The following is a 54,946-nucleotide window of genomic DNA, read 5'->3' on the forward strand; positions in this document are numbered from 1 at the left end:
AGATGGCACGATCTGCGTGGTATCGCCATGTCCCCCGCTGGACGATGAAAAGATGAAAAGGAGCTCCAGCATAGCTAAATCCGCCTCAGAGGCGATAATGCGCCAGCCTCTTTTTATTTCAAGCCATGGAAGCCTGTCGCGATGTTCGAGATTCAACCGATCGATGCCATTACTTATCGCCAGCAGACCCGGCGCAGCACGCTGATCATCGCGGTGTTGTTCCTGGTGTTGGCGATGGCATTCTCGACCGTGGCGGTGGCGCTGTTCGGCGAGCCGGGCGGGGATAATCTGCGGTTCAATGTTGGCGGGGTATTCGGCGCATTCCTGCTGACGGCGGCGTTGCTGCGCGGGCGTTTCTGGAACCAGACCTGGATGGCCCCGGCGGTATACGGCTGGCGGCTAAAGCGCAGCCTGATGAGCGTCACCAACGTCATGCATCAGGTGACGGCGGCGGTTGAGACGGGCGATCCGACTGCGATGAAGGTGCTGCGTTTCTATCATCTCGGCCTGACGCAAATGCATGAACTGGACGGCAACTCCAGCGATCACGCGCAATTGAATCGGGAAGTCGAAGCGCACAAGACACGGATGCAGGCGCTCGGTCTGGACACCGATCAGACGCGCCTCGATCCGGCCTGGCTGGACGCTTTGAAAGCGCGCTAAAACGGAATGCGTGCGGCGCGACGCAGTTGCCACTGGCGGATCAGGCGCCCGTAGACGAGCAGGTTGATTGCGAGTACCACGCTGCCCAGCGCCAGTTGAATCTGTGGGGTAAGTCCCGCCGGGTAGATGATCGGCCAGACGTAATGCTCGATGAAACCGCCGGCATATTCGGTTTGCCCGGCGGCGTGGCGCATCAGGTTTTCCCAATAGGTCAACGGGCAGGTCAGGTGCAGTACCTCGACCATCACGCCCCAGGTGGCGGCCGGCAGATGTAGCCAGGCCACTCGATGCCACTTGAGCACCAGCAGCCCGCCGAACAGCACGAACAGAATGAACGAAAGGTGAAACAGCACCAGCCCGTCGGCGGCAATTCGATACAACATGTCGTCTCCCTGACGCAGATGTGAATGGCTGCAATGGTACGCCGGTCGGCGGCTCATGGCTGGGCGAATTCTCGCAACTGCGCAAGATTGTTCAAGCCAGCCGATGGCGTTTGCGGGCAAAGTCCGGGGTCTTGTCTCACGGTTGAAGAGTGTTATGTCTGACTCATTAATGCCGCGCAGTGCCTTTCTTCGCGGAGCCGCGGCGATCATGCCGCTATCCCTGGCAACTGCGCCGTGGGGGCTGTTGGCCGGCTCCATGGCGATCGAAGCCAACCTCACGCCGCTGCAAGGGCAGGGCTTGTCCACCATCGTGTTTGCCGGTGCCGCGCAACTGGTGGCGATCGGCATGCTCAAGGGCGGCGCGGGGATTTTCTCGATTCTGCTGACCACCTTGCTGTTGACGTCGCAGCATTTGCTTTATGGCATGAGCATGCGCCACGTGATCTCACCGTTGCCGGGGCGCTGGCGTGTCGGCCTTGGTTTTCTGCTCACTGACGAACTGTTCGCCCTGACCAGTCAGCACGACCGTCAGCAGTTCAACCGCTGGTACGCCCTCGGCGTCGGCCTGACGTTCTACATCGCGTGGAACCTCTTCACCCTGGCCGGCATCGTTCTGGGCAGCAGTATTCCGGGGCTTGAGCACCTGGGTCTGGACTTCTCGATTGCCGCCACATTCATTGCACTGATCACACCCGTGGTGCGCAATGTGCCGACAGTGGTGTGTGTGGCGGTGTCGCTGTTCTGCTCGGTGTTGTTCAGTTACTGGCAGTGGGGTTCGGCGCTGGTGCTGTCGGGACTGGCGGGAATGATGGCGGGGTTTGTCTGCAACAAGCTGTATCGGGAGCGCACATGATGGTCTGGGCAGTGATTTTCGGCATGGGAATTCTGGTGTTCCTCAACCGCTACGTATTTCTCGAACCTCGATTGCCGGTGCGCTTGAGCAGCAACGCACGACAATTTCTGGGTTTCGCCGTACCGGGCATGTTGACCGCGATTTGTGGACCGATCGTGTTCATGCCGGACAAACAGCTGAATCTGCAGTGGGACAACCCTTATCTGCTGAGTTCGTTAGTGGCCATCGGACTGGTGATCTACACGCGCAATACGTTGCTCAGCATGCTATTGAGCATGGCGTTCTTCTTCCTCTTGCGCTGGTGGCTATAAGTTGCGGGTGTTCTACGCTTGAAAGATGACTTTTAGATAGCGAGGTGAACATGGCAACCGAGCAGAAACGTCCCGAAGAAGATGAAGAACCGAGCGAAGAAGAGATCGAGCGGGAGAAACACAAGGAGCAGACCTGGAAACACGACGACAGCCGCGAGTTGTCCGATCGTGACCAGGAACGTCCTCTCAAGCCCTGAACCCTGCAACGAAAAAGCCCCGCGAGTGCGGGGCTTTTTCGTTTCATCAAAGCTCTTCCAGCTGTGTGAAGTCGGGGTGTGCGGCCCGATAGCCCAAGGTCTTGTCGATCCAGGCATTGAGCTCGTTGACCATCACTGGCGGGTGGCAGGGATAGCTTTCGAGGGCGGTGCGCAGGATGCGATCGATCTCGGGGACGTCACGCAGGTTTCGAGTCTTTATGTAGTGGCCGATAAAACAGTCGAGCTGAAAGCGTTCTGTCATGGACAGATAGATACACTCCAGGCCATTGGCCTGTTTGATTGCAAAATCGTCGCGCAACTTAGTTCTCTGCAAGGCTTGTTAAGTTTGGAGGGTATTCCTGGTTTTGCTGACTCTTTGGTCAACTGGTATGCCAAAAGGAAATGCGGCGCGCATGCTATCTGTAGTGTTTGTAAATGTATGTATGACGGTTGAAATGTCAGACAGGCGGTTAGTTCAATCAAACGACTGTTTATGTTGAATGTTTCGCGTTTGAAACACCGGGTGTAACGCGCAGGATTCAATTCGTGGATTCCTGCGCTTGATAACGCACCGCATCGGCATTTATTTACGTCACCGCTTCAATCAATTCCGCACCCTGATTGCGGGAGTTGCCCACCGCTTTGCCGACTTTGTGCCATTGGAACGCTTCGCTGGGTTCGGCTTCGAACAGCAACATCTGCTCGGCGCGTTCGGTGGGCGTGGCGGGATCGAGCCATTCCTGCACCCGTTCGGCGCGCAGCACGATCGGGCGCCGGTCATGCACATCGAGCAGGCCGCCTTCGCTGTTGGCAGTGATGATGACGAAGCCGTCGTCATCCCGTGGTGGCGAGCCGGGCGCGGGAAACTGGCCGATGGCCGCGCAGAAAATCGCCTGATGATCGGCCCGATGGATCAGCCAGGGTTGTCGGCTCTTGTCCGGCCCATCGACCCATTCGAACCAGTTGTCGACCGGCACGATCAGACGATGGCGCCAGATCGCACGAAAGAAGGGGCCGTGGACGACTTTCTCCACGCGGGCATTGATGGGGGCTGCACGATCCTTCGCCCAGTGCGGGCGCCAGCCCCAGCGCAGGTTATCGGCGTACACGCGTTGTTCGTGTTGATGGAGGACCGCCAGTGCAGTGGTGGGCGCCGCGTTGTAGCGCGCCAGCGGTGCGTCGCCGACGTGATTGATCAGCGCATCGGGAATGCTCAGCACCGCAACGAAATCGTGGATGCCGCGGTATTGCGAAAGTCTTCCGCACATCGGCCGAACCTCCGGCGAACACTGCCTGAAGGTTCAGCTTAGTTGCGCGGATCAGTCCTTGCTGCCCTGGCCGCTGAAGGTATCGCGCCAGGCCAGCCATCGACGTTCGAGGGCGGCGAGCAGGCCGTCGCTGATTTTGCCCAGTAGCGCCAACACGATGATCGCCGCCAGCACGATGTCCGGTCGCGAGGTTTCGCGCCCGTCACTCAACAGGTAGCCCAAGCCCTTGGTCGCTGCGATCAGTTCGGCCGCCACCAGAAACATCCACGCCAGACTCATGCCGCTGCGCAGCCCGGTGAACAGGCCGGGCAGGGCGGCGGGCAGCAGAATCCGGCGCACCAGTTGCAGGTGAGTGAAACCATAGATGTGGCCGACTTCCACCAGTTTGCGGTCGATGTTACGGATCGCCGCGACCACGTTGACGTACACCGGGAAGAAAGCGCCAATGGCGATCAGGACGATTTTCGAGGTCTCGTCGATGCCCAGCCATAAAAGCAACAGCGGCACCCAGGCCAGGCTCGGGATCGAACGCAACGCGGCAAAGGTCGGTTCCAGGTACGCCTCGGCCTCCCGGCTCAGGCCGACCCATGCCGCAAATACCAGGGCAAGGCTTGCACCAATGGCAAACCCGATCAGCACGCGAATCAGGCTGGCGCCGATGTGTTTCCACAGTGCGCCTTCGGCCAGATCGGCGAGGGTCAGGGCGACTTCGCTCGGTGCAGGCATCTGATAGGACGGCAGCCAGCCGACGCGCACGATGATCTCCAGGGCGATCACGATCAGCAGCGGCAGGGCCAGCCCCTTCAGACGCCGCTGCCAGAGCGGATTCAACGGCCGGGGTTGCGGGCGCGGCAGCGACACGGCGAGGCGGGCGGGCAGGTCATTGCTCATGGACGGTACTCCGCTCACGACAAATCCGCGTCGGGCGCGGATTTGCGGTGAGCCTGATCGGTTACTGGGCGGCGGCGACTTGCTGGAAACCGGTGTCGATCAATTGATCGATCACCTGATCGACATTCACTCCACGGCGCACCAGCTCTTCGGAGACCAGAATCGGCGCGGCGGCTTTCGAGGCGAGCACGTCCTTCGCCGTCAGTTGCGGACTGCCGAGGTCGGTGCGCGACAGTTGCAGCCTGGCCACGTCCAGCGGCAGGCCGGATTCGCTGGCGAGCAACTTGGCCAGCTCGTCCGGGTTCTTCACCGACCACTCGCGGGCCTGTTCGTAGGCCTTGATCACAGTGTCGATGGTTTGTGGATGTTCCTTGGCGTATTGCTCGGTGACGCTGATCACGCCGTAGCTGTTGAAGTCGCGATTGCGGTACAGCAGGCGTGAGCCTGCCTGCACCTGGCTGGCGGCCATGTGCGGATCGAGTCCGGCCCAGGCGTCGACGTCGCCTTTTTCCAGGGCGGTGCGGCCGTCCGGGTGTTGCAGGTGCACCAGTTCCACATCGTCTTTTTTCAGCCCGGCCTGTTGCAGGCTGCGCAAGGTGAACAGGTACGGGTCGGTGCCTTTGGTGGCGGCGATTTTCTTGCCCTTGAGGTCGGCAACGGTCTGGTATGGCGAGTCCTTGCGCACCACCAGCGCGGTCCATTCGGCGCGGCTGTAGACGTACACCGATTTGATCGGGCTGCCGTTGGCGCGGCTCAGCACGGCGGCAAGACTGGCGGACGAAGCGAAGTCCACGCCGCCGCTGTTGAGGTACTCCAGCGAACGGTTGCTGCCCTGGCTCAACACCCAACTGACCTTGCTCTGAGGCAGGGCCTTTTCCAGATAGCCCAAATGCTTGAGCGCCAGGCTGACCGGCGAGTAATAGGCATAGTCCAGATGCACTTCGGCGGGTGGCGATTGCTCCGCCCGGGCGAAAGGTTGCAGGCTCAGGGCCACAGCGCAGGCCGCGAGCAGGGTTTTTACTCGGGAAAACGGTAAAGGGGATTTCATGGGCACGCTCCGGCAAGGCAACAGGTTCTTATGTCAAAAAAGATATTTTTATCGAATGCTTCCTGCATGAATGGAATATTGCAGGCTCTGTGCCATACGCCTTGAGCGCCGTGTTTACGGGGTTTTCAGAGGGTTTGTGCGCTTTGAACTGTTGCAGGACAAACACTGTGCCGCGCCACTGTTGCCAGACAGACAGCGTTCATCGACAGTGCTGAGCTTATGCGCTAATCGAATTTCAAATTAGATTTGTAAGAGCGTTATGGTCTATAAAAATCCCCTTTGCAGGACTCGCCATGAAGCTCTCCCGTTTCCTACGCGCCGCGTTGACCAGCGCATTGTTTGCCACGCCATTGACCTACGCTGCTGATCCCTTGGTCCTGCACGTCGGTGACCAGAATTACTACAACATCCGCGCCTCGGTAGAAGCGTCCGGCGTCTAGAAGGACGCGCCTTACACCGTCGACTGGAAACACTTCCAGGCCGCCGCACCGCTGGCTGAGGCGTTGCAGACCGGTTCGCTGGACCTGGGCTTTCTCGGCGATTCGGGCTTTCTGTTCCTCGCTGCCAAGCAGGCGCCGGTAAAACTGATCGGTGTGTCACGGCAGAACCCGGACACCATCGCTCTGTTGGTGCCCAAAGATTCGCCGGTGAAAACCATCGAGGACCTGAAGGGCAAGAAAGTCGCCTACTGGCCGGGTGCCTGGAGTCAGCAGTTGACCCTGCGAGCGCTGGAGCAGGGCGGCCTGCCGGAGAACTACGTCGAATTCGTCAAACTGATGCCGATCGACGCCGCTGCGGCTTTGCCTCAGGGCAGCATCGATGCTTTCCCGGTGTGGGAGCCGTACATTTCCCAGCAGATCGTGTTTTCAGGCGCACGACCGATTCTGACCGCAAAAAACCTCATGCCGGGCTTGAGCGCCATCGCCGCTTCCGCGCCGTCCATCGACAGCAAGCGTGAGGCGATTGCCGACTTTCTTGGGCGCCTGAAACAGGCCCGGGCGTGGGTTGACAACCATACCGACGAATACGCGGACCTGTGGGCGAAGAAGGCCAATCTCGATCAGGAAGTCTCGCGGCACTGGTTGCGCCAGGCGCACATGACCGTCGGTCCGGTGGATCAGCAAGCCGCTGCCGATCTGCAAGGCACCGCGGACTTCCTGTTCAAGGTCAAGGCGCTGCCGGCTCCGCTGGCCACGGCAGGCATTATCGATACCTCGTTCCAGCAGGCATTGGCGCACTGAGTGAGCACTGGAACAAAACCCTGTTATCTTTATCCAACCTCGGCCCATTTCGGTGGGTCGCAGGGAGGCAGCAGCGGCGAGGGAGTTTTGCCAATCGACAACGTGACCGCAACGGTCGGGCTCAAGGCAAAACATGAAACTCTGGTTCAAGCTTTTCTGCGCTGTAGCTATCATCAGCGGGCTGGCGGGGTGTATTGCGGCCCCTATCGAAATGACTGAGCAGACCCGATCGCGTCTGGATGCGCAGGCTCCGGTGAAATTTCTGCTGACCTTCGATGACGGTCCCAGTGCCTCGAGTTTCTACAATCCGACCGAAACCGTACTCGACAGTCTGAAAGACAACCCGCTGCAGCCTGATATCAAAGCGGTGTTTTTCGTCCAGACCCGTGCGCCAAGGGCCGGCAACAGCGAGATCGGCCGGCGGATCATGCATCGCGAACACGATGAAGGTCACATTCTGGGTTTTCATACGGCGACCCACTGGCACACCAACCATCGCTCGCTCGATCCGCAGGAACTCGAAACGTCACTCACCAATGGCACGGCGGACATCGCGGCGATCACCGGCGCGCCTCCGGTGCTGCTGCGTCCGCCATTCTGGAATTACGACAAACGTACGTTCGCGGCGTATCAGAAACATGGTCTGCATGTGTTACTGACCGATCTGAGCGCCAATGACGGCAAGATCTGGGGCTTCAATGCCAGCCCACGGCGTCGGGCGAACCTGTTGCGTCAGCTGTCGCAAGTGCGTGAGCGAATCGCCCTCGGTGAATTGCCGACGGTGGACGGGGTGATCCCGGTGGTGGTGACGTTCCATGACCTCAACCGCTATACCGCGCGACATGCCCGCGAGTATCTGCAGATTCTGCTCGACAGCGCCGCAGCCACCGGCGTGCGCCTGGCGGACAAGCCGTTCTATGACGATCATGCGCTGCTGGAAAAAGCCGCGCTGGCGCGTACGGTGCAGAAGAGTTCGGACCCGGTTCGGCTGCCGGGAATCTGGAACTGGATCTGGGGCCGCGACGCCAATTGAGTGTGCCGATTCAAAGATGTGAAGCGCTTGGCATTTTTTCGCTGTCTGCCGCTCGCGCAAGGTCGAAACGCTCATCTATGCTCAATGGGTCGACCGATCCTTCGCCCACGAGGCGTCCACCCATGCTTGCCATTGCCGACATTTGCCGCATCGTCGAATCCGGCTTTTCGCCCCTTTGCTGTGATTGCACGGAAACGGGGCAGGGGCTGTTGCAGATCAAGGTTTACGAACCTGACAGCGGGCGGGTCGATCTGCTGCTCAACGGCGTATCGCCGGAACATCTGGTCACCATTCGTGACATCTCCAACTTCATCGGTGAGTTGCGCACTGAAATGAGTGCCGGGCGCCGGGCGTTCGCCGGCTGACTCAGAGGCGGCGCTGAAAGGCCCGGACGATTTGCAGAGTCGCTTCGCTGACACTCAGGTTCTGCACTGCGTCCAGCGGATGCCAGATGCAATCGACGATTTCGTTCTGCGGCCGGACTTCTTCAATATTCAGCACCGATGCCTCATAGACATGGTGGCGGGTGCTGCCGGCCTCCAGCTCCATCAGATACAGCAAGCCATCGGCGAGCAGGCCGGTTTCTTCCTCAAGTTCGCGTGTCGCGGCGTCAACCCTGGCCTCGCCGGGCTCGACCTTGCCGCCCGGCAAGTTCCAGCGGCATCGGGGTTTGCGTACCAGGAGAATGTGTCGATCCTGTTCGCAGATGATGGTTGCACGTACTTTCATTTGTTACTCGGTTGCCGGATGTCATGATTCTGTCATGAAAATGCAATATTCACGCCGTGCCTTGGTTTAGGCGCCCTTGTGATGTCAGAGTGGTCGAAAAACGCAAAAGTGCCAGACACTTGACGCCGAAGTGGGCGACGTCTGGTCGGCACGCGGTGGCGAACCCGGTGTAAGGTGAAAATGTGCAGTTGGACTATCGATAGTCGACAGGAGGTGCCTATGAGCATGGCGATACTGAACAGAATGCACATGAATGGCTATGACGTACTCAGTGTGAACAACGGCCCGTGGCGGGTCTGCACGCAGGGTGATCGACTGGCGTCTTTCGCCAGCCGGGAGGAGGCGCTGGCGTATGCCGCTGCACTTCCGGGTTACAAGAGCCGCACGCACGACCGCAAGACAGGTTGAAGGCCTGCAATGAAAAAGCCCCGGTTGTCCGGGGCTTTTTGTTGCAGGATCAAGGGTCAGTGGACTTTCGTTCGGCTGATGGCGCGGGCTTTTACTTCCCTGGCATAGAGCTGCAGACGTTCCTCGTCACTTTGCAGCACCTCGCAGGATCTGAGCACCGTCTGCGCATCCGCCTCGTTGCCGGATTTGCGCAATTGCTCGGCAATGCGCTTGAGGTCGACTGCCGACCATCGCAGGTCTGATGCAACACTTTGCAGGTCACGCTGAAGTTCATGTTCGTATTCATTGAGCCGCATGATCACCTCCGGAACATTCTCGGTAGAAAATAGTAGCCGCATTTTCGCAAGAGAGGGCAAGGGCGATCGGTCACCGGGCCGAATGGCTGTGAATCGACTGCCATTGGTCGGAGCGGTTCACGTCGAAAGCGGGAAAAGCCCGGGTTTCGGGGCGCGAGCATTGCGCCACGATGGATGTTCAAACAGTAACAGGGTAAATTCGCGACTTTTCAGATGAAGGATTCTTTATGCGGATGTTGATCGGGGGCCTGATGATGGCCGCGTTGGCCGGTTGTTCTCTGCCGGCGTCACTCGTGCCGGGCGAACCGAACTTCAGCAAGATCAGTGGCAAGGCTCCCAAGGAGTACGCCGCCTGCGTGCTGCCGTTGTGGCAACAGGATATCTCCAAGACATCCCAGGTCGCGATTTCCAATGGTTACAGGATCACGGCGCCAAGCATCGTCACTGCCGACGAGATTCTCGATATCGTGAAGTACAAGGATGGCAGCCGTGTGTCGCTGTACCAGGGGCCGCCATGGGCCAAGTCCGGCTCGCTGCGCAAATCGGTGCGCGATTGCCTTTGACGGCCATGCTGTCGATATGAAAAAAGCAGAAAGCGTGTGAGCGTTTTCTGCTTTTTTTTGCCTGTCAGTCGGTGATGTCGGTAAGCGGAATGCTCGTTTACACGGTGGGTTGCGCAGCAGAAACGTAATCCACCCGAACATCGCTCATTCAACTCAGAGCGTCTGTACCAGCCAATCCCGAAACGCCTTCAGCGACGCCAGCGATTCATTACGCGCCGGGTACACCAGGTAGTAGCTGCGCCGACTGCTGATCGGCTCCCCCAGTTGCACCAACTCACCGTTGTGCAGTTCATCCTCCACCAGAATCCTCGGCACCAGTCCGATGCCGATATTGGCGCGCACGGCCTGGATCAGGTGCGAGGTCATCTCGAAGCTGGGACCGATGCGCATGCTGCGATGGGGCAGGGCGTGATGACTGAACCATTCACTCCACGCCTGGGCATTGCTGCTGACGTTGAGCAGCAGTTGCCCGGCGATATCCTTGTCGGCAGCCAGACGTTCGGCATCGGACAGCTGCGTGCTGGCGATCACCACCAGTTCTTCGGTGTGCAGGCGGTGGGCGGTCAGCCCCGGCCAGTCACCGCCGCCGACGTAAATCGCCGCGTCGATCTCGCTGGTGTCGAAGTCGATGGCTTCGATGCGTGAATGCAGGTGCACGGTCATGCCGGGGTGCGCGGTGTAGAAATCCTTCAAGCGTGGCAGCAGCCATTTTGAGCCGAAGGTTGGCAGGGTCGCCAGGCGCAGGCTGTGAATGCCCGAGCCAAACGCCATGGCTTGCAGCGTTGCGCTGCGAATCTGCCCGAGGGCTTCGGACAATTCACGCTGATACATACGCCCGACGTCGGTAAGGACCACCCGCCGGCCTTCGCGGCTGAACAGGCGCATGCCAAGCATCTTTTCCAGGATCTGCACCTGACGACTGACCGCGCTTTGGGTCAGCGACAGTTCGTGAGCGGCGCGGGTGTAGCTTTCATGGCGTGCGGCGGCTTCAAACGCCAGCAGCAACGACATCGAGGGAGTAAGGGTTCGCGGATTCATTCGTTTTAGTCATGGATTGCGGGTCAATTTTACGGTTGTCCCGACATCGCTCTGCAATGAACATAAGGCCTATGAGATGGCGGGAGCGTGACGCAATCATTCCTTGCGCACAACTGTTCACCGCCACACGGCCCGTTTTTGACCGAGATTGCACGCCCGATGATTGCCCAACTATCGCCTTCCACCGCGTTGAACACCGACTACCAACAGTTTCTCAAAGCCCTTGAAACCAGCGGCTTTCGTGGCGAAATCAGTGCCGACTACGCCAGCCGCGTGGTGCTGGCCACCGACAACTCGATCTATCAGCGCTTGCCGCAAGCGGCGGTATTCCCGCGTGACGCCGACGACGTGGCGCTGCTGGCCCGTCTGATCGCCGAACCGGCGTACCAGAAAGTGGTGATCACCCCTCGCGGTGGCGGCACCGGCACCAACGGCCAGTCGTTGACCGACGGTATCGTCGTCGACCTGTCGCGGCACATGAACCGCATCCTCGAAATCAACGTTGAACAGCGTTGGGTGCGGGTGCAGGCCGGTGTTGTGAAGGATCAACTGAACGCCGCGCTGAAATCCGCCGGGCTGTTTTTCGCTCCGGAACTGTCGACCTCGAACCGCGCCACCGTTGGCGGCATGATCAACACCGACGCCAGCGGCCAGGGCAGTTGCACCTACGGCAAGACCCGCGACCACGTACTGGAACTGCACATGGTCCTGCGCGGGGGCGAGCGCTTGCACGGCCGCCCACTTGAAGAAAGTGAGCTGGCAGCGGAATGCGCCCGTGAAGGCCGGGCCGGCGAGGTGTATCGCTGTGCGCGGCAGATCATTGATGAGCAGGGCGAGCTGATCCGGGAAACCTTTCCCGATCTCAACCGCTGCCTGACCGGCTACGACCTGGCGCACCTGCGCGAGGCCGACAACCGTTTCAACCTCAACAGCGTGCTGTGCGGTGCTGAAGGTTCGCTGGGGTTTGTGGTCGAGGCCAAGCTCAACGTCTTGCCAATCCCCAAGCACACCATGCTGGTGAACATTCGCTATGGCGGCTTCATGGACGCGTTGCGTGATGCCCGCGCGTTGATGGCACTCAAGCCGCTGTCGATTGAAACCGTGGACTCCAAAGTGCTGTTGCTGGCGATGCAGGACATCGTCTGGCACGGCGTCGCCGAATACTTCCCGGAAAGCGCCGAGCGGCCGACATTGGGGATCAACCTGGTGGAGTTCTGCGGCGACGATCCCGAGGAACTGCAAGGCCGGGTCGAGGCTTTCGTCCAGCACCTGGGCACCGACGCCACGGTCGAGCGCCTCGGCCACACGCTGGCCGTCGGGCATGCGGCGGTGAATCGCGTCTATGGCATGCGCAAACGCGCAGTGGGTTTACTCGGCAACGTTGCCGGTGAAGCGCGGCCGCAGCCGTTTGTCGAAGACACCGCCGTGCCACCGCAACACCTGGCCGAATACATCGCCGAACTGCGTGACCTGCTCGACAGCCATCAATTGCAATACGGCATGTTCGGCCATGTCGATGCCGGCGTGCTTCACGTACGGCCAATTCTCGACATGAAAGACCCGCAACAAGCCGCGCTGGTGCGACCGGTGTCGGACGGCGTCGCCGCGCTCACCCAGCGTTACGGTGGCCTGCTGTGGGGCGAGCACGGCAAGGGCCTGCGCTCGGAATACGCGCCGGCCTTCTTCGGTGATTTGTACCCGGCGTTGCAAGCCTTGAAGGCGGCGTTCGATCCGTTCAACCAGTTCAACCCCGGCAAGATCGCCACGCCGGATATTCCCGGCGCTGCATTGCTGAAGATTGACGAAGTGACCCTGCGCGGCGAACTGGACCGGCAGATCGACGAGAAAGTCTGGCAGGACTACGGTGCAGCGATGCACTGCAACGGTAACGGCGCCTGCTACAACTTCGATCCTGACGATGCGATGTGCCCGTCGTGGAAAGCCACTCGCCAGCGTGCGCAGTCGCCAAAAGGCCGCGCCTCGCTGATTCGCGAATGGCTGCGTTTGCAGGGCGAGGCGGGTGTCGATGTGTTGTCCGATGCCAGTCGCCGTCCGCCGTTTTTCAGTACGTTGCTGCAGCGCTGGCGCAACAGCCGTGCGCAGGAACAGGACTTCTCCCATGAGGTGTACGACGCCATGGCCGGCTGCCTGGCGTGCAAATCTTGCGCGGGGCAGTGCCCGGTGAAAGTGAACGTGCCGGACTTCCGCTCCCGTTTTCTCGAGCTGTACCACACCCGTTATCTGCGGCCGGCGCGGGATTATCTGATTGCCTCGCTGGAATACACGATTCCGTACATGGCGCGGATTCCGTTTCTCTACAACGGTTTGATGGGGGCTTCGTTCAGCCGTCGCTTGATCGAGCGTCTTGGTGGAATGGTCGATGTGCCGTTACTCAGTCGTTTCGATTTCCACGCGGCGATGCGCCGCTGGCAGGTTCAGCCGGCGTCGGTCGAGGTGCTGTCGGCGCTGACTCAGGCGCAACGCGAGCGCAGTGTGGTGCTGGTGCAGGACGCGTTCACCCGGTATTTCGAAGCACCATTGCTGGCGGATCTGATCGAGCTGATTTCGCGACTGGGCTATCAGGTGTATCTGGCGCCGTTCAGTGCCAACGGCAAGCCGCTGCACGTGCAGGGTTTCCTCTCGGCGTTCAATCGTGCGGCGTTGCGCAATGCCGGGCAACTGCACGCACTGGCCGAAATGGGCGTGCCGCTGGTGGGGCTCGACCCGGCGATGACTCTGGTTTATCGCCAGGAATACCTGAAAGTGCCGGGGATGGAAAAATGCCCGGAGGTGGCGCTGGTGCAGGAATGGCTGCTCAACGTCATGCCGGAGCCAGTCGATCGGCGCCGCGAGGAAACCTTCCGTCTGCTGGCGCACTGCACCGAGAAAACCAATGCGCCCGCCGCGACCCGGCAATGGGAGCAGGTGTTCGAACGGGTCGGCCTGAAGCTGACGACGCAGGCCACCGGTTGCTGCGGAATGTCCGGCACTTACGGGCACGAAGCGCGCAATCGCCAGACCTCTGCGGTGATTTACGAGCAGTCCTGGGCGAAGCAGATCGAGGCTCCGGTGGAGAAGGGCGAGGCACTGGCCACCGGTTATTCCTGCCGCAGTCAGGTCAAGCGCCAGGCCGATCAACAGTTGCGCCATCCGTTGCAAGTCGTGCTGGAAACCCTGCGTACAGCGTGATCGCTGTTTGAGAATCGCTGGCGATTGGATCGGTTTTTCATGTTATAAGGTAACGCAAATTGTGCGGCCGCTTTCGGGCGGCTGCATCGATCAACCTTTCGATTGCGATACCCCCATGACGATTGCGGTTCCCCGTTCTGCCCCCTCGGCGACTGGCCGGTTGCTGTCCATTGATGCGCTGCGTGGCCTGGTGATTCTGTTCATGTTGCTCGATCACGTGCGCGAAACCTTTCTGCTGCATCGTCAGGTGTCCGATCCGATGGACATTGCCAGCACAGAGCCGGCGCTGTTCTTCAGCCGCACTTTGGCGCATTTGTGCGCGCCGGTGTTCGTGCTGCTGACCGGATTGTCGGCGTGGCTGTTCGGCGAGAAGTACGACGGCAAGGCTGACGTCAGTGCCTTTCTGTTCAAGCGCGGACTGTTTCTGGTAGCGCTCGAATTCACCCTCGTGAATTTCGCCTGGACGTTCCAGCTGCCGCCGACCGTGATCTACCTGCAAGTGATCTGGGCCATCGGCCTGAGCATGATCACGCTGTCGCTGCTGGTCTGGTTGCCTCGCTGGCTGTTGTTGATGCTGAGTCTGGCGATCATCGCCGGGCATAACCTGCTCGACGGACTGCACTTCGCAACGGAGTCGGTGCTGCATGTGCCGTGGGCGATCCTGCATGACCGCGGCTGGATCGAAGTCGGCGAGAGTTTGCGTTTGCGCACGTCGTACCCGTTGCTGCCGTGGATCGGCGTGATCGGTCTGGGTTACGCGCTGGGGCCGTGGTTCGCACGTGCGGCCGATGCAGGCGTGCGGCAGCGACGTTTGCTGATCGTTGGCATCGCCGGGCTGGTGGGTTTCGTGGTGCTGCGACTGGTCAACGGTTACGGCGAGAAACCGTGGTCGATCAATGACAGCAGCCTGCAAACCCTGATGAGTTTTTTCAACATCACCAAATACCCGCCGTCGCTGTTGTTCATCACGCTGACAGTGAGCGTCGGGCTGCTGTTGTTGCTGGTGTTCGAGCGTGCACAGGATCGACGCTGGATTCGCTGGCTGACCGTGTTCGGTTCGGCGCCGATGTTTTTCTACCTGCTGCACCTGTATGCATTGAAGGTGCTGTACCTGATCGGCGTGGCGTTGTTCGGGCTCAATCAGGGCAGCTATTTCGGTTTCTCGTCGGTGACGGCGGTGTGGTTGGCGGCGATGCTGCTGGCGGTCGCGCTGTTTCCGGCGGTGCGCTGGTTCTCGGCATTGAAGTCTCGGCGACGTGACCTCGCCTGGTTGAAGTACCTGTAGCTAGCCCGTTTTGCTGTGGCGAGCGTTGCGGGCAAAATCGATGAAGGCCTTGAGCGGCGCCGGTACATGGCGTCGGCTCGGATAATACAGATGCAGCCCGGGATAGTACGGGCACCAGTCTGCCAGCACCTGCACCAGACGCCCGGCGGCGAGGTGTTCGCTGACCATGTCTTCGAACACATAAGCCAGTCCCAGCCCTTGCAGCGCGGGGCCGACCATCAGGCTGACATCGCCCAGGGTCAGCGGGCCGTTGACGTCGATTTCCTGTTCAATGCCACCACGTTCGAATTCCCAGCGGTACATCGAACCGCTCGGGAACCGATGGCGGATGCAGGGCAGGGCATGCAGCTCTTCAGGTTGCTGCGGCGCAGGATGTCGCTGGAAAAACGCCGGCGAACCGACCACCACTGAACGCAGGTCCGGCCCGATGGGCAGCGACACCATGTCCGCCTCCAGCCGATTGCCGAAGCGCACGCCGGCATCGAATCCGGCAGCGACGATATCCAGCAGCGCATCGCTTTCGACCACCTCCAGACGAATGTCCGGGTAGGCCTGCAGGAACTCGCTGGCGATCGGCAGCAGCACCAGTTCGCATGCCTGGCGTCCGGAGGTGATGCGCAGGTTGCCCGAGGGTTTGTCACGAAAGTGGTTGAGGTCTTCGAGCGCATCTTCGATATCGCGAAACGCCGGTTTCAGCCGGCCGTAAAGCCGTTCGCCGGCCTCGGTCAGGGCCACGCTGCGGGTGGTGCGATTGAACAGGCGTACGCCCAGGCGATTTTCCAGAGCCCGCAACGAGTGGCTCAACGCTGAAGGTGTCAGGCCCAGATCCACCGCCGCACGGCTGAAATTCAGATGTTGGGCGATGCTCAGAAAGATCGACAGATCCGCCGTGGACGGATTTTTCATTAGTGAGCACCTTTCACAAAGTCATGTAATTTTGTTGGGATTATCGCATCAATGGAACGGCTTTAAAGTCGCATCAAGCCTGATTTTCTATTCATTGGATGAACCCATGACAACTGTCTCCCAATACCCTGGCGAGCGCGACAAGCTGCTGATCCTCGCGGCCATTTGCCTGTCGGCACTGGTCCTTCCGTTAAGTTTTACCGGTGGCGCGGTCGCGACGCCGGCCATGGGTCGTGACTTGGGCGGCAACCCGGTGGCGCTGACCTGGATCACCAATGCATTCATGTTGTCGTTCGGCAGTCTGCTGATGGCGGCGGGGGCGTTGGCTGACGTTTATGGGCGTAAACGCCTGTTCACCGGCGGCATGCTGTTGTTTACCGCAGCGTCGATTGCCCAGAGCCTGGCGCCTTCGGTGGTCTGGCTGGATGTGTTGCGGGCGATCCAGGGCGTGGCCGGGGCGGCGGCGCTGGCCAGCGGTTCGGCGGCGCTGGCGCAGGAATTCGAAGGCCATGCGCGCACCCGTGCCTACAGCATGCTCGGCACCACGTTTGGCATCGGTCTGGCGTTTGGGCCGCTGGTGGCCGGGGCGTTGATCGAGGCGTTCAACTGGCGTGCAATCTTTGTCTTCACCGCACTGATCGGCGTGATCGCGATGGTCTTCGGCCTGCCGCGCATGCGTGAAACCCGCGACCCCGACGCCAGCGGTCTCGATTGGCCGGGCACCGTGACGTTCAGCTCGATGCTGGCGCTGTTCACGTTCGGTGTGATCCAGGCTCCCGAAAACGGCTGGGGGAGTCCATTGGTGGTCGGTCTGCTGGGCGCTTCGGCGCTGTTGCTGGCACTGTTTGTCATGATCGAAATGCGTGTCAAACGTCCGATGCTAGATCTGACGCTGTTCCGTTTTCCGCGCTTTATCGGCGTGCAGATGCTGCCGATCGGCACCTGCTTTTGCTACATCGTGCTAGTGGTCATGCTGCCGTTGCGCTTTATCGGCGTCGAAGGCTTGAGTGAAATCGATGCCGGTTTGCTGTTGCTGGCGCTGTCGGCACCGATGCTGGTGGTGCCGATGCTGGCAGCATCGATGACCCGGTTTGTCTCGGCGGGTCTCTTGTCGGGCGTTGGTTTTTTGATTGCCGCCGTGGGTCTGCACTGGCTGAGCCTGTACAACGTCGGTGAGCCGAAATTCGCGCTGGTGATGCCGATGGTGTTGATCGGGATCGGCGCGGGCCTTCCGTGGGGCTTGATGGATGGATTGTCGGTCAGCGTGGTGCCGAAAGAACGGGCCGGCATGGCGGCCGGGATTTTCAACACGGTGCGGGTGGCGGGTGAGGGGATTGCACTGGCCAGTGTCGCGGCGATTCTTGCCTCGCTGCTGCATACCGATCTGCAAGCCGTGGCCAGCGGTGCAGACACCGCGCTGATTGCGGAGACGGCGCACCGGGTGACCACCGGCGACATGGCCCATGCGATCAACACGGTTCCGGGCCTGGCCAATGAACGTCTGGTGCAGGGTTACGCCTCGGCGTTCCAGTATCTGCTGCACATCCTGACGATCATCACGCTGGTGTCGGCGGCTGTGGTGCTGGGACTGTTGAGCAAGGATCGGACGGTGTCGGAACCCCGACAGGCTGCGGCATAAATGAAAAAGCCCGGAAGCGCAAAACGCTTCCGGGCTTTTTTCAATGGATCAGCGGCGATCCAGCCACACGGTCTGCGCATTGCAGAACTCGCGCACGCCGAAGTGCGACAGCTCGCGGCCGAAACCGCTTTTCTTCACGCCGCCGAAGGTCACGCGCGGGTCGCTGGCGGAGTAGCCGTTGATGAACACGCCACCGGTTTCCAGTTCGCTGGTCAGTTGTTGGGCCAGGGCGACGTTGGCGGTGTAGATCGTTGCAGTCAGACCGAACTCGCTGTCGTTGGCCAACGCCACGGCATGGGCGCAGTCGCGAGCGGTGATGATCGAGGCCACCGGGCCGAACAGTTCCTGCTTGAACGAGGTCATGCGGTCGGTGACGTCGGCCAGTACGGTCGGCTCGTAGTAGTTGCCCGAACCCTCTACTTTGCTGCCGCCGAGCAGCAGGGTGGCGCCTTCTTCCAGGGTGTCGCGCACTTGTTGATCGAGCTCGTCGCGCAGGTCGAAACGGGCCATCGGGCCGATGTAGTTGTCGGCGGACAACGGATCGCCCATCTTTAACTGGCGGGTGGCTTCGACGAATTTGCGGGTGAATTCCTCGACCACGCCTTCTTCGATGATCAAGCGTTTGGCGGCGGCGCAGACCTGGCCTGAGTTCTGGTAACGACCGATCACTGCCGCTTGCACGGCTTCGTCGATATCGGCGTCGTTGAGCACGATGAACGGATCGGAGCCGCCCAGCTCCAGCACGCATTTTTTCAGTGCGGCACCGGCCTGTGCGCCGATGGCCATGCCGGCGCGGACGCTGCCGGTCAGGGTCACGGCGGCGATGCGTGGATCGGCGATGGCGGTGGACACGCCTTCCGGGGTGACGTTGATCACTTCGAACACGCCGTCGGCAAAACCGGCGCGGGTGAAGGCGTCGCGCAGCAGATAGGCGCTGCCCATCACGTTCGGCGCATGCTTGAGCACGTAAGTGTTGCCGGCGATCAGCGCCGGGACGGCGCCACGCAGCACTTGCCAGATCGGGAAGTTCCACGGCATGACGGCGAGGATCGGCCCCAGCGGACGGTATTCGATGCGCGCCTTGCCGCCTTCGACCAGGGTCGCTTCGGCGTTGAGCATGGCCGGGCCGTGTTCGGCGTACCACTCGCAGAGCCTGGCGCATTTTTCGATTTCGCCACGGGCCTGGGCGATCGGCTTGCCCATTTCTTGAGTAATCATGGTCGCCATGGCCTCGCTGCTGTCACGCAGAGCGCCGGCCAGCGCGGTCAGGGCATGGGAGCGGTCCTGCAGCGGCTTGCGTTTCCATTTTCCGAAGCCGAACGCGGCACGGGTCAGTGCAGCGTCGAGGGCTTCAGCGGATTCGAAGGCGTAGTGACCGATCTGTTCCCCGGTGGCGGGGTTGATCGAGATGGCGTGGGTCTGGCTGGAAATCGGGCTCATGGCATCGTCCTGCGAAGTCAGTGGATGCGCTCAGAGTAGGGTGGTGTTTGGTTTCTGGAAACTGAATAATAAAGAGCGTTTCTTTCACGATTGGAGAATGACTGTGGATCTGGTGCAACTGGAAATCTTCAAGGCCGTGGCCGAGCACGGCAGCATCAGCGCGGCAGCGGCGCAGATCCATCGCGTGCCGTCGAACCTGACGACCCGCATCAAACAATTGGAGGAAGACCTGGGCGTCGATCTGTTCATCCGCGAGAAGAGCCGCTTGCGGCTGTCGCCGGCCGGCTGGAGTTTTCTCGAGTACGCACGGCGGATTCTCGATCTGGTTCAGGAAGCCCGCGCCACGGTCGCCGGCGAAGAACCTCAGGGTGCATTCCCGCTGGGTTCGCTGGAAAGCACGGCAGCGGTACGCATTCCCGGTTTGCTGGCGACCTATAACCAGCAGCATCCGAAGGTCGATCTGGACCTGTCGACCGGACCCTCCGGGACGATGATCGACGGTGTGCTTTCGGGACGTCTGGCCGCTGCATTTGTCGATGGTCCGGTGTTGCACCCGGCGCTGGAAGGCATTCCGGCATTCGAAGAGGAAATGGTCATCATCTCGCCGCTCCATCATGGGCCGATCCAGCGTGCTGCGGACGTGAATGGCGAGAACATTTACGCGTTCCGTTCGAACTGCTCCTATCGCCATCACTTCGAAAAGTGGTTCAGCACCGACGCTGCGGTGCCCGGCAAGATCTTCGAAATGGAGTCCTATCACGGCATGCTCGCCTGCGTCAGCGCGGGCGCCGGTCTGGCTTTGATGCCGCGCAGCATGCTGCAGAGCATGCCCGGCTGCGCGACGGTGAGTGTCTGGCCGCTGGCGGCGGATTTCCGCTATCTGACGACGTGGCTGGTATGGCGGCGGGGTACGGTGTCGCGCAGTCTGAGCATGTTTGTGCGTTTGCTGGAGGAGCGCGGTGTGGTGCGTGCAGAAGAGAATTGACACTTTGTGTCATGGTTGTATCTTAGGCGTCCTGTACCGCAATATAAAAAACTATACAGCGCAAGCGATTAGCCAGAAGGAATCAGCGATGACCACAGCCCTGAGCGGTAAAGAAGCAGTAGGTGAGCGTTTTGTGCTGGAAACCATGCGCCACGCCCAGCAGTTGACCTGGAAGGCCGTGGACGAGATCGCCAAGGTGATCAAACCCGGTATGCGCGAATCCGAAGCCCATGCGCGGGGCAAGGAAATCCTTGTCGAACTGGGCATGGACCGAATCTGGCACCCGCTGCTGATCCGTTTTGGCGCCAACACGCTGAAGACCTTCAAGGAGCGCTCCGAAGGCGATCCGATCCTGGGTGAAGAGGACATTTTCTTCATCGACATGGGCGTGGTCTGGGAAGGCCACGAAGGCGATGCCGGGGCGACGTTCGTCACCGGGTCCGATCCGCAAATGATTGCCTGCGCAGCCGCCTCCAAAGAACTCTTCGACAAGGTCGAGGCCTTCTGGCGTCAGGGCGTAACCGGTGTCGAACTGTATCGCTACGCCACCGATCAGGCCGAGGCCATGGGCTGGAAGCTGAATCTGGACATCAAAGGGCACCGGGTCAGCGATTTTCCTCACGCGATCTATCGCGGCGGCAATCTGGGTGACTTCGAACAGGCTCCGAATGCCGGTGTGTGGATTCTGGAAATCCAGATCGAACATCCTGAGCTTCCGTACGGCGCCTTCTATGAAGACCTGCTTATTTGATTGAACAAGTGTGCCCGATTCAGCGTCTTCATCGTGCCCTCGGTGGCGGGCACGTCAGTAGCGCCGCGAGGCGTTCAAAAAAAATGACCGGAATCATGGCGTGCCGTTGCGTCCATGCAATCGGTAAGCGGGGCGCTGATTCAAGCGTTCGTAATAAGCGCTCACCGCCGGTAGATACGGATGTTCCAGCGGCGTCTCGAACCAGCGATTGACCGACAGGCCGACAGGGATGTCAGCGAGGGAAAACTGCTCGCCGCTGACATAGGCGCCGGTCTTTTGCAGCTGCCGGTCGAGGATCTCCATGTGCCTTGCCCACTCCCGGCAACCGGCCGTGAGCGCGAGGCTGTCCTGATGCGCGGGTGACTGGCGTACCAGCGACATGAACGCGTACGACCAGGACTTGTTCAGCTCCGAAGCCTGCCAGTCGATCCATTGATCCACCCGTGCGCGGGCGCGCGGCTCGCTCGGGTAAAGTGGTTCGCCGGCATAGCGCGACGCCAAATAGCGAATGATCGAGTTCGACTCCCACAGCGTGAAGTCATCGTCCTGGATCACCGGCACCATCGCGCAGGGATTGAGTGCGAGGAACTCCGGTGTCAACGTCGACTGAAAACCCGAGCCCCAATCTTCGCGTTCGAAGGGAAGGTTCAGTTCAGCACAGGTCCACAGCACTTTGCGCACATTGATCGATGAGGCTTTGCCCAGAATTCGCAGCATGGGATTTCCATTTCCGGTTGTCGTCGGGCGTAAAGAAATAGCACAACGCAAAGCAGAAGGCCCGCACAGGGCGGGCCTTGTTGGTGCATCGTGTCAATCTCAGAGACTGCCCGCCAGTTTTCCCGAGGTCAGCCGCCGGCGATAAGCACTGTCACGACTGGCCAGCCAGAAATACAGCGGCGACGTCACCAGCAATCCCACCAGCCAGGAAAGGTCCGCGCCGTTGATGTGCGCCGACACCGGGCCCACGTACAGCGGCGTGTTCATGAACGGAATCTGCACCGCGATACCGATCGCATAGGCCAGCAAGGCCTGCGGGTTGTAACGGCCGTAGATGCCGCCATCGACCTGGAAGATCGAGGCGATGTCGTACTGGCCTTTGTGGATGGCGTAGAAGTCGATCAGGTTGATTGCGGTCCACGGCACCAACACCACCAGCAGCACCAGCACCATGTCGACGAAGTGGCCGATGAAGTCTGCCGAGGCGCCGACCGCAGCGAAGCAGCAGGCTAGCAGGACGATGATCGAAATCACCGCGCGGCTCTTGGCGGTCGGAATCCAGCGGTAGGCGAAGGTCTGCACCAGGGTGATCAGCGACAGCACCGCGCCGTACAGGTTGAGGGCGTTGTGGCTGATCACGCTGAGCAGGAACAGCACCAGCATCAATGGGCCGATGGCGCCGGTGGCGAGTTTCACCGCGTCCATGGTGTCCATGCCCACCGGGGTTGCCAGCACGGCAACGGCGCCGAACACGAACGACAGGCTCGAGCCCAGCGCCGAGCCCAAATAGGTCGTCCAGAAAGTCGCCGCCACCGGCACATTCGCCGGCAGGTAACGCGAGTAGTCCGACACGTAAGGCGCAAACGCGATCTGCCACAGCGCTGCCAGCGACACCGTCGCAAGCCAGCCCGAGATGTTGAAGCTGCCGCGAGTGAGGAAATCATCGGTCTGGATATGGGTGAGGATGTAGCCGAAACCGACCACGATGCCGATCCCCAACACCCAGGTGCCGATGCGGTTGAGCACATGGATGAAGCGGTAACCGATGATCCCGATGATCCCCGAGCCCAGGGCGCCAATCACAATGCCAACCGGCACCGGAACGCTGTCGACCACGCCATGCAGCGACTTGCCGGCGAGCACGATGTTGGAGGCGAAGAAGCCGATGTACATGACGCCGGCAATCAACACCACCAGCAGTGCGCCGAGGGAGCCGAATTGTGCACGACTCTGAATCATCTGCGGGATGCCCATCTGCGGGCCTTGCGCCGAGTGCAGCGCCATCAGCACACCGCCGACCAGATGGCCGACCAGAATGGCGACGATGCCCCACACCAGATTCAGGTGAAACAACTGCACGCCCAGGGCGCCGGTGACGATGGGCAACGGCGCGATATTGCCGCCGAACCAGAGGGTGAACAGATCCCGAACCTTTCCGTGGCGATCTTCGGGCGGCACGTAGCCGATCGTGTGTTTTTCAATGAGCGGTGCAGACGTTGATGCAGAGGTGGTCATGACGAACTCCAAGGCAAGGACGAGTACGTGGACGTACTTCAATGAGCGCCGGCACGGACGGCGCATTTCTTGTTGGGGTTGATCATGGGCAAGGAACGGGGAGAGATAAATGAGTAGTTTTGTTGCTTCAAGCGTTAAAAAAACGAGCTTCGTTTTTCTGTCGTAACCGCTCTGTTTCGGGGCTTTCGTGCATGCAAGCGCGAACGCAGCCGACCTCCCCAGGAGCAGCTGTCTGTCGGTTGCGGCACATCGAAAATCTGTGCCAGTCGCTGGATTACTGTGGGAGCGGGCTTGCCCGCGAAGAGGCCATCAGCCTCAACATAAGCAGAGACTGATCTGACCCCATCATCGGAGCGTCGCCCGGACCAAGTCCGCCCCCACAGCATGGGGCAGGTGTCAAAGGCGAATTGACGCCAGCATCCGTTGCAGCATCTCATCGCAGGCCTTGAGCTGATCGCGGCTGACGAACTCGTCCGGCTTGTGGCCCTGATCCATGCTGCCGGGGCCGCACACCACCGTGGGAATACCCACCGCATCGAACAATCCGCCTTCAGTCCCAAACGCAACAGTGCCGAAATCGTCCGAGCCACAGAACGTGGCGATCAATTCCGCAGCCTGGCTTCGGGCGTCAGTCGCCAGCCCCGGATAGGCCGACAATTCGCTGAAGCGAATATCGCTCTGCTTACTGACCGCCCGCATGCGCGGCAGCATTTGCTGTTCGGCGTAGGCCTGGAGTTGTTGTGCGACGAGTGCCGGATCCTGCGAGGGCAGGGCGCGGATTTCAAAGTCGAAACGGCAGTAGGCGGGGACAATATTCAGCGCCTTTCCACCGCTGATCACGCCGGTTTGCACCGTGGAATACGGCGGGTCGAAGCGCGGGTCGAGGTGTTCATCCTTGAGCTGTCGACCGATGCGGCCCAGTTCGCCGATCAACTCGGCGGCGTATTCGATGGCATTCACTCCGAGTGGCGCGTAGGCCGAGTGACAGGCGTGACCCTGAACATCGCAACGCATCGCCAGTTTGCCCTTGTGTCCAAGCACCGGTTTGAGTTCGGTCGGCTCGCCGATGATGCACAACAGCGGTTTGACCGGACGTTGCTCCAGCACCTTGAGCAGCGAGCGCACACCGAGGCAGCCGACCTCTTCGTCATAGGACAAAGCAATGTGCACCGGCATACGCAGCGGTGCTTCGAGCAGCGACGGCACCAGCGCCAGCACGCAGGCGATGTAGCCCTTCATGTCCGCCGTGCCGCGACCGTATAGCTTGCCGTCGCGCTCGCTGAGTTCGAACGGCGCCAGCGTCCACGGCTGGCCATCGACGGGCACCACATCGGTGTGCCCCGACAGCACGATGCCCGGTTGGTCGGCCGGGCCGATCGTGGCGAACAGATTGGCCTTGCTGCGCTCATCGTTGTAGATCAGCTCGCACGGCACATCGAAACCTTCGAGGTAGCTGCGCACGAAGTCGATCAATTGCAGGTTGGACTCGCGGCTGGTGGTGTCGAATCCCACCAGCGTCTTGAGCAACGCGACGCTGTCGCTCATCGGTCGTCTCCGGCAACCCCGTAGCCCGGCGCCTTGGCCGGGTCGAGGGCGCGGTCGATGTAGTCCTGCAGCTGCGGGCGATAGGCGTCCCAGAGTTTTTGCAGTTGGCCGATCGGGTCTTCATCGGCCCAGTCCACCCGCAGGTTGACGATGGGCCAGGTCAGTTCGCCGACCACGACCACGGCTGCCGAATGCACCGGGCCCGCTTCACCGCCCAGGGCCTGGGCGGCGTGCAAGGCCTTGATCAGGCGGTCGGCCAATTGGCCTTCGCCATCCTCGAACGCGCTGACCATGGCTTCGATCACCGAGCGCCCGGCGAGCATGTTGCCCGCCGCCACGCATTGCTCGCCGGATACAGCGTTGTGCACGCCCAGGGTTTGCGCGCCGCTGAAATGCGCGGTCTGGCCGAGGTGATTGATCGCCGTGATCTGCCGGTACTGACTGTAGCCGTTGCGGGTCAGCACCTTGTCCAGCGCCGCCTCGGGCGCCAGGCCTTGCTCCATCAAAGCGAGCACTTCCGGGCCGAGGGAGGGCAGGGTGATGTTCTGGCTCGACACCGCGCCGACACCGGGCAGCAGCCACGGGCAGCGGGCGCCGACGGCGATGCTGGAGGAACTGATGGCGATCCCGAACTGACCGGTTTCGGGGCAGCGGGCGGCGATGGAAAATGTCATGTGTGGCCTCCTTTCGCTAAGGTCGAATTACTCGGGAATCACCGCAACCACATCAATCTCCATCAGCCACTGCGGCTGACCCAGGGCCGACACCACCAGCCCGGTGGAGATCGGGAATACGCCCTTCAGCCATTTGCCGACTTCCTGATACACCGGCTCGCGGTAGCGCGGGTCGATCAGGTACGTGGTGGTCTTGACGATGTGGCTCAGGTCACTGCCGGCCTCTTCGAGCAATTGCTTGACGTTGCGCATGGCCTGTTCGGTCTGCGCGCGCGGGTCACCGAGGCCGACCAGTTCACCGTCGAAATTGGTCCCGACCTGACCACGGACATACACGGTGTTGCCGGCGCGCACGGCCTGGCACAGGTCGTTGTCCAGGGTCTGGTTCGGGTAGGTGTCCTTGGTGTTGAACATGCGGATACGGGTGTGGGTTGGCTGACTCATGTGAGGCTCCTGACGAAATCGAACCCGGCGCGATGGGCACCGGTATTGAAGAGGGAAATCAAGCGTCGACGGTGTCGACAGCGTGGTTGTGCAGCGCGGCTTCGCGTTGTTCGGCATCGCGATAGGCCAGGTATTTGCGCTGGGTGGCGATGTGATCGGCCACGTGCCTGGCGTCGTGCCACACGCCCCAGATGAACGAGGATCCACGTCGCGACTGCCAGGGCAGACCGAGGAAATACACACCCGCTTCGCTGGACACGCCGCGCTGGTGCTGCGGCTTGCCGTTGTCGTCGAACGCGGCAACTTTCAGCCACGAATAGTCCACGGCAAAACCGGTGGCCCAGATGATCGAGGTGATGCCGGCGGCGGCCAGATCGAGATCGGCCAGCGGGTTTTTTACGCATTCAGGGTCCGGATACGTCTCGCGGGCTTCCGGTTCCAGCGGCAGATCCAGACCGTTGCGTTCGATGTAGGCGTCGGCAGCATCCAGCAGCGCGAGGTAGTTCTCGTCGCCTCGCTTGAGGTTGTCGCGCAGGTCCTGTTTGAAGGTCACCACGCCATCGCTGAACGATTCGGTGACGCCGACCAGGGTCATGCCGCGATGGGCCAGACCACGAAAATCGATGGTGCGGCCACCGTGGGCGCCGCTCACGGCGATGGTCACGTGCTCGCGGCCGGGTTTCATCGCGGCCTGATCCCACTCGCCGAGCACGCCCAGCCACCAGCAGAAATCACGGTTGCGGTAGGCGCGAGGAGGGCGGTCATGGGCGCCGACCGAGAGGTAAACCTGCTTGCCCGAGCGCTGCAATTCATCGGCGATCTGCACGCCCGACGAACCGGCGCCGACCACCAGCACTGCACCGGCCGGCAGTTGTTGTGGGTTGCGATAGTCGGCCGAGTGAATCTGCAGCAGACGCTCATCTTTTGGCGCAATGGCCGGGATCACCGGACGCTGGAACGGGCCAGTGGCAGCAACGACCCGGGCCGCTTCAATCACGCCCTCGGAGGTCTCGACGGTAAAGCCCGGACGCCCGACATTGCGCACCACGCTTTTCACATCGACGCCGGTGCGGATCGGCGCATTGAATTTCTTCGCATAGGCCTCGAAGTAATCGGCGACGCGTTCCTTGTGGGCGAAACCGTCCGGATCGACATCATCGAATTCCATCCCCGGAAACCGGTCGTGCCACGCCGGACCGTTGGCCACCAGCGAGTCCCAGCGCCCGGTGCGCCAGCGCTCGGCAATGCGGCTGCGCTCCAGCACCAGGTGCGGCACCCCGAGTTTGCTCAGGTGTTCACTCATGGCCACACCCGCTTGACCGGCGCCGACAACAAGCGTGTCTGTTTTTATTATTTCAGTGGTCATCTCTGATCCCTTCTCACGAGGCCGTTGGATTCAGGTCGCTGTCGACCTGTTCTCTGTGCTTGGGATCAGACTAGGGAGGGGGTGGTTATCGGTAAAATATTATTAAGCTGGCATGTGAAGATAAAAACGTGATGCAGAGGCCTGAACATCCCGAAAACACGGGGCCTCGCTATGGCGCCGGAAGACTGGACAACGAAAAAAGGGGCCGTCGACAGGTGTGTCGGCGGCCCCTTTTCAGATGGCGCTCGATTTACATCGAACTCAACGATTGAGGAACGCCAGCAGGTCTTCGTTCAATGCCTGCGCATGGGTCACGGCGAAGCCGTGCGGTGCGCCGGCATACACCTTGAGCTCGGCACCCTTGATTTGCTCGGCGGCGCGTTTGCCGGTGGTTTCGAACGGGACGATGGCGTCGCCGTCACCATGGATGACCAGGGTGGGTACATCGATTTTCGCCATGTCCGGACGGAAGTCGGTTTCCGAGAATGCGGTGACGCAGTCCACGGTGCCTTTGAGCGAGGCCAGCAGGGCGATGTTCAGGGTTTGTGTCAGCACACCGTCCGAGACTTTCTGACCCTTGTCGAGGCCATAGAACGGCGTGTTGAAATCAGCGATGAACTGCGCGCGATCTTTTAAAAGACCCGCCTTGATCCCGTCGAATACCGACTTGTCGACGCCCTCGGCAAAGTCCGGTTTCTTGCCGAACAGCGGCGTCACTGCGCCCAGCAACACCAGGCCGGCGACTCGCTCGCTGCCGTGGCGTGCGATGTAGCGGCTGACATCGCCGCCGCCCATGGAGAAACCGACCAGAGTCACATCACGCAGATCCAGGTGCTCGATCAATTGCGCGATATCGTCGGCGAAGGTGTCGTAGTCGTAGCCGGTCCACGGCTGCTCGGAGCGGCCGAAACCGCGACGGTCGAAGGCAATGGTGCGGTAGCCGCGGCTGCTCAGGTATTCCATCTGGTATTCCCACATGTCGGCGTCCAGTGGCCAACCGTGGCTGAACAACACGGGCCGGCCGCTGCCCCAGTCCTTGAAATAGATTTCGGTGCCGTCTTGAGTCGTGAACGTGCTCATGGAAACTCCTTGGGTGTAGGCCTGCGTGGATGCCGTGATGGCAACGATCACTATCGCGGCAAAGCGCTGCAGCCACTTGTACGCAGGTGCTAAGTTCGTGGCGCACGGTGTTATCGCTTTTGCAACGTGAGTTGTAAGATGCAACCACAGCCCATCTGTCGTTTGCCGGAGATACCCGAAATGAAGCGCAAAAGCCTTGCAGGCAATGCCTGTCCGGTTGCCCGTACGCTGGACCTGATCGGCGACTGGTGGTCGTTGCTGATCATCCGCGATGCACTGGAAGGCATTTGTCGTTTCAGCGATTTCGAGAAGAGCCTGGAAATCGCCAAGAACATGTTGAGCGTGCGGCTCAAAGGACTGGTGGAACGCGACATCCTGCGCCTGGTGCCGGCGTCCGATGGCAGCGCCTACAAGGAATACGTGCTGACGGAAAAGGGCCGGGCGTTGCAAACCGTGATTGTTGCGCTGTCGCAGTGGGGCGGGGAACACCTGTTCGCGCCAGGCGAGTCGGGCTCGGTGATGGTCGATGCGCAGAAGGGGCAACCGATCCGCAAGCTTGAGTTGATGTCAGCCGATGGTCGAGTGCTTGCGCCGCAGGACGTGGCGACGAAATTGGGCGTTGAGCACTGATTTCAGCCGCTGGCCTGATTGACGGTGCGTATCAGCATCGCCAGGGTGCTGAATCGATGGATTGACGTCAAAATAGTGGCCATCTAATATCGCGCCGCTACTTTGATAACACTTTTGTACTGTTGCGCTGATTAGGGAAGATTCATACGTGAACAAACGTGCACTCGCCACTTTGACCTTGGCGTTCGCGCTTGCAGGCTGCCATTCCAACGTTCGGGACTCGTCTCCCAATCTGTTGAAAGACGGTGTCCAGTTGCATCAGAATACGGTGGCGGTCGATGCGCAGCACGCCAAGGTTGTGATGAAAGCGTCGGGCTCGACGATTCCGGTGGAGTTTTCAATCCGTCGTGCAGACGATCCCGACCGCCGCATGGAGGAGGTGGGAACCGTTGTGGATTCGGGGCGAGGCCAGGTGTTCGGCTGGATTGCCAAGCTCAACGAAGTGGGCAACAGCGCAGTGGCCAAACGCTTCCCGCAACTGGAAACCCAGGCCGATGCGGATAAGACGCTTGAAGTATCGGGCTATGCAAATGGCCCTCGCACCGGCGTTCTCCATACCTGCGGGCCAGTGAGCAATTCGTTTACGCCAGAGCGCGGCAAAACCTATCTGGTGGAGTTTCAATTCCTTGGCGACAACTGCGTGCAACATGTCTTCGACATTACCCGTCCCGAAAAGCGTATTCCTGTGAAGAGCTGACCTGCTGAATCGGAACCTGGATACGAAACGCAAACGCCCCGAACATCTCGGGGCGTTTTCGTATGCCAGGCGCAGGTCTATCTGAACGCCGGCACCACATGCTTGATAAACAGCTCCAGCGACTTCTTCTTCTGCGCATGCGGCAAGCTGTTGTCACACCAGAAGCTGAACTCATCCACCCTCAGTTCCTGGTAGTACTTGATCCGCGGAATGATCTCTTCCGGCGTGCCGATCATCGCGGTCTTGTGCAGGCTCTCCAGCTCAAATTCCGGACGCCCGGCAAATTTCTCTTCCGGGCTCGGGGCGAGGAAGCCATTGACCGGCACTTCCTTGTTGCCGAACCACGCATCGAACGTGCGGTAGAAACGTGAGATGGCTTTGGCGCCTACCTTCCAGCCTTCCGGGTCATCCACTGAATGCACGTGGGTGTGGCGCAGCACCATCAGCTGCGGACGCGGCACGTCAGGATTGTTGTCCAGCGCCGTCTGGAATTTGTTTTTCAGGTCGAGGACTTCTTCGTCGCCCTTCATCAACGGCGTGACCATCACATTGCAGCCGTTGGCCACGGCGAAGTTGTGCGAGTCTGGGTCGCGGGCGGCGATCCACATCGGTGGGTTGGGCTTCTGGATCGGTTTCGGCACGCTGGTGGAGGTGGGGAATTTCCAGATCTCGCCATTGTGGGCGTAGTCGCCTTGCCACAGGGCGCGGACCACCGGGACCATTTCCCGCAGGGCCTGGCCGCCGGATGAGGCAGGCATGCCGCCAGCCATGCGGTCGAATTCCACCTGATAGGCGCCACGGGCCAGGCCGACTTCCATCCGGCCGTTGCTGATCACGTCGAGCAAGGCGCATTCGCCGGCCACCCGCAGCGGGTGCCAGAACGGCGCGATGATGGTGCCGGCGCCCAGGTGAATGGTGGTGGTCTTGGCTGCGAGGTAGGCCAGCAGCGGCATAGGGCTCGGCGAGATGGTGTATTCCATGGCGTGGTGTTCGCCGATCCACACAGTGCTGAAACCGCCGGCCTCGGCCATCAACGTCAGTTCGGTCAGGTCTTCGAACAGTTGACGGTGGCTGACGCTTTCGTCCCAGCGTTCCATGTGTACGAACAGGGAAAATTTCATGACGCTACCTCGAATCTCTTGTGGTCGGCCGGTCGCATGCAGGCCTGTTTAAGTGCAATCGTGGGGATCAGGCGAAGGCGGGCAGGGCGCCCATCTTGCCGTGGCAATACACCATCGGGCCGGCGTCCTGTTGAGGGACGATGAGGTTTTTCACCGCGCCGACCATGATCGCGTGGTCGCCACCTTCGTATTCGCGCCACAGCTCACATTCGATGATAGCTGTCGCGTTGGCCAGGATCGGATTGCCCAGTTCGCTCAGCGTCCACTCGATGCCCTGCGCCTTGTCCTTGCCTTTGCGGGCGAACGCATAGGCTTCGCTCTGCTGGCCGCCGGACAGTACGTGAATGGCAAAGCGTCGGTTCTTGATCAGGACGGGATAGGAATCGGAGCTGTAATTGGGGCAGAACAGCACCAGGGCCGGATCCATCGACAGCGAACTGAAGGCGCTGGCGGTGAGGCCGACGATCTGGCCGTCGTCATCAAGCGTAGTGATGACGGTGACGCCGGACGGGAACGAGCCCATGACTTGTTTGTAGACGGCAGCATCGATCATTGGTCAATCCTCGAGTGCGATGAAGCGTGTTTTTATTCGTTTGTGGGTCTGATGGTATACCGTAATACATCGATTGCAAGCGCTTTTTTGGTGAAACGATAAACGTGGTTCACCCGTCGGAAACTCAACATTTACGGGCCTTTCGTCTAGCCGTAAAGCCTGGCTATCAGGGAGGATGCCGGATCAGATGCCGTCGTAAACAGCGGATCAGTCTTGTGAAAATGTTGGAATACCATAATATGGTGTTCATCTGAGGGGCGGCCAAGAAGCGCCCCCGGTTTGGCTTCATACAACGATAAGAACAGACCCAATCGAGTTCATTTTTATGTCCCAGATGTCCCGGCAAGATCCGTTGATCGAGAATCACACGGTCGACTACGTCCCACTCGCGGAACGCCACGGGAAGGCCCGCGACCTTTTCACCCTTTGGTTCAGCACCAACATTGCGCCACTGCCCATCGTCACCGGCGCCATGGTGGTCCAGGTGTTTCATCTCGACCTGTTCTGGGGGCTGCTGGCGATTGCGCTGGGGCACATGATCGGCGGTGTGGTGATTGCTTTGGCGTCGGCACAGGGACCGCGCATGGGCATTCCGCAGATGGTCCAGAGTCGTGGCCAGTTCGGGCGCTACGGTGCGCTGCTGATCGTGTTCTTCGCGGCGATCATCTATATCGGTTTTTTCATTTCCAACATCGTGCTGGCCGGCAAATCCATCGTCGGCATTGCGCCGTCGGTGCCGGCGCCGCTGAGCATTCTGATCGGCGCCCTCAGCGCCACGGCCATCGGCGTGATCGGCTACAACTTCATCCACACGCTGAACCGCATCGGTACCTGGGTGATGGGTAGCGCGTTGCTGGCCGGGTTCATCTACATCTTTGCCCATGACTTGCCGGCCGACTTCTTCACTCGTGGCAGCTTCAATCTGTCGGGTTGGCTGGCGACGGTGTCGCTGGGGATCATCTGGCAGATCAGCTTCTCGCCGTACGTGTCCGACTATTCGCGCTACCTGCCGGCGGACATCGGTATCAGCAAGCCGTTTATCGCGACTTATCTGGGCGCAACGCTGGGCACGATTCTGTCGTTCACCTTCGGTGCGGTGGCGGTGCTGGCGACCCCCGAAGGCACCGAAGCGATGGCGGCGGTCAAGCAGTCCACCGGTTGGCTGGGGCCGATTCTGATGGTGTTGTTCCTGCTCAACATCATCAGCCACAACGCGCTGAATCTGTATGGCGCGGTGTTGTCGATCATCACCTCGATCCAGACCTTCGCCAGCCGTTGGACGCCGAGCATCAAGGTGCGGGTGGTGCTGTCGAGTGTGGTGCTGGCGGGTTGCTGCGTGGTGGCGCTGGGCGCGTCGGCGGACTTCATTTCCGAGTTCATCGGATTGATTCTGGCGTTGCTGCTGGTACTGGTGCCGTGGGCGTCGATCAACCTGATCGACTTCTACCTGATCAAACGCGGCCGCTACGACATCGCCTCGATCTTCCGTGCCGATGGCGGGATCTACGGGCGTTTCAATCTGCACGCGATCATTGCCTATTTCATCGGCATCATCGTGCAGCTGCCGTTCGCCAATACCTCGTTGTACGTCGGCCCTTACGCCAACCTGGTGGAAGGCGCGGACCTGTCATGGCTGGTCGGCCTGCTCGTGACCTGCCCGTTGTATTACTGCCTGGCGACTCGCGGGCACACTCAGAAGAGCACGGCGACGCGGCTGGGCTATACCGACTGATCGCTCGCAGGCTGTTCAACAACGCCCGGCACTTTGCCGGGCGTTGTCGTTTGAGCATTCGGGCGGTCACGCAAATTGGCCAGATCGATCCCCTTTTGGCCAACCGGCTACTGTGCTGCGGCTACGCTGTCGGCAAGAATCGAAGCCACAACTAAATGCTGCACCTTCCTTGCCCTTGGCTGACCTGACAGCCGCTGCCGTGTACAGAACATAAAAACCATCGACTCACGCCGCATTCGGGGAAACACAACATGGTCACGATGAAACGCATTCTGGGCGCTACTGTTTGCGGTTTGACGCTACTGGCCGGCGCCGCACACGCCGAGCAGCGCGAACTGCGGGTATACAACTGGGCGGACTACATCCTGCCGTCGGTGCCCAAGGACTTCGCCGCCAAAAGCAACATCAAAGTGACCTGGGACACCTTCGACACCAACGAATCCCTCGAAGCCAAACTGCTGACCGGCAACTCCGGCTACGACCTGGTGGTGCCGTCGAACCAGTTCCTCGATACCCAGATCAAGGCCGGTGTGTTCCAGAAACTCGACAAGTCCAGGCTACCGAACTGGAGTCACCAGGACCCGGCGCTGCTCAAGTTGCTTGACGCCAATGACCCCGGCAATCAGTACGGCGTGCCCTACATGGTCGGCACGGTGCTGATCGGTTTCAACCCGGCAAAGGTCAAGGCTGCGCTCGGCGAGAATGCGCCGGTGGACAGCTGGGATCTGGTGTTCAAACCCGAAAACATGGAAAAACTGAAATCCTGCGGCGTGGCGATGCTCGATTCACCATCGGAAATCCTGCCGCTGGCCTTGCATTATCTCGGTCTGGACCCGAACAGCCAGAACCCGGCCGACTATGAGAAAGCCAAGGACCTGATGCTCAAGGTTCGTCCCTATGTCACCTACTTCAACTCGGCCAAGTACATGACCGACATCGCCAACGGCGACATCTGTGTGGCCATCGGTTATTCCGGCAGCTTCTACCAGTTCGGCAACCGCGCCAAAGAGGCGAAAAACGGCGTGGTGGTCGACTGGCGCCTGCCGAAGGAAGGCGCGCCGATCTGGTTCGATACCTTCGCCATTCCGAAGAGCGCCAAAAACGTCGAGGAGGCCCATGAGTTCCTCAACACGCTGCTGGATCCGAAGGTGATTGCGTCGATCAGCGACTTCCTCGGCTACCCGAATGCCAACAAGGATTCGCTGCCGCTGATCAACAAGGAAATCACCGGCAACCCGAACCTGACACCGACCAGCGAAGCGTTAAAGACACTGTACGTGGTGCAACCGTTGCCGCAGAAACTGGAGCGGGTGCGGACCCGGGTGTGGACCAGCATCAAGTCGGATAAATAAGTTCAAGGTCGCGGGAGCGAACCACGTTTGCTCCCGCGGCCGTTATTTCGCCTGACTTTCTTCAGGCGACTTGTCCTTCGTCAGGATCATACTCAGCAACACCGATGTCAGAATTACCCCGCCGACAATCGCCAGTGACCATTCCACCGGCGTGTGAAACCACGGCATCACCGTCATTTTGCCGCCGATGAACACCAGTACCAGCGCCAGTCCGTACTTGAGCAGATGAAAGCGGTCGGCCATGTCCGCCAGCAAAAAGTACAGCGCCCGCAGACCCATGATCGCGAAGATGTTCGAGGTGAAAATGATGAACGGATCGGTGGTCACCGCGAAAATCGCCGGGATGCTGTCGACCGCAAACATCAAGTCGCTGGCCTCGATCAGCACCAATACCAGAAACATCGGCGTAGCCCAGCGCACACCGTTTTGCCGCACAAAAAAGCGCTCGCCATGGAAGCTATGGGTGATGCGTAAATGTCCACGGGCCCAACGCACAATCGGATTTTTTTCCAGATCCGGCTTCTGATCGGCGAACATCAACATCTTGATCCCGGTAATGATCAGGAACACACCGAACACATACAGCAGCCACGTGAACTGCGACACCAGCCAAACACCGGCGAAGATCATCGCCGCGCGCATCACGATCGCTCCCAATACGCCGTACAGCAGCACCCGGCGCTGCAACTCCGGCGGCACGGCGAAGTAGCTGAAGATCATCACGAAAATGAACATGTTGTCGATCGACAGCGACTGCTCGATCAGGTAACCGGTGAGGAATTCCAGGGTCTTGACCTTGGCGATTTCGGGCCCGAGTTCGCCGTTGAGGTACCACCAGAGCAACCCGGCGAAGGCCATCGCCAGCATGCACCAGGCGATCACCCAGACTGAGGCTTCACGTACCGAAACCCGATGCGCCTTGCGCCCACCGAAGACGAACAGGTCAACGGCCAGCATGGCGAGGACAAAAACGATGAAGGCGGCCCACATCCAGGGTTCGCCGATGTTGATGGGGTGCATGCCGTTCTCCCTGTCTTTATGTTTTTCGGGGTAGACGGGGCCATGCTAGTGGGAGCCTTCCGGCAAAGAAAAATCGTTTATTTCGTGGGTATTGTTCGTGAATAACGAAGTGTCGGTCGACACGGGCAGAGCGCGGGTAATACTTCATTCAGCACTTCTTTGCTAACCTCGCTGTCGAGTCAGTCCACCACTCCGGGAGCTACGATCATCGACACGCCAGATCCTCAAGCCGTCTGCAGCCCGATCACCAGCGCTGCCATATTCATCGTGGCGACCCTCAACGCCGAAGCTGAGGCCGCCGAAAAAGTCCGCGGCTGGTGCGCCGATATCGCAGGGCTGACGCGCTCGGTCGGCAAGCGCGTCCCTTCTGGAAACTTGTCCTGCGTTTGTGGGTTTTCTTCCAGCGCGTGGGATCGCCTGTTCGGCAGTCCACGCCCCGCGTCCCTGCACGACTTCCGCGAATTCGGCGTAGAAGGGCGGCGCGCCGTTTCCACGCCGGGCGATTTGCTGCTGCACATTCGCGCCGATCAGATGGACCTGTGTTTCGAACTGGCGACGCAGCTGATGTCGGCGCTGGACGGCGCCGTTACTGTGACTGATGAAGTGCAGGGTTTCCGCTATTTCGACATGCGCAGCATCATCGGTTTTGTCGATGGCACGGAAAATCCGGTCGGCCGCAAAGCCGAGCATTTCACCCTCGTGGGCGATGAAGATCAGCCGTTCAGTGGCGGCAGTTACGTGCTGGTGCAGAAGTATCTGCACAACATGAAGGCGTGGAACGAATTGTCAGTCGAGGCCCAGGAGCGGGTAATCGGGCGCACCAAACTGTCCGATATCGAGCTGGATGACTCGGTCAAGCCGAGCAATTCCCACAGCGCCTTGACGACCATCACCAAGGACGGCGAGGAAGTAAAAATCCTGCGCGACAACATGCCATTCGGTCGGCCTGGCGTGGGGGAGTTCGGCACTTACTTCATTGGCTACGCGCGTTCGCCGGAACCGCTGGAGCAGATGCTGGAAAACATGTTCGTCGGCAAACCGCCGGGCAACTATGACCGGCTGCTGGACTTCAGCACGGCGGTCACCGGCAGTCTGTTCTTTGTGCCTTCGGCGGATTTACTGGAAGCGTTGGCAGAAAGATAAAGAAAAAGGCGGGATCGAAAGATCCCGCCTTTTTCTTATTTGCCGGTTGCCAGCGCTGGCGTACGCGGCGGCACCAGACGTCTCGAACCGGTCGCCTCGAACGCCGCCGCCAGTCGCAACAGTGTCGAGTCGTCATAGGCACGTCCGGCAAACGTCAGCCCGACCGGCATGCCGATGTCGGCCATCACGCCCATCGGCACGGTGACGGTCGGGACGCCGAGGTGGCGGATCGCGAGGTTGCCGTTGGCGACCCAGATGCCGTTGCTCCAGGCGATGTCGGCCGAGGCCGGGTTGACGTCGGCGTCGGCCGGGCCCACGTCGGCGTTGGTCGGGAACAGCACGGCGTCGAGGCCGAGGCGATCCATCCAGTCTTCGAGGTCGAGCTTGCGGGTCTTCTCCAGGCCGCGCAGGCCGTCCGGCAGCGTCGGGATCTGATCCCACGGCGTGATGCCGCGCTCGGCCATGCGCACGTATTCGTCCATGCCGGCGGCGAGGTCGCCTTCACGGTTGGGCAGGGTGCCCGGGTCATGCGGAAAGATTTTCGGCCCGTCGACGTCCGCCAGACGGTTGAGTTTCGGGTCGCCGTTGGCGCGCAGGAAATCATCGAAGGCCCAGGCCGACAGATCCCACAGTTCGTGGTGCATGAACTCTTTGGAGACGATGCCGCGATTGAACACGGTCGGCGCGCCCGGGCGATCGCCTTCGCAGTTGGAGACCAGCGGGAAATCCACTTCGATGACTTCGGCACCGGCCGCTTCGAGGGCCTGGCGGGCCTGTTTCCACAGATCGATCACCGAGGCGCGGGTGTTGATGCGTTGCCCGGTCGGGCCGCCGATACCCGGATTTTCACTGGTGCCGGCCTCGGGGTCGGCGTTGATGTACATGCGCGGCACGCCCAGGCGTTTGCCGGCCAGTGCATCACTCTTCACCGCCAGATCGAGGTAAGAAGCGGGGCGCACCGAGGCCACGCTCGGGATCGGCACCCAGGGTTGCAGGCGCCACAGGTCGCCACGGGTGTCGGTGTCTTCGGCGACCACCACGTCGAGCACTTCCAGCAGGTCGGCCATGGTGCGGGCGTAGGGCACCACCACGTCCATGGTCGGTGTCAGCGGCCAGTTGCCACGTACCGAGATCACCCCGCGCGAAGGCGTGTAGGCGCACAGGCCGTTGTTCGAGGCAGGGCCGCGACCGCTCGACCAGGTTTCTTCCGCCAGACCGAATGCCGAGAAGCTTGCAGCGGTGGCGGTGCCGGCACCGTTGGACGAGCCGGAAGCAAACGGCGCAGTCAGATAAGCGGCGTTGTACGGGCTTTCGGCCCGACCGTAGACGCCGCGTTGCATCCCGCCATTGGCCATCGGCGGCATGTTGGTCTTGCCCAGGCAGATCGCGCCGCCCGCACGCAGACGCTCGATGGTGAACGCGTCGCGTTGGGCCACCAGATCGGCGAACGCCGGACTGCCGGACGCAGCGGTCAGGCCTTTGACCAGATAGCTGTCCTTGGCGGTATAGGGGATGCCGTCCAGCGGACCGAGGGTTTCGCCCTTGGCGCGACGGGCATCGGAGGCCTGGGCTTCCTTCAGGGCATCGGGGTTGCGCACGATCACCGCGTTCAGGGCGGTGGCGGTGTCCGGGCCGTCATAGGCATCGATACGCGCCAGATAGGCCTGAACCAGTTCAACTGCCGTGGTCTGGCCGGATTCGAGCGCTGCGCGCAGTTGGGCAATGGAGACTTCAGTGACTTCGATCATGCTGTTACCGCCGACAGGTTCGCTAAAGGGGGGGTTGATCATTGTTATCGTCGAAACGTGTCAATCATTCTTGATGGACGAAACTCTACCCTGAAGTTTGTCCATTGGCATGTCCTAATTCGATAAATATCGACAAAGATCAGCGAAAAAATTCTCCGGGCGTCTCTCCAAACTGCTGGCGAAAGGCTGCGATGAACGCCGATGTCGAATCATAACCGCAGGCCAGAGCCACTTCGGTGACGCGTTCACCACGCTCCAGCGGCGTCAGCGCACCCAGCAAACGCAAGCGCTGGCGCCAGGCGCGGAAGGTCAGGCCGGTATCGCGCAGGAACAGCCGGCTCAGGGTTTTCTCGGTCACGCCAAACTTTTCGCTCCAGTGACTGAGTGTGGTCTGCTGTTCCGGATGCTGCTCCAGACTCTGATAGATCTGGCGCAAACGGATGTCCTGAGGCAGTGGCAGCATCAGGTCGATCTGCGGGGCTTCGGCCAATTGGTCGAGGATGACCTGCGCCAGCCGACCGTGAGGGCCGCGCTGGTCATACTCGACAGGAATCTGACTGAAGGCCCGGATCAACTCACGCAAAAGATCACTGACACCGAGCACATGACAGCGCTCCAGCGCCCAGCCCGCGACGCTGCAATCGATGTACAGGCTGCGCATTTCCGTGTGCGGCGAACTGAATACCCGATGGGGCACGCCCGCCGGAATCCATACGGCCCGCTCCGGCGGCGCAACGAAGCGGCCGGCGGCGGTCTGCACTTCGAGTACGCCCTGGATCGCGTAGGACAATTGCACCCACGGATGACTGTGGCGGCGGGTCAGGGCGCGATTGGGCAGCGATTCGGTGCGCCCGTACAACGGACGCGGCAGGCTGGGCAGTCCGGGAATGCTGCGTCTGACACTTTTGTCATGTCCTTTTGGCGGCATCTTGAGGCTCTTCGGCGTTAGTCGGTAATTTCCAGCCACGTTAGAGTCGCTTCCACGTACTGGCAACCCCCGGATGAGCAAACCATGACGCGCCCAAGATTCCTGCCCGACAACTTCACCCTGACCCTGATCGGCGTGGTGCTGCTGGCCAGCTTCCTGCCCGCCAGCGGCCAGGTCGCGGCCGGCTTCGGCTGGCTGACCAACATTGCGATTGCGCTGCTGTTTTTTCTGCACGGCGCCAAGCTGTCGCGCGAATCGATCATCGCCGGCGCCGGTCACTGGCGCCTGCATCTGCTGGTGTTCAGCCTGACCTTTGTCCTGTTCCCGTTATTGGGGCTGGCGCTCAAACCGCTGTTGTCGCCGATGATCGGTGACAACCTGTACATGGGCATGCTTTACCTTTGCGCGCTGCCGGCGACGGTGCAGTCGGCGATTGCCTTCACTTCGCTGGCCCGGGGCAACATTCCGGCGGCGATTTGCAGCGCGGCGGCGTCCAGCCTGTTCGGGATCTTTCTGACGCCATTGCTGGTGACGCTGTTGCTGAACGTGCACGGCGACGGCGGTTCGACCGTCGACGCGATCCTGAAGATCAGCGTGCAACTGCTGCTGCCGTTCATTGCCGGGCAGATCGCCCGCCGCTGGATCGGCGCCTGGGTCGGCCGTAACAAGAACTGGCTGAAATTCGTCGATCAGGGTTCGATTCTGCTGGTGGTCTATGGCGCGTTCAGCGAGGCCGTCAACGAAGGCATCTGGCATCAGATTCCGGTCATCGACCTGTTGGGGCTGGTGGTGGCCTGCTGCATCCTGCTGGCGCTGGTGCTGCTGGCGTCGACGCTGCTGGGCAAGGCGTTCGGTTTCAGTCAGGAAGACCGAATCACTATTTTGTTCTGCGGCTCGAAGAAAAGCCTGGCCACCGGTGTGCCGATGGCGCAGGTGTTGTTCGCCGGCAGCACCATCGGGGTGCTGATTCTGCCCCTGATGTTGTTTCACCAGATTCAGCTGATGGTCTGCGCGGTGCTGGCGCAGCGGTATGCGAAACGGCAGGAATCGGTGCCCGAATTGATGGCGCAGGTGGATCCTTGATCACGCCTTCCAACGCTAACCCGCACCGGAATACTTGACTGCCGCCGCAGCCCGCGACGGCACGTTGAGCGCCCGCAACAACGACGACACATGAATCCGCACCGTGAACGGCGAAATATCCAGTTCACGGGCGATTTCCTTGTTGGTCTTGCCCTTGGCGATCAGCCGCAAAACCTCTTGCTGACGCGGGGTGAGGGCGGTGCCTGTGTCCAGCGGCAGCAGGCCGGACGGGGCAAACTTCACCAGAACCTCACCTTCACGAATCGCCCGGATCGCCTGACCGATCTCATCGGGGGCGATGTTCTTGCCGATGAAACCATCGATGCCGGCGGCCATGACTTCGCCGATCAACGCTTCGTCGTCGACCATCGACACCACGATCAGCGTGGTTCGCGGCAAGCGGCGGCGTAGTTCCGCGAGCTGGGTGACACAGGTCAGGCCGGGGAAGCGCAGGTCGAGGATCAAGGTGTCGGGCTCATCGCCGGCCGGCAGCAGGGCGAGCACGCTGTCGAGGTCGCCGGCTTCTTCGATCAGCGCTTGCGGCAACAGGCGCCGGACTGTGCGCATCATCGCTTCGCGAAACAGTGGATGATCGTCGGCTATGATGATTCGGCATGTCATTGCACAACCCTCCCTGGGTCAGCATTTCTCACGGCATGCACCTTAGCACCGGGCGAAGGCATTGCCTGTTGGTTCGTGTTGTTTATGACGACTGCCGCACAAGGACGTTCCTCCATGAAGTTCGAGAAAAACACCGAGCTTGATCAGGCCAATCTACGCATCATCATCGCCAGTATCGCGCTCATTTACATGGGCGTGCTCGGCTTCTTGCCAGGGCAGCGCTTCGAGACTTACCTGCCGGTGGTCACCTACATTGCCCTGTTTTTGCTGGCCTCCGTCGGGCTGCGCCAGGCCATCGTACGTTGGCCGGGGCATTATCCTGCGCGGCGGATATTCGGCATGATCCACGATTACACCGGCACCTGCTTCGGTCTGGTGGTCGGCGGTGAGGCGGCGTTGCCCATCTATGCGGTCATGGTCTGGGTCAACCTCGGTAACGGCATGCGATATGGCTCTCGCTATCTGGCGATTGCCACGGTACTGGCATTGCTCGCGCTACTGGCGGTCTATCGGTTGACGCCGTACTGGCAGGCGCAACCGTTCATGGTGTTGATGCTGATGATCACCAGCACGGTCATTCCGGTGTATGCGCACCTGCTGCTGGAGCGTACGCGCAAGGCCTCCGAAGAGGCAGTCGCGGCCAATTTGGAGAAGTCGCGCTTCCTGGCCCAAGCCAGCCATGACCTGCGCCAGCCGATTCATTCCATTGGTCTTTTCACGGCGTGCCTGCGCGAATCCCGATTGGGTGAAGACGAGCGGCAATTGGTGGACAGCATCGACCGTTCGCTGCTCAACGTGTCGCAGCTTTTCCGCTCGATCCTCGATCTGTACACCCTCGATAACGGCCGGGTTCAACCCAGGATGCAAACGCTGGAACTGGGGCAGTGGCTGACGGAGCTGATTCGCCAGAACGTCGAAGCGGCGCGTTGGGCGGGTGTGGAATTACGTCTGCACCGTTGCGAGCATTGGGTGTACACGGATCCGGCCCTGCTGGCGACCATGGTGCAGAACGTGCTGTCCAACTGCTTCAAATATGGCGCGCAGCGACCGGTGCTGGTGGGCGTGCGCAGAAAAGGGACGGGGTTGGCCATCGTGGTTTATGACCGTGGCACAGGCATCGCCGAGGAGCATCTGCCCAAGGTTTTCGAGGAGTTTTATCGGGTTCGTCAATTGCGCGACAAGGACGTTGAAGGCGTGGGGCTGGGCCTTTCGATCGTCAAGCGGCTGGGGCAGATGATCGGCGTCGATGTGCGGATTCGCTCTCGACTGGGGCACGGCACGGCCGTAACGCTGCAGGGGCTGTCACGGGTGGCACCGCAGCTGCCCGTCAATCGCGACGAGGTTCGTCAGGTTGGATTGCTGACGGGGTTGAAGGTGTGTCTGGTGGAGGATGATCGCAACGTCCTGCTGGCGACGTCGGCGTTACTGGAGCGCTGGGGCTGCGTCGTGCAGGCCGAGCTGACGGGGCAGGGGCTGGTCACCGACTGCGACATCATCGTTGCCGACTATGACCTCGGTACCCACAGTACCGGCATCGAGTGCATCGATGAGGTTCGCCGTCAGCGGGGGTATGCGGTGCCGGCCATGATCATCACCGGGCATGACATCGAAAAAATCCAGGCGGCCCTGCATGACCGCCAGATTGCCATTCTGTCCAAACCGGTGCGCCCGGCCGAGCTGCGCGCGACCTTGCGTGCGCTGCGCGACCGGCAGACCGAAGCGGTCAGCGCTTACACAGATAGTCCTGCGTGATGGTGGTTTGCAGGCAGTTGTACTGGCCCATGGTGCGACAGATGTTTTTCTCCGAGCCCGACACTTCGGCGCTCTTGTAGCCCCAGACCTTGCAGCGACCTTCGGCCGTCGCCAACCCTTGGGCGGCGGAGGTCTGCCCGCTTTCGAACTGGCCAAGTTCGTAGGAGACCTGGACGACGCCGTCGGTCTTGCTGCCGCCGGTGGCTTCCCATTGTTTCGGTGTGGCGCAGCCGGTGAGAACGACGGCGGCGAGGCTGAGGGTGGCGATGAGTGTTTTCATGATTGAACGCAATCCTTTACCGGATGAGAAGAGGCGTTGGAACGGTTTTCCTGCGCCGGATTACTGGTACGGAATCGGCGACGCGCCTTTGGGCAGGCAGGACAGCGGCGGCGTCATGATGCCCATGCTGGCCACCGCGATGATCGCGCCGCTGGGTAATTCGCAGTTGTACTCGCCGGCGGCGGTGTAGGCGGTGTAGTAGGTCAGTGTGCTGTCGTTGCGGATGTTGCCGATCTTGGTGACCGGTTGGCCAATGACGGTCTGGGCACGTTCGCGCATGCTGTCTTCGGTGGGTTTGGCGGTCTGGCAACCGCTGGCGCCGAGGAGCAGGGCACCGAGAACCGTAATCTTGGCGAGGCTGAGCTGCAGTTTCATGGTGTTTCTTCCTTGGTGTTGTTGTTTTTCCAGGCGCAACGATCCCGCGCACTGCGCAGCGGCAATGTCAGGGAGCGTCGGGGGTTGCGAGGGAATATAACGCCAGGGAACGAGGTGGTCGATTAGCACAAATGTGCTAGAGCGGCGCAACCAGCGGCGGGCTGGTTGCGCCGATAGCGGTCATTGAGGGGTGTTGAACTGGTCTGAATAACTGCCGGTCATGAGAGCGGAAGCGACCTGGTCAGAGCCTACGCCAACGCGAGTGGACGCGAATCGACTGGCTCCCACTTTATCGCCGCCATCGGAGGCGAGGGCGCCCGCGCGGACGTGGTCGGAGCCGTCAGAAGCTACAGCGCCGGTACCGACGTGGTCGGAGCCATCAGAAGCCACCGCGCCGGCACCAACATGGTCCGAACCGTCAGAGGCCACAGCGCCGGCACCGACATGATCGGAACCGTCAGAAGCTACAGCGCCAGCGCCAACATGGTCGGAGCCGTCGGAGGCCACAGCCCCAGCGCCAACGTGATCCGAACCATCTGAAGCTACTGCACCCGCGCCCACATGATCCGAACCATCCGAAGCCACAGCCCCAGCGCCAACATGGTCGGAGCCGTCAGACGCTACAGCGCCGGCGCCAACGTGATCGGAACCATCAGAGGCGACTGCGCCAGCGCCCACATGATCAGAGCCGTCAGAAGCCACCGCGCCAGCGCCAACATGGTCTGAACCATCAGAAGCTACTGCCCCTGCGCCGACATGATTCGAACCATCCGAAGCAACCGCCCCGGCTTTGACGTGATCCGCCCCGTCAGACGCCAGCGCCTGAGCCTGCGCAGCCCAGACACTGGGCATCACCACGACCGATGCAGCGACCGCCAGGACGACGCCTGACCAAAGCTTGTGTTTCATGATTTTCTCCACGACCCATCAGCCACAAAGCATCCGAGCATTGCCCGTCATTTGTTCATCGACGGAAGGCTCGTTGGCCTGGGGTTAACCAGATTGGCGATTGGCACGGGCGCACCTCAAGGCGCACGGGTGTCGACGGTTTACAGGAAATCTGAACAGCGAACTGAAAAGTATAGTTCGCCCTTGGCGGGTGGCAGTTGGAAGGGCCCTGAAGGCGATAGTCGGTTAGCTTCCTTGCAGGCGTGCGCTAGAAAACAATCAATCTAAAAACCGCGTAGCGCACCGCAGCGGGTTTGCTAGGCTCAAGGTTGTAGGCGAAGACGCAGACTGATGCGCAAGCGGATAGCGAGGAAGCGTTGGGCGCGTTCCGAAGGGTACACGGTTAGAAAGAACCCCGCGCTGGGTTCCAGCCCTTATGCCGTGTGAAGCAGCAGAGCACATTGCCTGTACTGTGGGAGTCCTGAGAAACCTCGTAAGCCAGAGACCAGCACTGGCCGCCTACTCGAATACCAAAGCCCGCTTCGTGCGGGCTTTGACGTTTCTGCGGATTAGATGCTGGCCAAGGCTTGCGCCAGGTCCGCACGCAGATCCTCGATATCCTCGACGCCCACCGACAGACGCACCAGGCTGTCACCGATGCCGAGCCTGGCACGGGTTTCGGCCGGAATGGTCGCGTGAGTCATGATCGCCGGGTGCTCGATCAGGCTTTCCACACCGCCAAGGCTTTCGGCCAAAGCGAAGATCTGCACGTTCTCCAGGAAGCGCCGGGCGCCCGCCAGATCACTGTTCAGATCCAGGGAAATCATCCCGCCGAAACCACGCATCTGTCGTTTGGCCAGTTCATGCTGCGGGTGCGATTCCAGGCCTGGGTAGTAGACGCGTTTGACCTGCGGCTGTTGTTCCAGCCAGCGCGCCAATTCCAGTGCGTTGCTGCAATGACGCTCCATACGCAGCGCCAGGGTCTTCACGCCGCGCAGGGTGAGGAAGGCGTCGAACGGGCCGGAGATGGCGCCGACAGCGTTCTGCAGGAAGCCCAGGCGCTCGGCCAGCGCAGGATTGTCGCCGACTACCGCAATCCCGCCGATCACGTCGGAGTGACCGTTCAGGTATTTGGTGGTCGAGTGCAGCACGATGTCGAAACCCAGTTCCAGCGGACGCTGGATCCACGGGCTGGCGAAGGTGTTGTCGGCCACGCAGATGATCCCGCGCGCCTTGCAGATGCGCGCGATGGCGGCTAGGTCGGACAGGCTCAGCAGCGGGTTGGTCGGCGTTTCCACCATGACCATGCGCGTGTCGTCCTGCAACGATGCTTCGAACGCCGACAGGTCGGCCAGATCGACGTAGCTGAACCGATGCCCGGCACTGCGCTGGCGCACCTTGTCGAACAGGCGGAAAGTGCCGCCATAAAGGTCATTGCCGGAGACGATGTGTGACCCGGCGTCGATCAGTTCGAGCACGGTGGAAATCGTCGCCAGCCCGGACGCGAAGGCGAATGCCTGGGTGCCGCCCTCCAGGTCCGCCACGCAACGCTCCAGGGCAAAACGCGTCGGGTTGTGCGAGCGGCCGTAGTCGAAACCCTTGTGCACGCCAGGGCTGTCTTGCAGGTACGTGGAGTTGGCGTAGATCGGCGGCATCAGCGCGCCGGTGGTCGGGTCCGGCGTCTGCCCTGCGTGGATCACGCGGGTGGCGAAACCCTGCGGGCGGGCGTTCTTGTCGTGCTGACTCATGCAAGGGATCTCCGTAGTTGGTTGAGCATGTCGACGCGGGTGATCAGGCCGTGGAAGCCTGAAGCGTCGGCAATGATCGCCACCAGGCCACTGCTCAGCACGGCTTCCAGTTCAGCCAGCGTGGCGCCGGGGGCGAGGGTTTGCAGCTTGTCGGTCATCGCGCTGGCGACGGGCTTGCTGAAGAGCGAGGCGTCTTCGTGTACGCGCACCAGAATGTCCGATTCGTCGATCACACCGACCAGTTGTTTGCCATCCACCAGCACCGGCAACTGCGAGACATCGGCCAGGCGCATGCGCTGGAACGCGGTCATCAGCGTATCGTCGGGGCCTACACTGACGACTTTGCCGTCTTCGAAGCGGCGGGCAATCAAGTCGCGCAGGTCGCCGTAGCGTTTGCGCTGCAACAGGCCCTGATCGGTCATCCATTGGTCGTTGTAGACCTTCGACAGGTAACGGGTGCCGGTGTCGCAGACGAAGCTGACCACTCGCTTCGGCACGGTCTGCTCACGGCAGTAACGCAGCGCGGCGGCGAGCAGGGTGCCGGTGGACGAGCCACCGAGAATGCCCTCTGCTTTCAGCAACTGACGGGCGTGATCGAAGCTTTCTTCGTCGCTGATCGAGTAGGCGCTGCGCACGCTCGACAGATCGGTAATCGACGGAATGAAGTCTTCGCCGATGCCTTCCACCGCCCACGATCCGGCGGTGCCCAAGTGCTTGCTGCGGCTGTATTCAGCCATCACCGAACCGACCGGGTCAGCCAGGACCATTTCAAGATCCGGCTGCACGCGCTTGAAGAAGCGCGTCAGGCCGGTCAGCGTGCCGGCCGAGCCGACGCCGACCACGATGGCGTCCAGGTCATGCTCGGTCTGCGCCCAGATTTCCGGCGCGGTGCTGCATTCGTGGGCCAGCGGGTTGGCAGGGTTATTGAACTGGTCGGCGAAGAACGCGCCGGGTATGTCTTTCGCCAGACGGGCGGCGACGTCCTGGTAATACTCGGGGTGACCCTTGCCGACATCGGAGCGAGTGATGTGCACTTCGGCGCCCATGGCCTTGAGGTGCAGGACTTTTTCGGTGGACATCTTGTCCGGTACCACCAGCACCACCCGGTAGCCCTTGGCGCGGCCGACCAGCGCCAGGCCCAGGCCGGTGTTGCCAGCGGTGGCCTCAACGATCGTGCCGCCGGGTTGCAGGCGACCGTCGCGTTCGGCGGCATCGATCATCGCCAGGCCGATGCGGTCCTTGATCGAGCCGCCGGGGTTCTGTGATTCGAGTTTGAGAAACAGGGTGCAGGGACCGGTATCGAAGCGGGTGACTTGTACCAGCGGCGTATTGCCGATCAGCCCAAGTACGGCAGGGCGTGAATCCTTTGACATTTCTTCACCTCTTTGTGGTGTTGATCGCGTTCCATTCGCGGGGAAAAAGCTCGCGTGCAACATAGGCGCAGACATCAACTGTCGCAACCATTAGTCAGCGTGCAATTCAGCCATTTCGATCTAACCATAGAACGAAATCAGAGAGAGGAAGGGAGCGATTTACCGAGGTTTACACAGAGGCGTCATTGAGTATTCAAAGGGCGTCTTCAGCGTGATCAACGGCTTGATCTGACGATGAATATCCGGCAGCGAAAACCGATCAGTGGTTGCTCATCAGGCCGTGCAGAACACCCAGTCTCAAACCGGGTTCCGATGGTTCCATTTGCGCGATACCGAATACCTTGAAGGCTGCGAGCATGACGACCAGCCCACCGGGCAGAATGCTCTGGCGGTGAGACTGCAGGCCGGCGAGTTTCAGTTGCCGCACGTTGCCGACCTCCAGCAGACGAAGCGACAGCCGCAGCAAGCCGCCGTAGGTAATACCACCCTGACCGTAGTCGTTCAGGTGATTGGCCTTGAGCACCTTGGCGAGCATTCGTGCAGTGCCTGAGGAACCGATGGTCTGCTGCCAGCCCTGGGCGCGATAGCGGCGGGCGACCTTTTCGAATTGCAGGATCGCCGCCCGTTCGGCCTCTTGCAGGGCGCCGGGGGAAATCTCGCCGTTGCGAAAGTAGCGCGTGCTCAAGGTGCCACTGCCGATGGCGATGCTTTCGGTCAGCAACGGTTGCGAACCCTGACCGAGGATCAGTTCGGTGGAGCCGCCGCCAATGTCGACCACCAGACGCATGTCATCGGCGACCGGCAGGGTGTGGGCCACACCAGCGTAGACCAGACGCGCTTCTTCGTGACCGGAAATCACATCGATGCGAAACCCCAGATGCCGCTCCGCGCTCGCCAGAAACAGCTGCGCATTGTCCGCCTCGCGCACCGCGCTGGTGGCCACCGCACGCACGCGACCGGGCTCGAAACCGCGCAGCTTCTTGCCGAACCGCGCCAGGGCCTGCCAGCCGCGATCCAGCGCCATTTCATCCAGTGCCCGGCCATCGAAGCCTTCGGCCAGGCGCACCGGCTCACGCAAGGTTTTGACTTCCTGAATCATGAAGCCCTTTCTGCTGCGCACCGATTGACCGATCATCATGCGAAACGCATTCGAGCCCAGGTCGATGGCAGCAAACAGCGAGGTGTCTTCTTTCATGGGAGTCCTTGCAGATCTTCCGTCGGGAGGCTCGGGACGGTTTGCGAGGATTCTGCCGTGGGTTCGATGACAACCTGATGACGGGGGGAGGGCGGTTGAATGAGTTTGTCGCTGTCATGACACTGTCATTATCAGGCACCTATTCTTGGCCCCAATACATCGCGTGCTTTTCATGATTTTGGCTGCCAACTTTGGCAGCTTTTTTTTGCCTGCGATTTGACTTCTCATCGAAATTTGCAATTCGGGGAGATGCCCGATTAATATACGATCCATATATATTTCATATCGGATTTTGCCATGGGCATCGTAAAGATTTCAGAGGATATGCACGAGAATCTGCGCATTTCCAGCAACGCACTGAGCCGCTCGATCAACGCGCAGGCCGAGCACTGGATGCGCATCGGCATGCTCGCCGAGCTGTATCCCGACCTTGATCACCATGCCATTTGCCGGTTGCTGATTCGTGCCGAACAGGCCGGTGGCCTGGATCTGCAGCAAGTCTGCGCACTGGCGGACGCCGCGCAGAACGCCTCGGTCAAAGAGGCGGCCAAGGCATGAGAAATCCGATCAAGATCAACTCCCGGGCCGAAATTGCCCAATCCCGCGTGGCCGGCCAACTGGCTGCCGAGGTACTGGCGATGCTGGTGCCGCACGTCAAGGCTGGCGTGACGACCGATCAACTTGATCGCCTGTGCAACGACTACATCGTCAATGTGCAGAAGGCGATCCCGGCGAACGTCGGTTATCACGGCTTCCCGAAAACCGTCTGCGCATCGGTCAACGACGCGGTTTGCCACGGCATTCCATCCGGTACGCCGTTGAAGGATGGCGACATCCTCAACCTCGACATTGCGGTGATCAAGGACGGTTGGTTCGGCGACACCAGTCGCATGTACGTGGTCGGCCAGGCTTCACCCCAAGCGCAACATCTGATCAAGACCACCTACGAAGCGATGTGCGCCGGCATCCGTGTCGTGCGCCCGGGTGCTACGTTGGGCGACATCGGCCATGCAATTCAAAGCCTGGCGGAGAAGGAAGGTTTCAGCGTGGTGCGCGAGTACTGCGGGCACGGGATCGGCAAGGTCTACCACGACGAACCGCAGGTGCTGCACTACGGTTATCCGAATCAGGGCCTGAAGCTGAAGGCGGGGATGATTTTCACCATCGAACCCATGCTCAACGCGGGCAAGCGCCATGTGAAGAACATGCCGGATGGCTGGACCGTGCTGACCAAGGATGGCTCGCTGTCGGCGCAGTGGGAGCACATGATTGCGGTGACGGAGGACGGGTTTGAGGTGTTGACGGCCTGGCCTGACGAAATTGAGGGTTTTGCGGCTATCAAGTGAGACCGCGTCGTCTGCTGGCCCTCACCCTAGCCCTCTCCCGGAGGGAGAGGGGACTGATTGGGGGATATTGAAGAAATACACCGACTTGAGTGAACTGCGTTGAAGCCATAATCGACTCGGTTTTTCAGGTCGATGTACAGCGCAAGACAACTCGGTCGGCTCCCTCCCTCCGGGAGAGGGCTGGGGTGAGGGCGGGCAGGCGACTCGGTGTTAATGAGCCCCCGCCGCTTTGTTCAAATCACTCTCAGCCCACTCGGTATAGACGCAAGCATCCGCCGTCGCCCAACGCACTTGCACGGGATCCCCGGCCTTCAACGGCATCCCCGCCGCCGACAATGCTTTCACGGTCATGGACGTGCCACCCGACGTGACCACACTGCAAGTCTGGCTCTCCCCCAGAAACAGCACCTCGACCACCTTCGCCGAAACCTCGTTCCAGCCCGCTGCCAACGGCTCGTCATTCGCCTGCTGCACACTCAATGCCAACGCCTTTTCCGGGCGCACCATCAGCAGCACGTCCTGACCGGTCTGCAATCCTGCCGTCAGGCGGATCGACAATGACTGCCCCTCAAAACTCGCCGCCGCGTTGCCCTGTGCCTTGAGCTTGAGGAAGTTCGAGTTGCCAAGGAACGACGCCACAAACGCATTCGGCGGATTCTGGTACAGGTCATAACCGCTGCCGAGCCCGACAATCTTGCCGTGGCTGAAAATCGCGATGCGCTGGGACAGGCGCATGGCTTCTTCCTGATCGTGGGTCACGTAGACGATGGTGATGCCGAGGCGACGGTGCAGCTGGCGCAATTCATCCTGCAAGTCTTCACGCAGTTTCTTGTCCAGTGCGCCGAGCGGTTCGTCCATCAGCAGAATGCGTGGCTCGTAAACCAGAGCGCGAGCGATGGCGACCCGTTGTTGCTGGCCGCCGGACAATTGCGAAGGGCGGCGATGGGCGAATTGCTCCAGTTGCACCAGTTTCAGCATCGCATCGACGCGCTTGTCACGTTCGGCGGCCGCGAGTTTGCGAATCGCCAGCGGGAAGGCGATGTTGTCGCGCACCGACAGATGCGGGAACAGCGAGTAACGCTGGAACACCATGCCGATGTCGCGCTTGTGCGGCGGTACGTTGACCAGCGACTGGCCGTTGACCAGGATCTCGCCACTGCTCGGGGTTTCGAACCCGGCGAGCATCGACAGCGTGGTGCTTTTGCCCGAGCCGCTGGAGCCGAGGAAGGTCAGGAATTCACCGTCCTTGATGTCCAGCGAGATGTTGTCCACGGCCGCGAAGTCGCCGTAGTGCTTGTTCAGGTTGCGCAGGCTGACCAGGGGTTTGTCGTTCTGCTGGGATGCGTCTTTGATCACGGCACTCATGTCGTACTCCTGGGCGCTCAAGCGCTGATTTCGTTGCGCCGGCGCAGGGCGGCGGCGATCACCATGACCAATACCGACAGGCCGATCAGCAGCGTCGAGGCGACGGCGATCACGGGCGTCAGGTCCTGGCGCAGGGTGGTCCACATTTTCACGGGAAGGGTTTGCAGGGTCGGGCTGGCCATCATCACGCTGAGCACCACTTCGTCCCATGAAACCAGGAAGGCGAAGAGGGCGCCGGCCACCATGCCCGGACGGATCGCCGGGAAGGTCACCTTGAACACCGCTTGCAGGCGTGACGCACCGCAGATCACCGCCGCGTCTTCAATCGACTGATCGAACAGCTTCAGTGAGTTGATGATCGAGATGATGGTGAACGGCAGCGCGACGATCACATGGCTGACGACGAAGGCGAACATCGTCCCGGTGTAGCCGAGCTTGAGGAACAGCGCGTACACCGCCACCGCGATGATCACCAGTGGCACGATCATCGGCAGGGTGAACAGGCCGTAGAGCATTTCCCGGCCGGGGAAGCGTCCGCGCACCAGCGCAAAGGCAGTCGGCAAACCGAGGGCCACGGCGCAGATCGTGGTCAGCACCGCGACCTTGAGGCTGGCCGCTGCTGCGTTCATCCAGTCGGCGTTGGAGAAAAACTGGCCGTACCATTTCAGCGTCCAGCCCGGCGGCGGGAATACCAGCCACTGGGACGAACCGAACGACAGCAGGACGATGAACACGATCGGCAACAGCAGGAACAGGCCGATCAGCCCGGTGGTGAAATACAGGCCGAAGCGCATCCGGCGGCTCATGGCATTGGGCGTCAGGAGCATGTCGGGTTACCTCGCATTACTGGCGCCAACCGGGGATTCCGGCTGGAGCTTCAGGTAGAAGTAGAACAGCACCAGGGTGATGACGATCAGCAACGCGGCGCCGGCGCTGGCCAGGCCCCAGTTGAGGAACGACTGCACCTGCTGAATGATGAATTCCGGCAGCATCATGTTCTGCGCCCCGCCCAGCAGCGCCGGGGTGACGTAGTAACCGAGCGACATCACGAACACCATCAACCCGCCGGACGCCAGACCCGGCCGGCACAGCGGCAGGAACACCCGGAAGAAATTGGTCCAGGGACTCGCGCCACAGATCGAACCGGCCTGCAGGATCATCGGGTCGATGGCCTGCATGGTCGCCTGCAACGGCAGTACGATGAACGGGATCATGATGTAGCTCATGCCGATCACCACGCCGGTCAGGTTGTGCACCATTTCCAGCGGCTGATCGATGATGCCCATGGCCATCAAGGCTTTATTGATCACGCCCGAAGCCTGCAACAGCACCAGCCAGGAATAGGTGCGGGCGAGGAGGCTGGTCCACATCGACAGCAGCACGATGTTGAGGATCCAGCGGCCCCAGCCCCGCGGCACCAGGGTGATTGCCCAGGCCAGGGGAAAGCCCAGCAGCAGGCTGAACACCGTCACCAGTCCCGCCACCGAAAAGGTGTTGAACAGCACCCGTGCATACGCCGAGTTGGCGAACAGTTGTTCATAGTTGCCAAGGCCCGGCACCGGTTCCAGCACGCCGCGCAGCAACAAGCCAATCAGCGGCGCGAGAAAGAACAGGCCAAGGAACAACAGCGCCGGCGCGAGATTGCCGGCGCCGCGCCAGCGTTGCTTGAAGGACGGGGCTGGCGCCATGGCACTCGCCTTTTTTCCGGCGGCCGACCCGGCAGCACTGGCGGCGCTCCCGGTGGCGGTGGAGGGACGGGACGCGGTGGCCGCCATTTTCATTTGACCAGCCATTCGTTCCACCGTGTCGCGATGGCCTGGCCGTTTTTGGCCCAGTACGCGAAATCAAGAGTGATCTGATCCTTAGCGTAGGCAGTCGGCAGGTTCGGGGCCAGCGTCGAGTCCAGACGCGCCACGCTGTCGACGTTGACCGGGGCGTAGGCGGTCAGGTTGGAGAAGTCGGCCTGGCCTTTGGCACTGCTGGCGCTGGCCAGGAACTTCATCGCCGCGTCCCTGTTTTTCGCGCCCTTTGGCACGACCAGAATGTCGGCCATCACCAGGTTCTGTTTCCAGCTCACGCCGACCGGCGCGCCGTCTTCCTGCAGGGCATGAATCCGGCCGTTCCAGAACTGGCCCATGCTCGCCTCACCGGAGGCCAGCAGTTGCTGCGACTGCGCACCGCCGCCCCACCAGACGATGTCTTTCTTGATGGTGTCGAGTTTCTTGAAGGCGCGATCCAGGTCCAGCGGGTAGAGCTTGTCGGCTGGCACGCCGTCGGCGAGCAGGGCCAGTTCAAGCACGCCGGGGCTCGGCCATTTGTACAGGGCGCGTTTGCCGGGGAAGGTCTTGGTGTCGAACAGCGCGCTCCAGTCCTGCGGCTTGTTGGCGCCGAGCTTGCCCTCGTTGTAGCCGAGGACGAAGGAGAAGAAGAACGAGCCGACGCCGTAGTCGCTGACAAAACGCGGGTCGATCTTGTCGCGCTGGATCTGTTTGAAGTCGAGGGGTTCGAGCAGGCCTTCGGCGGCGGCGCGCAGGGCGAAGTCGGCTTCGACGTCGACCACGTCCCACTGCACGTTGCCGCTCTCGACCATGGCCTTGAGTTTGCCGTAGTCGGTCGGGCCGTCCTGCACGACGGTGATGCCGCTGGCCTTGCTGAACGGATCGGCCCAGGCCTGTTTCTGCGCATCCTGGGTGCTACCGCCCCAGCTGACAAAGTTCACACTCTCGGCGGCCATCGCGGCCTGACCGGTCACGCTCAGCAGTCCCGCAAGAAAGATCGCGGTTGCAGCTTTGTTCAACACCATTTTTACGCCCTCATTGTTGTGTTTTTGAGCGGGCTTGCGTTGTTGCCCGCCTGTCGGGAGCAGTAGCTGGACGGTTTTTCAGGTCGTCCGGTCTATGGAATATCATATTATGGTATTCCAAACTTTGTGCAAGCACTTTGCCGTACCGGCTATCTGGCAAACGGGGTTATTCGGTGAAGGAAATGCTCTCGACCACTTCCAGATCGTAGCCGGTCAAACCGGCATACTTCAGCGGCGGGCCCAGGTGGCGCAACTTGCCCACCCCAAGGTTCTGCAGAATCTGCGCCCCAGTCCCCACCTCCGAATAGATCCGAGATTGCGAGCGACTGAACTGACGCGGCGGCTGAGTCAGCTGCGGAATGCGCTCCAGCAGCGCCTGGGAAGATTCATGATTGGCCAGCACCACCACCACGCCATGCCCTTCGGCCGCGACCCGCTGCAGCGCTGCCCACAACGTCCAGTTCGTCGGCCCGCTGTACTCGGCACCGACCAGATCCCGCAGGGGATCGATCACATGCACGCGCACCAGCGTCGGTTCCTCACGGCGCAGTTCGCCCATGACCATCGCCATGTGCACGCCGCCCTCGATACGGTCTTCGAAAGTGATCAGACGGAACGTGCCATGCACCGTCGGCAGTTCCCGCTCGCCGATGCGTTCGATGGTGTGTTCGGTGCTCAGGCGATAGTGAATCAGGTCGGCGATGGTGCCGATCTTGATCCCGTGCTTGCGCGCGA

General features: G+C 60.9%; 55 protein-coding genes and 1 pseudogene (1 of these 56 only partly in view). 23 read left to right on the forward strand and 33 right to left on the reverse strand.

Annotated elements, in window-relative coordinates:
- Nucleotides 1-141: 141 nt before the first annotated feature.
- Nucleotides 142-663, forward strand: coding sequence for a DUF3087 domain-containing protein (locus J5M72_RS16895; protein WP_207866524.1), 522 nt, complete (start codon nucleotides 142-144; stop codon nucleotides 661-663).
- On the opposite strand, the gene J5M72_RS16900 is transcribed toward J5M72_RS16895, so the two are convergent.
- Nucleotides 660-1,046, reverse strand: a complete 387-nt coding sequence (locus tag J5M72_RS16900) for a DUF2784 domain-containing protein (protein WP_169430745.1) — start codon at nucleotides 1,044-1,046, stop codon at nucleotides 660-662. The two genes, J5M72_RS16895 and J5M72_RS16900, sit on opposite strands and share 4 nt — an antisense overlap.
- A gap of 154 nt (nucleotides 1,047-1,200) precedes the next feature.
- Between J5M72_RS16900 and J5M72_RS16905 the strand changes: the two genes are divergently transcribed.
- The 3 genes from J5M72_RS16905 to J5M72_RS16915 are packed head-to-tail and all read left to right on the forward strand — an operon-like array spanning nucleotide 1,201 to nucleotide 2,407.
- Nucleotides 1,201-1,899 carry an AzlC family ABC transporter permease gene (locus J5M72_RS16905; protein WP_169430744.1) on the forward strand — a complete coding sequence of 233 codons (699 nt, stop codon included), beginning with the start codon at nucleotides 1,201-1,203 and terminating at the stop codon, nucleotides 1,897-1,899.
- Nucleotides 1,899-2,210 (forward strand): AzlD domain-containing protein, encoded by a 312-nt coding sequence (locus J5M72_RS16910; RefSeq protein WP_164872179.1) that lies wholly within the window; start codon nucleotides 1,899-1,901, stop codon nucleotides 2,208-2,210. Before J5M72_RS16905 ends, J5M72_RS16910 begins: the two co-directional genes overlap by 1 nt.
- A 50-nt stretch (nucleotides 2,211-2,260) precedes the next feature.
- Nucleotides 2,261-2,407 carry a hypothetical protein gene (locus tag J5M72_RS16915; RefSeq protein ID WP_169430743.1) on the forward strand — a complete coding sequence of 49 codons (147 nt, stop codon included), beginning with the start codon at nucleotides 2,261-2,263 and terminating at the stop codon, nucleotides 2,405-2,407.
- A gap of 46 nt (nucleotides 2,408-2,453) precedes the next feature.
- Here the strand turns inward: J5M72_RS16915 and J5M72_RS16920 are convergent, their stop codons facing one another.
- The 4 genes from J5M72_RS16920 to J5M72_RS16935 form a co-directional block, all read right to left on the reverse strand.
- Complete coding sequence (locus J5M72_RS16920; protein WP_169430742.1) at nucleotides 2,454-2,726, reverse strand: hypothetical protein; 273 nt, start codon at nucleotides 2,724-2,726, stop codon at nucleotides 2,454-2,456.
- 268 nt (nucleotides 2,727-2,994) lie between these two features.
- On the reverse strand, nucleotides 2,995-3,675 hold the full coding sequence (locus J5M72_RS16925) for an SOS response-associated peptidase family protein (RefSeq protein WP_207866526.1): 681 nt from the start codon (nucleotides 3,673-3,675) through the stop codon (nucleotides 2,995-2,997).
- A gap of 51 nt (nucleotides 3,676-3,726) precedes the next feature.
- Nucleotides 3,727-4,566 carry an ABC transporter permease gene (locus tag J5M72_RS16930; protein ID WP_207866529.1) on the reverse strand — a complete coding sequence of 280 codons (840 nt, stop codon included), beginning with the start codon at nucleotides 4,564-4,566 and terminating at the stop codon, nucleotides 3,727-3,729.
- Nucleotides 4,567-4,627: 61 nt separating this feature from the next.
- Nucleotides 4,628-5,614: an aliphatic sulfonate ABC transporter substrate-binding protein gene (locus J5M72_RS16935; protein WP_207866531.1), complete on the reverse strand. Its 987-nt coding sequence runs from the start codon at nucleotides 5,612-5,614 to the stop codon at nucleotides 4,628-4,630.
- Nucleotides 5,615-5,907: 293 nt separating this feature from the next.
- Between J5M72_RS16935 and J5M72_RS16940 the strand changes: the two are divergent.
- The 3 genes and pseudogenes from J5M72_RS16940 to J5M72_RS16950 all read left to right on the forward strand — a co-directional run bounded on the left by J5M72_RS16940 (nucleotide 5,908) and on the right by J5M72_RS16950 (nucleotide 8,253).
- A pseudogene (locus tag J5M72_RS16940) lies at nucleotides 5,908-6,855 on the forward strand (ABC transporter substrate-binding protein).
- 133 nt (nucleotides 6,856-6,988) lie between these two features.
- The gene (locus J5M72_RS16945) at nucleotides 6,989-7,888 is read left to right on the forward strand and encodes a polysaccharide deacetylase family protein (protein ID WP_169430737.1); all 900 of its coding nucleotides are present in this window, start codon (nucleotides 6,989-6,991) and stop codon (nucleotides 7,886-7,888) included.
- A 122-nt stretch (nucleotides 7,889-8,010) separates the two neighbouring features.
- Nucleotides 8,011-8,253 (forward strand): DUF1652 domain-containing protein, encoded by a 243-nt coding sequence (locus tag J5M72_RS16950; RefSeq protein WP_169430736.1) that lies wholly within the window; start codon nucleotides 8,011-8,013, stop codon nucleotides 8,251-8,253.
- A 1-nt stretch (nucleotide 8,254) separates the two neighbouring features.
- On the opposite strand, the gene J5M72_RS16955 is transcribed toward J5M72_RS16950, so the two are convergent.
- Entirely contained in the window at nucleotides 8,255-8,617 is a 363-nt protein-coding gene (locus J5M72_RS16955; protein ID WP_207866533.1) for an NUDIX hydrolase, read from the reverse strand.
- 219 nt (nucleotides 8,618-8,836) lie between these two features.
- Here J5M72_RS16955 and J5M72_RS16960 point away from each other — a divergent pair, with 219 nt between their 5' ends.
- Entirely contained in the window at nucleotides 8,837-9,025 is a 189-nt protein-coding gene (locus J5M72_RS16960; RefSeq protein ID WP_207866535.1) for a DUF2188 domain-containing protein, read from the forward strand.
- Between the two features lie 56 nt (nucleotides 9,026-9,081).
- Here J5M72_RS16960 and J5M72_RS16965 read toward each other — a convergent pair whose 3' ends face one another.
- Nucleotides 9,082-9,321, reverse strand: a complete 240-nt coding sequence (locus J5M72_RS16965) for a hypothetical protein (protein WP_065259780.1) — start codon at nucleotides 9,319-9,321, stop codon at nucleotides 9,082-9,084.
- 227 nt (nucleotides 9,322-9,548) lie between these two features.
- On the opposite strand from J5M72_RS16965, the gene J5M72_RS16970 reads away from it, so the two are divergent.
- A complete protein-coding gene (locus J5M72_RS16970) occupies nucleotides 9,549-9,884 on the forward strand; it encodes a hypothetical protein (protein ID WP_169430734.1) in 336 nt (111 codons plus the stop codon).
- Nucleotides 9,885-10,037: 153 nt separating this feature from the next.
- Here J5M72_RS16970 and J5M72_RS16975 read toward each other — a convergent pair whose 3' ends face one another.
- Nucleotides 10,038-10,922 (reverse strand): LysR substrate-binding domain-containing protein, encoded by an 885-nt coding sequence (locus J5M72_RS16975; RefSeq protein ID WP_169430733.1) that lies wholly within the window; start codon nucleotides 10,920-10,922, stop codon nucleotides 10,038-10,040.
- A gap of 159 nt (nucleotides 10,923-11,081) precedes the next feature.
- Between J5M72_RS16975 and J5M72_RS16980 the strand changes: the two genes are divergently transcribed.
- Complete coding sequence (locus tag J5M72_RS16980; protein WP_207866537.1) at nucleotides 11,082-14,111, forward strand: FAD-binding and (Fe-S)-binding domain-containing protein; 3,030 nt, start codon at nucleotides 11,082-11,084, stop codon at nucleotides 14,109-14,111.
- Nucleotides 14,112-14,226: 115 nt separating this feature from the next.
- Nucleotides 14,227-15,396, forward strand: a complete 1,170-nt coding sequence (locus tag J5M72_RS16985; protein ID WP_207866539.1) for a DUF1624 domain-containing protein — start codon at nucleotides 14,227-14,229, stop codon at nucleotides 15,394-15,396.
- On the opposite strand, the gene J5M72_RS16990 is transcribed toward J5M72_RS16985, so the two are convergent.
- Nucleotides 15,397-16,302: a LysR family transcriptional regulator gene (locus J5M72_RS16990; protein ID WP_207866541.1), complete on the reverse strand. Its 906-nt coding sequence runs from the start codon at nucleotides 16,300-16,302 to the stop codon at nucleotides 15,397-15,399.
- A gap of 106 nt (nucleotides 16,303-16,408) precedes the next feature.
- Between J5M72_RS16990 and J5M72_RS16995 the strand changes: the two genes are divergently transcribed.
- Entirely contained in the window at nucleotides 16,409-17,941 is a 1,533-nt protein-coding gene (locus tag J5M72_RS16995) for an MFS transporter (RefSeq protein ID WP_207866543.1), read from the forward strand.
- A gap of 48 nt (nucleotides 17,942-17,989) precedes the next feature.
- Here the strand turns inward: J5M72_RS16995 and J5M72_RS17000 are convergent, their stop codons facing one another.
- Nucleotides 17,990-19,381: an aldehyde dehydrogenase family protein gene (locus tag J5M72_RS17000; RefSeq protein WP_207866545.1), complete on the reverse strand. Its 1,392-nt coding sequence runs from the start codon at nucleotides 19,379-19,381 to the stop codon at nucleotides 17,990-17,992.
- Between the two features lie 103 nt (nucleotides 19,382-19,484).
- Between J5M72_RS17000 and J5M72_RS17005 the strand changes: the two genes are divergently transcribed.
- Together J5M72_RS17005 and J5M72_RS17010 are read left to right on the forward strand one after the other, a co-directional pair.
- Nucleotides 19,485-20,366: a LysR family transcriptional regulator gene (locus J5M72_RS17005; protein WP_039767672.1), complete on the forward strand. Its 882-nt coding sequence runs from the start codon at nucleotides 19,485-19,487 to the stop codon at nucleotides 20,364-20,366.
- An 88-nt stretch (nucleotides 20,367-20,454) separates the two neighbouring features.
- The gene (locus J5M72_RS17010) at nucleotides 20,455-21,117 is read left to right on the forward strand and encodes a M24 family metallopeptidase (protein ID WP_207866547.1); all 663 of its coding nucleotides are present in this window, start codon (nucleotides 20,455-20,457) and stop codon (nucleotides 21,115-21,117) included.
- Between the two features lie 93 nt (nucleotides 21,118-21,210).
- On the opposite strand, the gene J5M72_RS17015 is transcribed toward J5M72_RS17010, so the two are convergent.
- From J5M72_RS17015 to J5M72_RS17045, 7 genes are all read right to left on the reverse strand, one after another.
- A complete protein-coding gene (locus J5M72_RS17015; protein ID WP_207866549.1) occupies nucleotides 21,211-21,834 on the reverse strand; it encodes a glutathione S-transferase in 624 nt (207 codons plus the stop codon).
- Nucleotides 21,835-21,933: 99 nt separating this feature from the next.
- Entirely contained in the window at nucleotides 21,934-23,349 is a 1,416-nt protein-coding gene (locus J5M72_RS17020; protein ID WP_207866551.1) for a cytosine permease, read from the reverse strand.
- Between the two features lie 396 nt (nucleotides 23,350-23,745).
- On the reverse strand, nucleotides 23,746-24,894 hold the full coding sequence (gene argE, locus J5M72_RS17025; RefSeq protein ID WP_207866553.1) for an acetylornithine deacetylase: 1,149 nt from the start codon (nucleotides 24,892-24,894) through the stop codon (nucleotides 23,746-23,748).
- Nucleotides 24,891-25,568 (reverse strand): DUF1028 domain-containing protein, encoded by a 678-nt coding sequence (locus tag J5M72_RS17030; protein WP_169430723.1) that lies wholly within the window; start codon nucleotides 25,566-25,568, stop codon nucleotides 24,891-24,893. The genes argE and J5M72_RS17030 overlap by 4 nt, the downstream gene beginning before the upstream one ends.
- 27 nt (nucleotides 25,569-25,595) lie before the next feature.
- The gene (locus J5M72_RS17035) at nucleotides 25,596-26,012 is read right to left on the reverse strand and encodes a RidA family protein (protein ID WP_007950460.1); all 417 of its coding nucleotides are present in this window, start codon (nucleotides 26,010-26,012) and stop codon (nucleotides 25,596-25,598) included.
- Between the two features lie 58 nt (nucleotides 26,013-26,070).
- Nucleotides 26,071-27,378, reverse strand: a complete 1,308-nt coding sequence (locus J5M72_RS17040) for an NAD(P)/FAD-dependent oxidoreductase (protein ID WP_207866554.1) — start codon at nucleotides 27,376-27,378, stop codon at nucleotides 26,071-26,073.
- Nucleotides 27,379-27,639: 261 nt separating this feature from the next.
- Nucleotides 27,640-28,458 carry an alpha/beta hydrolase gene (locus tag J5M72_RS17045; RefSeq protein WP_207866556.1) on the reverse strand — a complete coding sequence of 273 codons (819 nt, stop codon included), beginning with the start codon at nucleotides 28,456-28,458 and terminating at the stop codon, nucleotides 27,640-27,642.
- Between the two features lie 180 nt (nucleotides 28,459-28,638).
- Between J5M72_RS17045 and J5M72_RS17050 the strand changes: the two genes are divergently transcribed.
- Nucleotides 28,639-29,088, forward strand: a complete 450-nt coding sequence (locus J5M72_RS17050; RefSeq protein WP_169430720.1) for a helix-turn-helix domain-containing protein — start codon at nucleotides 28,639-28,641, stop codon at nucleotides 29,086-29,088.
- Nucleotides 29,089-29,236: 148 nt separating this feature from the next.
- Nucleotides 29,237-29,785: a hypothetical protein gene (locus J5M72_RS17055; RefSeq protein WP_207866559.1), complete on the forward strand. Its 549-nt coding sequence runs from the start codon at nucleotides 29,237-29,239 to the stop codon at nucleotides 29,783-29,785.
- A gap of 77 nt (nucleotides 29,786-29,862) precedes the next feature.
- Here J5M72_RS17055 and J5M72_RS17060 read toward each other — a convergent pair whose 3' ends face one another.
- Nucleotides 29,863-30,906 (reverse strand): LLM class flavin-dependent oxidoreductase, encoded by a 1,044-nt coding sequence (locus tag J5M72_RS17060; RefSeq protein WP_207866563.1) that lies wholly within the window; start codon nucleotides 30,904-30,906, stop codon nucleotides 29,863-29,865.
- Between the two features lie 67 nt (nucleotides 30,907-30,973).
- Nucleotides 30,974-31,459 (reverse strand): flavin reductase family protein, encoded by a 486-nt coding sequence (locus tag J5M72_RS17065; protein WP_207866565.1) that lies wholly within the window; start codon nucleotides 31,457-31,459, stop codon nucleotides 30,974-30,976.
- Between the two features lie 325 nt (nucleotides 31,460-31,784).
- Between J5M72_RS17065 and J5M72_RS17070 the strand changes: the two genes are divergently transcribed.
- Nucleotides 31,785-33,191 carry a cytosine permease gene (locus tag J5M72_RS17070; RefSeq protein ID WP_169430716.1) on the forward strand — a complete coding sequence of 469 codons (1,407 nt, stop codon included), beginning with the start codon at nucleotides 31,785-31,787 and terminating at the stop codon, nucleotides 33,189-33,191.
- 251 nt (nucleotides 33,192-33,442) lie between these two features.
- Nucleotides 33,443-34,543 (forward strand): polyamine ABC transporter substrate-binding protein, encoded by a 1,101-nt coding sequence (locus tag J5M72_RS17075; protein ID WP_169430715.1) that lies wholly within the window; start codon nucleotides 33,443-33,445, stop codon nucleotides 34,541-34,543.
- Nucleotides 34,544-34,585: 42 nt separating this feature from the next.
- On the opposite strand, the gene J5M72_RS17080 is transcribed toward J5M72_RS17075, so the two are convergent.
- Entirely contained in the window at nucleotides 34,586-35,563 is a 978-nt protein-coding gene (locus tag J5M72_RS17080; protein WP_207866566.1) for a TerC family protein, read from the reverse strand.
- A 207-nt stretch (nucleotides 35,564-35,770) separates the two neighbouring features.
- On the opposite strand from J5M72_RS17080, the gene J5M72_RS17085 reads away from it, so the two are divergent.
- On the forward strand, nucleotides 35,771-36,706 hold the full coding sequence (locus J5M72_RS17085) for a Dyp-type peroxidase (protein WP_207866625.1): 936 nt from the start codon (nucleotides 35,771-35,773) through the stop codon (nucleotides 36,704-36,706).
- Between the two features lie 35 nt (nucleotides 36,707-36,741).
- On the opposite strand, the gene J5M72_RS17090 is transcribed toward J5M72_RS17085, so the two are convergent.
- Both J5M72_RS17090 and J5M72_RS17095 read right to left on the reverse strand, forming a co-directional pair.
- Complete coding sequence (locus tag J5M72_RS17090) at nucleotides 36,742-38,454, reverse strand: amidase (RefSeq protein ID WP_207866568.1); 1,713 nt, start codon at nucleotides 38,452-38,454, stop codon at nucleotides 36,742-36,744.
- A gap of 139 nt (nucleotides 38,455-38,593) precedes the next feature.
- Nucleotides 38,594-39,382: a helix-turn-helix transcriptional regulator gene (locus tag J5M72_RS17095; protein ID WP_169430712.1), complete on the reverse strand. Its 789-nt coding sequence runs from the start codon at nucleotides 39,380-39,382 to the stop codon at nucleotides 38,594-38,596.
- A gap of 84 nt (nucleotides 39,383-39,466) precedes the next feature.
- Here J5M72_RS17095 and J5M72_RS17100 point away from each other — a divergent pair, with 84 nt between their 5' ends.
- Nucleotides 39,467-40,465 carry a bile acid:sodium symporter family protein gene (locus tag J5M72_RS17100; RefSeq protein ID WP_169430711.1) on the forward strand — a complete coding sequence of 333 codons (999 nt, stop codon included), beginning with the start codon at nucleotides 39,467-39,469 and terminating at the stop codon, nucleotides 40,463-40,465.
- 15 nt (nucleotides 40,466-40,480) lie between these two features.
- Here J5M72_RS17100 and J5M72_RS17105 read toward each other — a convergent pair whose 3' ends face one another.
- Entirely contained in the window at nucleotides 40,481-41,086 is a 606-nt protein-coding gene (locus tag J5M72_RS17105) for a response regulator transcription factor (RefSeq protein ID WP_169430710.1), read from the reverse strand.
- Nucleotides 41,087-41,200: 114 nt separating this feature from the next.
- Between J5M72_RS17105 and J5M72_RS17110 the strand changes: the two genes are divergently transcribed.
- Nucleotides 41,201-42,838, forward strand: a complete 1,638-nt coding sequence (locus tag J5M72_RS17110) for a hybrid sensor histidine kinase/response regulator (protein WP_207866570.1) — start codon at nucleotides 41,201-41,203, stop codon at nucleotides 42,836-42,838.
- Here J5M72_RS17110 and yecR read toward each other — a convergent pair.
- From yecR to J5M72_RS17135, 5 genes are all read right to left on the reverse strand, one after another.
- A complete protein-coding gene (gene yecR / locus J5M72_RS17115) occupies nucleotides 42,810-43,118 on the reverse strand; it encodes a YecR family lipoprotein (protein ID WP_007950440.1) in 309 nt (102 codons plus the stop codon). The two genes, J5M72_RS17110 and yecR, sit on opposite strands and share 29 nt — an antisense overlap.
- A gap of 60 nt (nucleotides 43,119-43,178) precedes the next feature.
- A complete protein-coding gene (locus J5M72_RS17120) occupies nucleotides 43,179-43,493 on the reverse strand; it encodes a hypothetical protein (protein ID WP_039766904.1) in 315 nt (104 codons plus the stop codon).
- A gap of 1,457 nt (nucleotides 43,494-44,950) precedes the next feature.
- A complete protein-coding gene (locus tag J5M72_RS17125) occupies nucleotides 44,951-46,129 on the reverse strand; it encodes a cystathionine gamma-synthase (protein WP_169430707.1) in 1,179 nt (392 codons plus the stop codon).
- Complete coding sequence (locus tag J5M72_RS17130; RefSeq protein WP_169430706.1) at nucleotides 46,126-47,502, reverse strand: pyridoxal-phosphate dependent enzyme; 1,377 nt, start codon at nucleotides 47,500-47,502, stop codon at nucleotides 46,126-46,128. The genes J5M72_RS17125 and J5M72_RS17130 overlap by 4 nt, the downstream gene beginning before the upstream one ends.
- Nucleotides 47,503-47,761: 259 nt before the next feature.
- Entirely contained in the window at nucleotides 47,762-48,697 is a 936-nt protein-coding gene (locus tag J5M72_RS17135; protein WP_207866571.1) for a Ppx/GppA family phosphatase, read from the reverse strand.
- Nucleotides 48,698-48,994: 297 nt separating this feature from the next.
- Between J5M72_RS17135 and J5M72_RS17140 the strand changes: the two genes are divergently transcribed.
- Together J5M72_RS17140 and map are read left to right on the forward strand one after the other, a co-directional pair.
- Entirely contained in the window at nucleotides 48,995-49,255 is a 261-nt protein-coding gene (locus J5M72_RS17140; RefSeq protein WP_169430704.1) for a ParD-like family protein, read from the forward strand.
- Nucleotides 49,252-50,043, forward strand: coding sequence for a type I methionyl aminopeptidase (gene map / locus J5M72_RS17145; protein WP_207866572.1), 792 nt, complete (start codon nucleotides 49,252-49,254; stop codon nucleotides 50,041-50,043). Before J5M72_RS17140 ends, map begins: the two co-directional genes overlap by 4 nt.
- 210 nt (nucleotides 50,044-50,253) lie before the next feature.
- Here map and J5M72_RS17150 read toward each other — a convergent pair whose 3' ends face one another.
- The 5 genes from J5M72_RS17150 to ribBA form a co-directional block, all read right to left on the reverse strand.
- Nucleotides 50,254-51,408, reverse strand: a complete 1,155-nt coding sequence (locus tag J5M72_RS17150) for an ABC transporter ATP-binding protein (RefSeq protein WP_169430702.1) — start codon at nucleotides 51,406-51,408, stop codon at nucleotides 50,254-50,256.
- A gap of 17 nt (nucleotides 51,409-51,425) precedes the next feature.
- A complete protein-coding gene (locus tag J5M72_RS17155) occupies nucleotides 51,426-52,235 on the reverse strand; it encodes an ABC transporter permease (RefSeq protein WP_169430701.1) in 810 nt (269 codons plus the stop codon).
- 6 nt (nucleotides 52,236-52,241) lie between these two features.
- On the reverse strand, nucleotides 52,242-53,189 hold the full coding sequence (locus tag J5M72_RS17160) for an ABC transporter permease (protein ID WP_207866627.1): 948 nt from the start codon (nucleotides 53,187-53,189) through the stop codon (nucleotides 52,242-52,244).
- The gene (locus J5M72_RS17165) at nucleotides 53,186-54,211 is read right to left on the reverse strand and encodes an ABC transporter substrate-binding protein (RefSeq protein WP_207866574.1); all 1,026 of its coding nucleotides are present in this window, start codon (nucleotides 54,209-54,211) and stop codon (nucleotides 53,186-53,188) included. Before J5M72_RS17165 ends, J5M72_RS17160 begins: the two co-directional genes overlap by 4 nt.
- Before the next feature lie 166 nt (nucleotides 54,212-54,377).
- Nucleotides 54,378-54,946: the 3' portion of a bifunctional 3,4-dihydroxy-2-butanone-4-phosphate synthase/GTP cyclohydrolase II gene (ribBA, locus tag J5M72_RS17170; RefSeq protein ID WP_207866576.1), read on the reverse strand. Its footprint extends 541 nt past the window's final position; only the last 569 of its 1,110 coding nucleotides appear in the window; its start codon lies off the right edge, out of view — the gene reads right to left on this strand; it ends in the stop codon at nucleotides 54,378-54,380.

This window comes from Pseudomonas sp. 58(2021) (assembly GCF_017491585.1).
Lineage (GTDB): Bacteria > Pseudomonadota > Gammaproteobacteria > Pseudomonadales > Pseudomonadaceae > Aquipseudomonas > Aquipseudomonas fluorescens_BT.

What these genes read in the sequence shown, in the direction of transcription:
- J5M72_RS16910 (WP_164872179.1), top strand. Translation starts at nt 1,899, where the DNA reads ATGGTCTGGGCAGTGATTTTCGGCATGGGAATTCTGGTGTTCCTCAAC.
- J5M72_RS17095 (WP_169430712.1), bottom strand. Translation starts at nt 39,382, where the DNA reads ATGCCGCCAAAAGGACATGACAAAAGTGTCAGACGCAGCATTCCCGGA.
- J5M72_RS16975 (WP_169430733.1), bottom strand. Translation starts at nt 10,922, where the DNA reads ATGAATCCGCGAACCCTTACTCCCTCGATGTCGTTGCTGCTGGCGTTT.
- yecR (WP_007950440.1), bottom strand. Translation starts at nt 43,118, where the DNA reads ATGAAAACACTCATCGCCACCCTCAGCCTCGCCGCCGTCGTTCTCACC.
- J5M72_RS17040 (WP_207866554.1), bottom strand. Translation starts at nt 27,378, where the DNA reads ATGACCACTGAAATAATAAAAACAGACACGCTTGTTGTCGGCGCCGGT.
- J5M72_RS17045 (WP_207866556.1), bottom strand. Translation starts at nt 28,458, where the DNA reads ATGAGCACGTTCACGACTCAAGACGGCACCGAAATCTATTTCAAGGAC.
- argE (WP_207866553.1), bottom strand. Translation starts at nt 24,894, where the DNA reads ATGAGCGACAGCGTCGCGTTGCTCAAGACGCTGGTGGGATTCGACACC.
- J5M72_RS17010 (WP_207866547.1), top strand. Translation starts at nt 20,455, where the DNA reads ATGACCACAGCCCTGAGCGGTAAAGAAGCAGTAGGTGAGCGTTTTGTG.
- J5M72_RS16960 (WP_207866535.1), top strand. Translation starts at nt 8,837, where the DNA reads ATGAGCATGGCGATACTGAACAGAATGCACATGAATGGCTATGACGTA.
- J5M72_RS16970 (WP_169430734.1), top strand. Translation starts at nt 9,549, where the DNA reads ATGCGGATGTTGATCGGGGGCCTGATGATGGCCGCGTTGGCCGGTTGT.
- J5M72_RS16930 (WP_207866529.1), bottom strand. Translation starts at nt 4,566, where the DNA reads ATGAGCAATGACCTGCCCGCCCGCCTCGCCGTGTCGCTGCCGCGCCCG.
- J5M72_RS17000 (WP_207866545.1), bottom strand. Translation starts at nt 19,381, where the DNA reads ATGAGCCCGATTTCCAGCCAGACCCACGCCATCTCGATCAACCCCGCC.
- J5M72_RS17015 (WP_207866549.1), bottom strand. Translation starts at nt 21,834, where the DNA reads ATGCTGCGAATTCTGGGCAAAGCCTCATCGATCAATGTGCGCAAAGTG.
- J5M72_RS16905 (WP_169430744.1), top strand. Translation starts at nt 1,201, where the DNA reads ATGTCTGACTCATTAATGCCGCGCAGTGCCTTTCTTCGCGGAGCCGCG.
- J5M72_RS17030 (WP_169430723.1), bottom strand. Translation starts at nt 25,568, where the DNA reads ATGACATTTTCCATCGCCGCCCGCTGCCCCGAAACCGGTCAGTTCGGG.
- J5M72_RS16935 (WP_207866531.1), bottom strand. Translation starts at nt 5,614, where the DNA reads ATGAAATCCCCTTTACCGTTTTCCCGAGTAAAAACCCTGCTCGCGGCC.
- J5M72_RS16990 (WP_207866541.1), bottom strand. Translation starts at nt 16,302, where the DNA reads ATGAAAAATCCGTCCACGGCGGATCTGTCGATCTTTCTGAGCATCGCC.
- J5M72_RS17135 (WP_207866571.1), bottom strand. Translation starts at nt 48,697, where the DNA reads ATGAAAGAAGACACCTCGCTGTTTGCTGCCATCGACCTGGGCTCGAAT.
- J5M72_RS17140 (WP_169430704.1), top strand. Translation starts at nt 48,995, where the DNA reads ATGGGCATCGTAAAGATTTCAGAGGATATGCACGAGAATCTGCGCATT.
- J5M72_RS16995 (WP_207866543.1), top strand. Translation starts at nt 16,409, where the DNA reads ATGACAACTGTCTCCCAATACCCTGGCGAGCGCGACAAGCTGCTGATC.
- J5M72_RS17060 (WP_207866563.1), bottom strand. Translation starts at nt 30,906, where the DNA reads ATGAAATTTTCCCTGTTCGTACACATGGAACGCTGGGACGAAAGCGTC.
- J5M72_RS16900 (WP_169430745.1), bottom strand. Translation starts at nt 1,046, where the DNA reads ATGTTGTATCGAATTGCCGCCGACGGGCTGGTGCTGTTTCACCTTTCG.
- J5M72_RS17160 (WP_207866627.1), bottom strand. Translation starts at nt 53,189, where the DNA reads ATGAAAATGGCGGCCACCGCGTCCCGTCCCTCCACCGCCACCGGGAGC.
- J5M72_RS17050 (WP_169430720.1), top strand. Translation starts at nt 28,639, where the DNA reads ATGAAGCGCAAAAGCCTTGCAGGCAATGCCTGTCCGGTTGCCCGTACG.
- J5M72_RS16925 (WP_207866526.1), bottom strand. Translation starts at nt 3,675, where the DNA reads ATGTGCGGAAGACTTTCGCAATACCGCGGCATCCACGATTTCGTTGCG.
- J5M72_RS17075 (WP_169430715.1), top strand. Translation starts at nt 33,443, where the DNA reads ATGGTCACGATGAAACGCATTCTGGGCGCTACTGTTTGCGGTTTGACG.
- J5M72_RS17090 (WP_207866568.1), bottom strand. Translation starts at nt 38,454, where the DNA reads ATGATCGAAGTCACTGAAGTCTCCATTGCCCAACTGCGCGCAGCGCTC.
- J5M72_RS17125 (WP_169430707.1), bottom strand. Translation starts at nt 46,129, where the DNA reads ATGAGTCAGCACGACAAGAACGCCCGCCCGCAGGGTTTCGCCACCCGC.
- J5M72_RS17155 (WP_169430701.1), bottom strand. Translation starts at nt 52,235, where the DNA reads ATGCTCCTGACGCCCAATGCCATGAGCCGCCGGATGCGCTTCGGCCTG.
- map (WP_207866572.1), top strand. Translation starts at nt 49,252, where the DNA reads ATGAGAAATCCGATCAAGATCAACTCCCGGGCCGAAATTGCCCAATCC.
- J5M72_RS16965 (WP_065259780.1), bottom strand. Translation starts at nt 9,321, where the DNA reads ATGCGGCTCAATGAATACGAACATGAACTTCAGCGTGACCTGCAAAGT.
- J5M72_RS17070 (WP_169430716.1), top strand. Translation starts at nt 31,785, where the DNA reads ATGTCCCAGATGTCCCGGCAAGATCCGTTGATCGAGAATCACACGGTC.
- J5M72_RS17110 (WP_207866570.1), top strand. Translation starts at nt 41,201, where the DNA reads ATGAAGTTCGAGAAAAACACCGAGCTTGATCAGGCCAATCTACGCATC.
- J5M72_RS16895 (WP_207866524.1), top strand. Translation starts at nt 142, where the DNA reads ATGTTCGAGATTCAACCGATCGATGCCATTACTTATCGCCAGCAGACC.
- J5M72_RS17130 (WP_169430706.1), bottom strand. Translation starts at nt 47,502, where the DNA reads ATGTCAAAGGATTCACGCCCTGCCGTACTTGGGCTGATCGGCAATACG.
- J5M72_RS16955 (WP_207866533.1), bottom strand. Translation starts at nt 8,617, where the DNA reads ATGAAAGTACGTGCAACCATCATCTGCGAACAGGATCGACACATTCTC.
- J5M72_RS17100 (WP_169430711.1), top strand. Translation starts at nt 39,467, where the DNA reads ATGACGCGCCCAAGATTCCTGCCCGACAACTTCACCCTGACCCTGATC.
- J5M72_RS16985 (WP_207866539.1), top strand. Translation starts at nt 14,227, where the DNA reads ATGACGATTGCGGTTCCCCGTTCTGCCCCCTCGGCGACTGGCCGGTTG.
- J5M72_RS17035 (WP_007950460.1), bottom strand. Translation starts at nt 26,012, where the DNA reads ATGAGTCAGCCAACCCACACCCGTATCCGCATGTTCAACACCAAGGAC.
- J5M72_RS17020 (WP_207866551.1), bottom strand. Translation starts at nt 23,349, where the DNA reads ATGACCACCTCTGCATCAACGTCTGCACCGCTCATTGAAAAACACACG.
- J5M72_RS17080 (WP_207866566.1), bottom strand. Translation starts at nt 35,563, where the DNA reads ATGCACCCCATCAACATCGGCGAACCCTGGATGTGGGCCGCCTTCATC.
- J5M72_RS17105 (WP_169430710.1), bottom strand. Translation starts at nt 41,086, where the DNA reads ATGACATGCCGAATCATCATAGCCGACGATCATCCACTGTTTCGCGAA.
- J5M72_RS17165 (WP_207866574.1), bottom strand. Translation starts at nt 54,211, where the DNA reads ATGGTGTTGAACAAAGCTGCAACCGCGATCTTTCTTGCGGGACTGCTG.
- J5M72_RS17065 (WP_207866565.1), bottom strand. Translation starts at nt 31,459, where the DNA reads ATGATCGATGCTGCCGTCTACAAACAAGTCATGGGCTCGTTCCCGTCC.
- J5M72_RS17120 (WP_039766904.1), bottom strand. Translation starts at nt 43,493, where the DNA reads ATGAAACTGCAGCTCAGCCTCGCCAAGATTACGGTTCTCGGTGCCCTG.
- J5M72_RS16980 (WP_207866537.1), top strand. Translation starts at nt 11,082, where the DNA reads ATGATTGCCCAACTATCGCCTTCCACCGCGTTGAACACCGACTACCAA.
- J5M72_RS16915 (WP_169430743.1), top strand. Translation starts at nt 2,261, where the DNA reads ATGGCAACCGAGCAGAAACGTCCCGAAGAAGATGAAGAACCGAGCGAA.
- J5M72_RS16945 (WP_169430737.1), top strand. Translation starts at nt 6,989, where the DNA reads ATGAAACTCTGGTTCAAGCTTTTCTGCGCTGTAGCTATCATCAGCGGG.
- J5M72_RS17150 (WP_169430702.1), bottom strand. Translation starts at nt 51,408, where the DNA reads ATGAGTGCCGTGATCAAAGACGCATCCCAGCAGAACGACAAACCCCTG.
- J5M72_RS16950 (WP_169430736.1), top strand. Translation starts at nt 8,011, where the DNA reads ATGCTTGCCATTGCCGACATTTGCCGCATCGTCGAATCCGGCTTTTCG.